At 51.1% G+C, this 40722-nt stretch carries 34 protein-coding genes, 1 pseudogene and 1 CRISPR repeat array; of the genes and pseudogenes, 14 read left to right on the forward strand and 21 right to left on the reverse strand.

The window, feature by feature from the left end:
• Nucleotides 1-55 precede the first annotated feature (55 nt).
• A CRISPR array of direct repeats spans nucleotides 56-1489; the repeat unit is 29 nt; unit sequence CGGTTCATCCCCGCGGGTGCGGGGAACGC.
• Between the two features lie 169 nt (nucleotides 1490-1658).
• The 19 genes and pseudogenes from cas2e to A1332_RS00710 form a co-directional block, all read right to left on the reverse strand.
• Nucleotides 1659-1958: a type I-E CRISPR-associated endoribonuclease Cas2e gene (gene cas2e, locus A1332_RS00625; RefSeq protein WP_064006657.1), complete on the reverse strand. Its 300-nt coding sequence runs from the start codon at nucleotides 1956-1958 to the stop codon at nucleotides 1659-1661.
• Nucleotides 1939-2850, reverse strand: coding sequence for a type I-E CRISPR-associated endonuclease Cas1e (cas1e, locus tag A1332_RS00630; protein WP_064006658.1), 912 nt, complete (start codon nucleotides 2848-2850; stop codon nucleotides 1939-1941). Before cas1e ends, cas2e begins: the two co-directional genes overlap by 20 nt.
• A 422-nt stretch (nucleotides 2851-3272) precedes the next feature.
• Nucleotides 3273-4160, reverse strand: a complete 888-nt coding sequence (gene cas6e / locus A1332_RS00635) for a type I-E CRISPR-associated protein Cas6/Cse3/CasE (protein ID WP_064006659.1) — start codon at nucleotides 4158-4160, stop codon at nucleotides 3273-3275.
• Complete coding sequence (gene cas5e, locus A1332_RS00640; protein ID WP_064006660.1) at nucleotides 4160-4942, reverse strand: type I-E CRISPR-associated protein Cas5/CasD; 783 nt, start codon at nucleotides 4940-4942, stop codon at nucleotides 4160-4162. The genes cas6e and cas5e overlap by 1 nt, the downstream gene beginning before the upstream one ends.
• 9 nt (nucleotides 4943-4951) lie before the next feature.
• Nucleotides 4952-6019, reverse strand: coding sequence for a type I-E CRISPR-associated protein Cas7/Cse4/CasC (gene cas7e / locus A1332_RS00645; RefSeq protein ID WP_064006661.1), 1068 nt, complete (start codon nucleotides 6017-6019; stop codon nucleotides 4952-4954).
• 18 nt (nucleotides 6020-6037) lie between these two features.
• Nucleotides 6038-6601, reverse strand: coding sequence for a type I-E CRISPR-associated protein Cse2/CasB (gene casB, locus A1332_RS00650; protein ID WP_064006662.1), 564 nt, complete (start codon nucleotides 6599-6601; stop codon nucleotides 6038-6040).
• On the reverse strand, nucleotides 6602-8176 hold the full coding sequence (gene casA / locus A1332_RS00655) for a type I-E CRISPR-associated protein Cse1/CasA (protein WP_064006663.1): 1575 nt from the start codon (nucleotides 8174-8176) through the stop codon (nucleotides 6602-6604).
• 301 nt (nucleotides 8177-8477) lie between these two features.
• A complete protein-coding gene (gene cas3 / locus A1332_RS00660) occupies nucleotides 8478-11189 on the reverse strand; it encodes a CRISPR-associated helicase Cas3' (protein WP_157203909.1) in 2712 nt (903 codons plus the stop codon).
• A 235-nt stretch (nucleotides 11190-11424) separates the two neighbouring features.
• A complete protein-coding gene (locus A1332_RS00665; RefSeq protein WP_064006665.1) occupies nucleotides 11425-11937 on the reverse strand; it encodes a DnaJ domain-containing protein in 513 nt (170 codons plus the stop codon).
• 44 nt (nucleotides 11938-11981) lie between these two features.
• The gene (locus tag A1332_RS00670) at nucleotides 11982-12329 is read right to left on the reverse strand and encodes a DUF805 domain-containing protein (protein WP_064006687.1); all 348 of its coding nucleotides are present in this window, start codon (nucleotides 12327-12329) and stop codon (nucleotides 11982-11984) included.
• Nucleotides 12330-12383: 54 nt separating this feature from the next.
• A pseudogene (locus tag A1332_RS26445) lies at nucleotides 12384-12446 on the reverse strand (zinc-ribbon domain-containing protein); the annotation flags it as partial.
• Nucleotides 12447-12798: 352 nt separating this feature from the next.
• Nucleotides 12799-12987 (reverse strand): hypothetical protein, encoded by a 189-nt coding sequence (locus A1332_RS00675; RefSeq protein ID WP_064006666.1) that lies wholly within the window; start codon nucleotides 12985-12987, stop codon nucleotides 12799-12801.
• Between the two features lie 151 nt (nucleotides 12988-13138).
• A complete protein-coding gene (locus A1332_RS00680; RefSeq protein ID WP_064006667.1) occupies nucleotides 13139-14263 on the reverse strand; it encodes a fatty acid desaturase family protein in 1125 nt (374 codons plus the stop codon).
• A 510-nt stretch (nucleotides 14264-14773) separates the two neighbouring features.
• Nucleotides 14774-17872 carry an HsdR family type I site-specific deoxyribonuclease gene (locus tag A1332_RS00685; RefSeq protein WP_064006668.1) on the reverse strand — a complete coding sequence of 1033 codons (3099 nt, stop codon included), beginning with the start codon at nucleotides 17870-17872 and terminating at the stop codon, nucleotides 14774-14776.
• Nucleotides 17869-18909 (reverse strand): virulence RhuM family protein, encoded by a 1041-nt coding sequence (locus tag A1332_RS00690; protein ID WP_064006669.1) that lies wholly within the window; start codon nucleotides 18907-18909, stop codon nucleotides 17869-17871. The genes A1332_RS00685 and A1332_RS00690 overlap by 4 nt, the downstream gene beginning before the upstream one ends.
• 38 nt (nucleotides 18910-18947) lie before the next feature.
• Complete coding sequence (locus A1332_RS00695) at nucleotides 18948-20084, reverse strand: AAA family ATPase (protein WP_064006670.1); 1137 nt, start codon at nucleotides 20082-20084, stop codon at nucleotides 18948-18950.
• Nucleotide 20085: 1 nt separating this feature from the next.
• The gene (locus A1332_RS00700) at nucleotides 20086-21324 is read right to left on the reverse strand and encodes a restriction endonuclease subunit S (RefSeq protein WP_064006671.1); all 1239 of its coding nucleotides are present in this window, start codon (nucleotides 21322-21324) and stop codon (nucleotides 20086-20088) included.
• 2 nt (nucleotides 21325-21326) lie between these two features.
• On the reverse strand, nucleotides 21327-21932 hold the full coding sequence (fic, locus tag A1332_RS00705; RefSeq protein ID WP_064006672.1) for a protein adenylyltransferase Fic: 606 nt from the start codon (nucleotides 21930-21932) through the stop codon (nucleotides 21327-21329).
• Nucleotides 21933-22230: 298 nt separating this feature from the next.
• Entirely contained in the window at nucleotides 22231-23787 is a 1557-nt protein-coding gene (locus A1332_RS00710; RefSeq protein WP_064006673.1) for a type I restriction-modification system subunit M, read from the reverse strand.
• Between the two features lie 692 nt (nucleotides 23788-24479).
• Between A1332_RS00710 and A1332_RS00715 the strand changes: the two genes are divergently transcribed.
• The 3 genes from A1332_RS00715 to A1332_RS00725 all read left to right on the forward strand — a co-directional run bounded on the left by A1332_RS00715 (nucleotide 24480) and on the right by A1332_RS00725 (nucleotide 27094).
• A complete protein-coding gene (locus A1332_RS00715) occupies nucleotides 24480-24782 on the forward strand; it encodes a helix-turn-helix domain-containing protein (protein ID WP_064006674.1) in 303 nt (100 codons plus the stop codon).
• On the forward strand, nucleotides 24779-26113 hold the full coding sequence (locus A1332_RS00720) for a HipA domain-containing protein (RefSeq protein WP_064006675.1): 1335 nt from the start codon (nucleotides 24779-24781) through the stop codon (nucleotides 26111-26113). Before A1332_RS00715 ends, A1332_RS00720 begins: the two co-directional genes overlap by 4 nt.
• 375 nt (nucleotides 26114-26488) lie before the next feature.
• The gene (locus A1332_RS00725) at nucleotides 26489-27094 is read left to right on the forward strand and encodes a hypothetical protein (RefSeq protein ID WP_064006676.1); all 606 of its coding nucleotides are present in this window, start codon (nucleotides 26489-26491) and stop codon (nucleotides 27092-27094) included.
• A gap of 11 nt (nucleotides 27095-27105) precedes the next feature.
• Here the strand turns inward: A1332_RS00725 and A1332_RS00730 are convergent, their stop codons facing one another.
• Complete coding sequence (locus tag A1332_RS00730; RefSeq protein ID WP_064006677.1) at nucleotides 27106-27396, reverse strand: LysR family transcriptional regulator; 291 nt, start codon at nucleotides 27394-27396, stop codon at nucleotides 27106-27108.
• 184 nt (nucleotides 27397-27580) lie between these two features.
• Here A1332_RS00730 and A1332_RS00735 point away from each other — a divergent pair, with 184 nt between their 5' ends.
• Together A1332_RS00735 and A1332_RS00740 are read left to right on the forward strand one after the other, a co-directional pair.
• A complete protein-coding gene (locus tag A1332_RS00735; protein WP_064006678.1) occupies nucleotides 27581-28390 on the forward strand; it encodes a class I SAM-dependent methyltransferase in 810 nt (269 codons plus the stop codon).
• A 38-nt stretch (nucleotides 28391-28428) separates the two neighbouring features.
• Nucleotides 28429-29493 (forward strand): TolB family protein, encoded by a 1065-nt coding sequence (locus tag A1332_RS00740; RefSeq protein ID WP_064006688.1) that lies wholly within the window; start codon nucleotides 28429-28431, stop codon nucleotides 29491-29493.
• Between the two features lie 224 nt (nucleotides 29494-29717).
• Here the strand turns inward: A1332_RS00740 and A1332_RS00745 are convergent, their stop codons facing one another.
• Nucleotides 29718-30683 carry a GlxA family transcriptional regulator gene (locus A1332_RS00745; protein ID WP_064006679.1) on the reverse strand — a complete coding sequence of 322 codons (966 nt, stop codon included), beginning with the start codon at nucleotides 30681-30683 and terminating at the stop codon, nucleotides 29718-29720.
• Between the two features lie 166 nt (nucleotides 30684-30849).
• On the opposite strand from A1332_RS00745, the gene A1332_RS00750 reads away from it, so the two are divergent.
• The 9 genes from A1332_RS00750 to A1332_RS00790 all read left to right on the forward strand — a co-directional run.
• A complete protein-coding gene (locus A1332_RS00750) occupies nucleotides 30850-31566 on the forward strand; it encodes a DJ-1/PfpI family protein (protein ID WP_064006680.1) in 717 nt (238 codons plus the stop codon).
• Between the two features lie 601 nt (nucleotides 31567-32167).
• Nucleotides 32168-32776, forward strand: a complete 609-nt coding sequence (locus tag A1332_RS00755; RefSeq protein ID WP_064006681.1) for a TetR/AcrR family transcriptional regulator — start codon at nucleotides 32168-32170, stop codon at nucleotides 32774-32776.
• Complete coding sequence (locus A1332_RS00760) at nucleotides 32773-33924, forward strand: efflux RND transporter periplasmic adaptor subunit (RefSeq protein WP_064006682.1); 1152 nt, start codon at nucleotides 32773-32775, stop codon at nucleotides 33922-33924. Before A1332_RS00755 ends, A1332_RS00760 begins: the two co-directional genes overlap by 4 nt.
• Nucleotides 33921-35123 carry an ABC transporter permease gene (locus A1332_RS00765; protein WP_064006683.1) on the forward strand — a complete coding sequence of 401 codons (1203 nt, stop codon included), beginning with the start codon at nucleotides 33921-33923 and terminating at the stop codon, nucleotides 35121-35123. Before A1332_RS00760 ends, A1332_RS00765 begins: the two co-directional genes overlap by 4 nt.
• A gap of 1 nt (nucleotide 35124) precedes the next feature.
• Nucleotides 35125-35835 (forward strand): ABC transporter ATP-binding protein, encoded by a 711-nt coding sequence (locus A1332_RS00770; RefSeq protein ID WP_064006684.1) that lies wholly within the window; start codon nucleotides 35125-35127, stop codon nucleotides 35833-35835.
• A complete protein-coding gene (locus A1332_RS00775) occupies nucleotides 35832-36326 on the forward strand; it encodes a cytochrome c (protein WP_231890171.1) in 495 nt (164 codons plus the stop codon). The genes A1332_RS00770 and A1332_RS00775 overlap by 4 nt, the downstream gene beginning before the upstream one ends.
• Complete coding sequence (locus A1332_RS00780) at nucleotides 36313-37809, forward strand: efflux transporter outer membrane subunit (protein ID WP_231890172.1); 1497 nt, start codon at nucleotides 36313-36315, stop codon at nucleotides 37807-37809. The genes A1332_RS00775 and A1332_RS00780 overlap by 14 nt, the downstream gene beginning before the upstream one ends.
• Nucleotides 37810-37945: 136 nt before the next feature.
• Entirely contained in the window at nucleotides 37946-38506 is a 561-nt protein-coding gene (locus A1332_RS00785) for a recombinase family protein (protein ID WP_064006690.1), read from the forward strand.
• A gap of 2 nt (nucleotides 38507-38508) precedes the next feature.
• A partial coding sequence (locus A1332_RS00790; protein ID WP_064006686.1) for a Tn3 family transposase occupies nucleotides 38509-40722 on the forward strand: 2214 nt, incomplete at its 3' end.

Genomic DNA, 40722 nt, shown 5'->3' on the forward strand with positions numbered 1-40722 from the left:
ATCCCCGCGGGTGCGGGGAACGCGCCGTCTTCGAAGGTGCCTGAATCCGTCGCGGCGGTTCATCCCCGCGGGTGCGGGGAACGCGTCATCAGTAATATTCATTTCAAGCGTCACATCGGTTCATCCCCGCGGGTGCGGGGAACGCGACGTATTGGGCCAGCGTGGTACGCCGCGTAACGGTTCATCCCCGCGGGTGCGGGGAACGCATGCTGTTGAGATCCAGGATGTACAACTCAACCGGTTCATCCCCGCGGGTGCGGGGAACGCAGGCGAGGATACAACCAACTACGGCACGTTCTCGGTTCATCCCCGCGGGTGCGGGGAACGCGATCAGCCATCACAGAATCGCCGTTAATTACGCGGTTCATCCCCGCGGGTGCGGGGAACGCTGATTAGTGTAGCCATGGGGGCAGATTTAAATGCGGTTCATCCCCGCGGGTGCGGGGAACGCGGCGTGAAAGGCCAGTTGAAAATCCCGCAAACCGGTTCATCCCCGCGGGTGCGGGGAACGCATGGACGCCTGCGCGTTGCTGATCGAGCAAACCGGTTCATCCCCGCGGGTGCGGGGAACGCATCGAATCACAGTGGGATCTGGGCGACGCCGGCGGTTCATCCCCGCGGGTGCGGGGAACGCTTTTTTTAAAATCATGATCTATTTTTGAATCGCGGTTCATCCCCGCGGGTGCGGGGAACGCTTAAATTTCAATTTGATGGTCAGCTCTGCCACTGGTTCATCCCCGCGGGTGCGGGGAACGCGGCAAGGGTGAGGGGATATGAAAACCGTTAGACGGTTCATCCCCGCGGGTGCGGGGAACGCCACGGGGCGGGCCATCCGCCCCTTTTGTTTGTCGGTTCATCCCCGCGGGTGCGGGGAACGCCGATATCCATCGAGATCTGTTTGTATTTATCGCGGTTCATCCCCGCGGGTGCGGGGAACGCCGATGGATGAAATTTTTAAAACGTTAGGGTGGCGGTTCATCCCCGCGGGTGCGGGGAACGCCAACGACAGCTATGTAGGCCTTCGGCATTTGCCGGTTCATCCCCGCGGGTGCGGGGAACGCTTCCGATAGCGGTATCACTGATTGGTATTCGTACGGTTCATCCCCGCGGGTGCGGGGAACGCTTCATCGGTTAGCTCTTCAATCAAAAACATTTCGGTTCATCCCCGCGGGTGCGGGGAACGCGTATGGTCTGCCCTGATTTGCCGCCCGATACCCGGTTCATCCCCGCGGGTGCGGGGAACGCATAAAAAAAGCGAAACGTCAACAGCCTGCGCGCGGTTCATCCCCGCGGGTGCGGGGAACGCTTTGTCGATGGGTGTTCTCTTACAACTGAATACGGTTCATCCCCGCGGGTGCGGGGAACGCTGATTTACATCACATTACAGTGACAGATTACACGGTTCATCCCCGCGGGTGCGGGGAACGCCTCTCAACGTTAAGCCTTGAGCCCCCTGAATACGGTTCATCCCCGCGGGTGCGGGGAACGCACTAATCGTAACTTATTGTTACGCATATAAAAATAACCCGGCTAAATTTCTACCGAATTTTTTGCCTTTTCCAAGTTGTTAAAAAGCCGACGAAACCGCTTACAGCGCCCTATATCCCAGCAGGAATTTAGTGCGCATTTTATCCTCACCCCGGCCATCTCCCTGAGGGCTAGGGAGACAAATCCGCATCTTCCAGCGGAAAAAACGACACCAGTTTTAAACCGTCCAGTTCGACCGGCAGGCGGCGGTTTTTACCCAGCGTCATAAAATCGAAACCGGATTCGGTGTTGGTGGACCAAGCCATTACCGCGTTGCCATCTTCCAAGCCATCCTCGATTTGCGACCAGATCATTTCGCGCACCTTGGCAGACAAGTCGCCGACATAGACGCCGGCGCGAATTTCGATTAGCCATACCGCCAAGCGCCCACGCAGCCTGGGCGGAACGTTTTCAACTACGATGACCAACATCGCCGATACTCTCTGTGTTGGGAATGGCCGGGGCGATGTTTTCCTCGGCCGGTTTGGGGACTTCCAAATCGCCGGCCGCCAGTACTTCTTCGATGGTGGGGATGATTTTGCGCAGAATTTTGCTTTGCCGGAACACATCGCGGCACATTAAGCGTACTTCGCGCTCCGGGTTGGAATAATTCTTGGCGGCGATTTTGAAGGCATGCGGGACGATCTCGTCAAATTTGAACAGGTCGGCGATGTCATAAACGAACGATAGCGGTTTGCCGGTATGAATGAAACCAATCGCCGGCGCATAACCGGCAGCCAACACCGCCGCTTCGCAAATACCGTACAAACAGGCGGTGGCAGAACTGAGGCAGCGGTTGGCGGTGTCGCTATTGTCCCAATCGGTATGGTCGTAATTGCGGCCATTCCATTCCACGCCGGCCTGTTTGGCCAATAATTGGTACAACTTCCTGACTCTGGCGCCTTCTATGCCGCGCAGTTGCTCGACACTGCGGCGTTCGGGCGGTTTTTCGCCGAAACGGATTTCGTACATCTTGCGTACCACTTTCAACCGCGCGTCGTCGTCCAGCGCTAGTTTGGCTTGATACAGCAATCTGTCCGATCTGGCACCGCCCGGCTGGCCGGCTGCATATAATCTGACACCGGCTTCGCCGACCCAGACCAGCAAGGTCCCTGCCCTGGCAGCCAACGCGGCGGCGTGATGGGAGACGCGAGTGCCGGGTTCCAACATGATGCAAGCGATGGAGCCGACCGGGATATGAGTGCGAATGCCGGTTTCGTCGATGACGACAAAGGCGCCGTCCTTGACGTCGATTTGGCCTTTTTCGATGAAGACCATCGAGACGCGTTCTTTCATGGCGATGGGTTTTAGGGGTGGAAGCATGTCGAACAGTCCTTATTCAAGTGACAAAGTAAGTAGTCGGCGCCAATCAATCGCTAGGCAGGGGTTTGCTGGTTGCGTTGGCCATCCAAAATCGCATAGCCCGCCGGCAAAAAGCGCTTATCGCCGGTTTCAGTTCATTTCTTATTCGCGGTACGAGCAAAATCGATCCGGAAACAGCGGCGCATCCGCAGCATCCGTGCGCGCTTCCGAAGCCTTCGCGGACACCCACAGAAGGTTCGAGCGCACCTGCAAAGTATTCTATCGTACGCACGACAGGCTCGGATGCACGCCCGAAACGTTTGGAGGCACGCACAGACCGTTTGGCTGCGCGCCCAGAACGCGCGTCGGCGCCCCCGAAACGCTTGTGCGCACCGACGAAGCCTCGGTAAGCCACCACACAGCGGTCGGACACACTCCCAAGGCTACCCATTGCCCGGTCGTCTTACCATCAGCAAGCCGCAACCAAAGGCCTTGGCCCGGCCCAGGCCGCCAAATAGGGTTTGACGGAATTTGTCCGGGTCGGTGATTTGCAGTTCCCCTGTGAAATCGACCGAGCTGAAGCCGGATTTTTCGCCTTTTTTGGCGGTCTTTTGCTGCAAGCCGTGCCATGCGTGAGTGCTGTTTTGCAACTTGGGTAAACCGTCATCGCCGGCCAATAGCTCAAATCCGCAACGCACGCCTTGTTTGATCATCCAATTTTCCAGCGCTTGATCAACGCGAGCTTTGATCGCCCATTCCAGCTTGTCTGCCAAACCGGAAATTTGTCCCAAACGCTCGGCATAGTTTCGATCCTCGCTCAGCAATTCGGTCAGTTCAGTCTCCAGCGCTGCTCCGCCCTTCTCCAACAACAGTTTTTTGTAAACGCCTTTGTCCGTTTTGGCAGGTAAGGTACTCTCCAGACCGTGCGATTTGATCAACGACGTTAAAAACTGCAATTGTGCATCCATCGCCACGTCATGTTTTTTGCCTTGCCGGCTGATTACTGGATTAAGTCGACAATCAAATTGCAAACGCTGACCAACTGTCAATTGAGGATCGTATTCCTTACTCTCGACCTTAAACAAAGAACCTTCCGCCTCAACCGGTTTGGTTTGCGAAACGATGTAGTAAACCGGCTCTCCGCGTACTGTAGGCGATGACCCCAATTGCTCGCGGGCAATTTCTTCGCGGTAGAGAAAAGTCCGTTTGTCCTGTTCAGGAAACAAATCCCATAACAATTGATGGCAACCGTAAACATTGCCTTCCAACACCCTCGCCAACTGCGACGATTTGTAAATATCCGGCCGTATCCTGACCCTGGAAAAATACATCACTCGCCTCCCTGATAAAAATAATGTTCCTGCCGTGGCGCGAACTGCCAGCGTTTGCGTGACAAGGGTTGATCGTGACGAATACGGGTTTGCCGGCGTTGTAAATCGATGTCTTTGGCAAAGTCTTGTGGCTCGCCTTCCCAGTAATAATGCCGTTCACCACCGGCATTCAGCCAATAGGCGTCTTGCTGAACCGGCTGCCCCGCTGCGCCATCCACCTGCTTGCGCGGCAATAACGGTTTATGTAAATGGGCCTTGAACGCCGTCAACAAATCGGCTTGCTCCGTCAACAATTGTGGATTCAACGGCGCAGCCAGCGGACAAGACTTACGGCCCAGATACAAATGAAACAACGGCTTGCGCAGCTTTTCCTCGATCTGCATCAGGCTGAACGGTGCATCCGCCAAGGCGCGCAAAGCCACGACGGCCAAGGCATCGCTACGGTATTCGCGGCTGGACAAAATCGTGCCCAGCCGCTCCTTACCCAACACCAATTCATCGCGGCGGGTGCGGTAAACGAACTTACCGGCAGAGTCCGGCACTTGCGCGGTATGGTAATCGCGCAGCAATTGGCCGGTACTGAACACTTCGACCGCCACTTGGTAACTCTGCTGCAAGACGACTTGTTGCGCGTCGTCGCTTCGTTCTATGCCTAGCGCCGCGCCGACCAAACCCAATATCGCCGACTTGCTGGGGTAATTGGCGCTATGCCGGTTTTCGCCGACGGCGATTTCGCCCCAACTTGCCAATGGCCCGTATAAACGGAATAACAATAGCTCCACGACCGGCTCCTATTGGCCTACGAAATCGAGCAATTCGGCCAGTGTGCCTTGGCGTTGTGACGGCAAGGCATTCATTTCATAACGAGTATCCGCGCAAGCGCCATAAACTTCGTCAAAGCTGTGGTTCTGCTCTTTCAACGCGGCGATGGCCTGAACGGCAAAATCATCAGCTTCCCGGCCAATAGGTTTCAAATACGCCACCGACAACGAACGCGGCTGCTGGTCGCCTTTTTCCGCCAACACGAAGGACGCATAAGCCCTGGACGCAAAGCTGTTTTGCTTGCCTTCCGGCGCGACTTTGACGGCGGCTTCGGTCAAGGCGCGTATCGCTTTATTGGCAAGCTCGGCGTTGCCGTCCAGATTTTTGATCAGCAACTCGCGATTGATGCAGATATAGGCGTAAAACAAGCCGGCGGCGAAGCGGGTTTCGCCGATGTGGGCAGCCCCCATGTCGTCCAGACCGCTGTTCAAATCGTCGACGGCGGTGAAATAATCGTCTTCGATCACCACCGGATGCACGCTGATGGCATGCGCCACTTGGCAGGCGGCTTCGATATTGTAGGCCGGACTGGATGCCAGCATGCGGCCGAACAAAGCAATATCCACCGCCTGCTCGTTGGCGCGCAGCAGATTCAATTCATCTTTTTCCGGCGCACGTTGCTCGGCAACCAGTTTTGCGGTCAATGAGTCCAACGCCGCCCTTTCCGCCGGACTAACATGTACCAACTGTTCGATTTCCAATTCGGCAAACGGATCGTTTTTATCGGCTTTTTTCAACGCACCGTATATACCGGCGATAGACTTGGTCCATTCCTTGGCGTCTTTTTCTTTAACGCCGCCTTCCAGCAACTTGTTGTATACATCCAGGCCGAGCAATTTGGTGCGCGTACCCAAGTGACCGCCAACCGCTGCTTGGAACATATCCGAGGTGCGCCAGGTTCTTTTCAGACATTGCGACGACACCCGCAGTCGGTCGTAGCCGCCCATCTTCGCGGTTTTCGGACTGCCTTGGTCGTCGCGGTTCAGGTTGGCGGGCGGGTAAGCGGTCAACAAATGCAATTGAATGAAACGGCTCATGAATGTCTCTCCTTGAGTTTAATTTTTGGGTAAGGCGGTGAAATAGTCGGTGGCCCAGCGCACGGCAAGCCGGTCTTTCGGATAGCGGCCTATGGGTTGATTGAATTCTTTGAGCCAATGAATAATGTCGTTGGCGAGCGAGACGACATTGGCAGTTTTGCCGAGTAATCGAATCGCGCGCAGCATGCGCCGGTAGAAATCTTCTACGGTCGGGCTTTTCTGCAATTGCTGAAAGCGCAACTCGCTCATCGGCGGCTTGGTTTTGTCTTTGGCTGAACCCAACTGGGTTGCAAAGTGGGCGCTGGCGTCGTTGACTTCGACGTGCGCCAGCAAGCCGGCAATCGTCGCCGCGACCGGCAAGCGCTGATCGTCCGACACTTTTTGCGGGAAGCCGTCCGGCATTTGCCGCAAGAAATGGAAAAAAGCGTCGGTCAACAGTATGTCTTCCGGCGTTTCAGCGCGGCGCAAACGGGCGCGGTCGCCGCGGTTGCCGCCTCGATCACCGTCGTCGCCGCTCAACCAGCGATGCCATGCCAGCAAAGCCTTTAGCTCTTCCGGTGCTAGAAAATAGTTCTCGCTCATTTAGGCAGCCTCCTCCGTTTTGGCGTGGGTTTTCAATTGCTTGATGATTTTGTTGCCGTGAAAACGGCTCAACATAGATTTTTTCGCGTTGATGATTCGTTTTAAATCGAGGTCTTCCGGCGTGGAGCTTAAAGTCGCGACTTCAAAAACCCCGATCATTTTCGATCTCAACGCTGCAAACCAATCGGCATATATTTCAGCCGAGGCCATACCGCGGTCGCCCGCTACGGTAGCTAAACGTTCCAACAGGCGGAAAAACTCTGCCTCGCTGGCTTGCCAAAATTGTGAGTCGATTTGACTCATGTCGCCTTTGGCGTCTTCCGGGCGGCGAAACCACGCGGCTTTGACTTCGCTGCGCAGGATCTTCACGGTTTCTCGTGCCGCGTCGATTAACTCGCCCGCCCAAGCGATCAAATCGGATTGTTGTTGCGCCGACAGATAAAACACCGGAAACCTCGCTTCGTACCAGCAACGCGCCTTCATGTTGTCCATGTCGAAACCGAAGCACCACAATGCGGCACCACCTCGATCAGCCAACATGCGACCGCGTTCCTGGTTGTAATGCCGAACAATCTGGGCGGCTTTGTCGCCGTTGCTGTCGTCCTGTAAGGCCAAGCCCAACCAATGCCGGTAACCTAAGCCGCCTTGCTGGCCTTTCAACGACAGGGGTGGATTGACTTTTTTCGGATCGTTACGGTACGGCGTTAACGAATGTTGCCAAGCGCCGTCATAATTGGTGCCGTAGTTTTTGGTGCGGTATTCGCGGAACAGCGATTCGGCATGGCTTCCACACAAATCGCAACAGCCGGACTCAGAAGGCTCGCACAAGCGAATCCGCCGCGGCATGCCCCAATAAGCGTGCAACGGATGAACGTCGGCCGGCGTGGTGATTTGGCCTTTTTCGGAAGTACGGGTTCTGCCCATCCACGGTAAAACAGAAGCATCAAATATCTCTGCCGCTTGCAAGTCTTCTTGGTTGAACACATTCAACCAAAGCTTTTGCCATAACTTGGATTCGCTAGCCTTAGGGAGCACCAAAGTCGTCAACGGCCCGCCGCCGCGCAATCCTACCCGATGCCCGACACCGCCTGCGGGTGCATTAGTCTGCAATGTAAACAAAGCAGAAGCCGCACAACTTGGGCATAGCTGGTTCGCCGAACCGCGTTTGATAAAATGATCGAGATTGTCTTTCAGGGTTTTGCCACCGGGCGCTTCGATCAATAATGCCGCGATAGGCTTTGCTTCACCGTCCGGCAATGCGAAATCCTGCAAAAATGCCGGGCCGTCATCGCTGGTCAATTCGAACGCGGGCGAGAACGCGGCAAAACGGGCGTGCAATTCTTTTGAATCGGGCGCCTCTTCCCAATATTCCAACCATTGCTCTTCGTCTTCCGGTGCAAATCCGGTTTGCAGCAGACCAATCAGAAATTGATACAAAGCGCCTTGAAAATCCGGCCGCGGCGCATTGATTTCGATGACCGGGTTTTCGTTGTCGACGATTTGCCACGGTGCAATCCAATCGTGTTGGCCGCTTTGGCGAATGACCGATATCCATGGGTCGGTAATTAAATTCATACATTTCCTCCTTTTTTTGAATTCACATTTTCAGCGCCACGATTATTGCCAACACGAGAGCCAAGCAAATTACAGCCAATGGCGCAGGCGAAAAAGAATTTATGACACTTACAAACCCTTTAATTTGATCCATAGCAGACCCTCATTTCGTATTCGACGGCGAAATGATAACCTGTAAAAATAAAAAGTAAAGGCTTCTTTCTTATTAAAAAGGCATTATATAAATAAAACAGGTAGAATACACATCATCCCCATACCCATGGGGATGAACCAGCTTCTTTCTTCTTACGAGCGAAGCAACTCATACGTTCCCCGCATCCGCGGGGACTTCCCCGACAAATCCAAGCTTGGCCGAATACAAGCTTTGCCCATCGATCAAAGGCAAAACCTCCAGCCAGCGCAACGCTTTTTGATCGTTTTTTAATGTATCAATCGGCTGTTTAAAATCTTCAGATATTTGCCGACTGACTTTTTTCCATTCACGTTCAGGCAATTTAATCGTACTCAGCGCCCAGGCGTAACGCTCGACATCTGCATACGGTTTAAGCTGACCGTCAACCAGCAATGCCAACGCCACCGCAACACTGTCCTCTTCGCTAAGACGTGTCGGGATTCGGGTTTCCTCATCCCAATCGCCGCTTTTCCGGGTATAACCTTTGTCCAGCTTCAAACCGTTCAAATCGGCCATGCTCCGCTTCACCATGGTTTTGCCTTCCGCGTCGAACGACGCTTCTTGCAATGCAAGCGGTATCCGAGCCTGCGCTTCCTCGGAATAGACACCTTCGATCAATTCCCGTGCGTCATCCGGCATCGCGAAGCCGCCTTTATCTTCCAACAATCGCACCGACAACCAAAGTTGGCCGATATGCGGATAAACCGCTTGGGTGCCGGCGTGATCCTGCTTCAGCCAAGCGGCGTTTGCATCTTCCGAAGGCGTCGGTGCGTACAGATAAAACACTGGGTCGCCGCGGCCATCTTCCGAGCCTTGTTCCCGCCGGCGGTTGCCTAGCGCATCGCGGATATGGCGACGCAAGCGGCCGGCGCGTTGAATCAACAAATCGATAGGTGCCAAGTCGCTAATCAACACGTCGAAGTCCAAATCCAAAGATTGCTCGACGACTTGAGTAGCAATCAGAATTTGACCTTTGCGGGTATCATGCCCTGATGGTTCACCAAAGGTCTGCAAGGTGCGGTTTTCGATGGCTTGCCGGTCTATCATTGCGAAACGGCTATGGAACAGTGCCAGTCGGTCGGCAGGAAAGCCGCTGCCCAGCAGGCTTTGATAAGTCTGACATGCGGACTTGACAGTATTGCGTATCCAGCAGACGCAGTGGCCTTGCTCGGCGCAGTGCCGAATTTTGGTGATGATTTGTTCTTCGCTGTCGAGGCGTTGAACGTGAACCGTGCGTTTGACTTCGGCTCGGGTATCGATGGGCGTCTCCAGCGCTGGTGCCGGGGTGTGCGTCGCCAACGGGTAAGCTGCCGGATAGGCCAAACTCGGCGCTTCCAATCCGAGTCCTCTATGAAAAGATGCGGTCAGATTTTCGCGCATAGTTTGCGGCAAGGTGGCCGACAGCAATATCGCGCTGCCGCCCTGGCGGGCATGGGCTTCCAATAAAGCCGCCAGCAACTTTTGCATATAGCTGTCGTAAGCGTGAACCTCGTCCACCAATAGCACTTTGCGACTCAAGCCCAACAGCCGCAAGGACTGATGGCGCGCCGGCAATACCGCCAATAGGGCTTGGTCGAGCGTGCCGACGCCGACATCGGCCAGCAAAGCTTTTTTGCGGCTGTCCGCCAACCAGGCGTTGCAGTAAGCCGTAGCGCTCAGCTCCTGATCTTCTTCGAGCCGACCATTTTGATAATCGACATCGATATTGGCTTGTTCAGCCAGTACCACCGAATCGCGAAAGGCTTGCGACAATTCGCGGGCACCGTGCGCCAGGACCAAAGACGGCTGTTCGCCGGTTTGATAAAAATTGCGGTAAACCTTGCCCAAACGCTGGTACATGGCGTTGGCGGTCGCCATGGTTGGCAAGCCGATGTACAGACCGCCAGCCAAACCTTTTGCAATCAAGCGTTGCGTCAAAATCAGCGCCGCTTCGGTTTTGCCGGCACCGGTGACGTCTTCGAGGATGAAGAACTGCGGTTGATCGGTCAACGGCTCTTCGGCGGCATATCGTTGTAGCGGAGTTGGTTGTTGAATGAAAGGGAACAGGGTTTGCACGGTTTCGAATTTTCCGGCTACAGGCGGTTTGGGCAAACCGGCAAGCGCTTGTTCGGTGTTGGGTAACGCAAAGTTTTGCCAATATTCGGCAAGCGGCATTGGCTTAGAGCAATAAGCAAAATGCTCTTGATTCGAACCCAACCAATCGGCCAACACCGCAATCCCGGCCAGTTGCCAAGACAAGGGCTTCAGGCGTTTATTAAGGTTCTTGTCCGCTATGGGCTGAAAATCGAAATCAGCCAGAAAGTACTCCAGCAGATGCTGCACGAAGACGAACGCCGCCTGCTCGTCGTCGGCCTCGAAGAAATTGCCAAGCCTAAAGCTATCCAATTTCGGCGGCATGCCGTGGTGACCGGTGACGATTTCCAGCCAAGGATCGATTTTGTTGATCCAAGCAGCTTGATCCGCCTGAAGGTGCTGCGCCAATTTTTCTTGCAAAACATCCCGCCAAAGCGCAAATCCCAGGCTATCGTGACGTTCCGCATAAGTCATTCTCGGATTCGTCTTGACTAAATCGTCCGACAAACCCGTTCGCAAACCTTGGAATGCACGAGCGAATTTACCTAGATCGTGCAGGACAAGACAAAAGGTAAACCAACTTTGAAGCCATTCCGGCTCGACTTGCAGACGCGTTGCCAATTGCTTACAAACCGGTGTATTCGCCGCCAGCCAAAGCGACCCTACCGCCGCCACATCCAAACAATGGTAAGGCAGTAGATGATAGGCTGGGCCGGCTTCGGTTTCTGGTTTGGCCTTGCCCCAGTAATGGAAATAGGATGCTGTCACGCTCAGTCCCTGATTTGATTGAAAGTCCGTATCTGGCAGATATGATCCGCCGCCAAGTAGTGTAGCCGTTTACGGGTATTCATCAACGATGAATAGGTTCAGCTTAGGAAGTTTCCGGAGTTTATTTATCGCTGTGCCGCTGGTTATTTTTACATACCAATGTTAAAAAACCATGCCCACTCAAAATCATCTAGCAGCCATCAGCGCTAATAATCCTAAACTCTGTTTGGCGATCTCACACCATGCCATGCTCTTGCAACATGGCATAGGCGGCGTTTATTTGTCGGGTTTCTTCCTCGGCGAGTTGTTTGATTTTTGCGCCAAACACACCGACGCGGTCCGGGTGGTATTCGGAAATTTTCTTTTTGTATGCCGCTTTGATGTCTATCGGTAGGGCTTCAGCCGTCAGGCCAAGAATTAAATAACAATCCGCCAAAGATTTGATGTGTTGCTCGTCTTCAGGCAGTTTTATTTCGGTTATATACACATTGCGATGTTCGTCGATGTCCAATTTGAATTGTGCATGACACTTTCGGCAACGCGCTTTGTTACCGTCGATGGGTAAGGTAAATTTGATGTGTTGCGCGCAGGATGGACAGGAAATTGTCCTTACATTTGCAGGCGTTCTAAGGGTGGGCTGTTTTTGATTTTGATGTTTGCGTCGAGTATTTCTGGCATTGAAGACAAGAAGCCCGACCAAAATAATGTTCAATATTAGCGATGCGAACAACGCAATATTGGTCATCATCCCAGCTAATTGATTGCTCGACGAAATTTAAAATGATGGGGGCGTTAAACAGGCGCCCCGTATTCGTTCGCACGGCCATCGCCTTTTGACACCATCCAGATGAAATACGGGATGATGCCGATGATGGTCAGAATGATCAGATACCACCAGCCGCTATGCCCGGTATCGTGTAATCGGCGGATATTAACAGCCAGCGAAGGAAATAGAATAACCAAGTTGGTGATTGCCGTGACGGTTGCCGGCTCGCCGTAGGCCGATTGATCTATGATCCCCGCTATCATCGATACCAATAGTGTGAAAAGCGCGAACCACCAGTATTCGGCTCTCGAGGCTCTACCTGTAAAAACAAATGCCTTTGCAAAACAACCGGACACCGATTCGGTAAACGTCATGTCCCGTCCGTTAGTTACTGGCCCGCGATAGCCGTTATTCGATTGCATGGCTGCGCCACACTCAAGGCAGAAATTCGCATTATCCGGATTTTGCTTTCCACAATTTGGGCAGTACATTTTGCTCTCCGACAGAATTTTTAAGTAACGATATTACTGCGATATAGAAAAATGTGTAGCCCGTTCGCACATTTTCATTCAGTTTCGTTTAGCCGCTTTGACGATAGGGACAAAGCCGTTGGCAATGCTGCCCGGCTACCATCCTGGCGCTGCACACCGGTAACCAAACAAATCCCGGTAAATAGCAAACGCGCAGCCTCATCAAGATTGCCGTCACCTTACGCCAGAAGACAGGTTCAGAAAGATTGGGGGAACCTTGCCTGAATTAGTGTACAAAAATCTGCGTGAAGTCCTTTACGCTAATAGGTGACATAACAAGACTAAACCGTATTGCACGGTTTACGCGGATAAACTATTTATTCTGTTCGTCGACGGCGTCGGCCTCGTCTTTCGGAGCCTGCTCGACAACGCGCTTTTTCGGCTGCTTACTAGCTGCTGACTGCTGATTGATGCGTTCAAGCTGAGCAAGAAAATACGAGTCGTAATTCCAGTTTGGTTTTGCTGCGATGGGTTCGGGTTTGGTATCTCTGATGTCGCTCATAGTATTTTTGTTGATTGCACTCGTGTAGTGAGCAGATTAACTGCATTGACATAAATTAGCGCGTATCGCCAGTAACCAGGAATCGAATAGGCTAATTGCCCAAAACGTTAGTTTGATTCAGAGGCTACTTGAGCAACTCGTGCTGGATGTATTAAACAACTGCCGGCTTCAGCATTGAGGTTTTGCCTACCATAATATCCGCTGCTTTCAACATGCGTTTAAATACCGATTCCTGACAGTAAGGAATATTATGCTTTTCGCATAGCGCTTTCACTTGCGGCTGCAATTTTTGGTACTGACTTAGCGGCAAATCCGGCCATAAATGGTGCTCGATTTGATAATTCAACCAGCCGTAGAAAAAATCGTTGAAATTCGAGCCGGTCGGATAATTGACCGAACCCAAGATCTGCCGCAAATAAAATTCGCCCTTGCTATGCGATTTTTCATCGAACATCATCACGTCGTCGCCGGCATGATTGGGGATCATCACCAAAAAGCTATGCATATTGGTGAAAATCTCCGCCAGCAGGGAATTGATCAACACACTGACAACGGCAAACGTACCCAACGGTAAGAAGAGCAGCGGCAACAACACAAAACGATACGCCGTATAAGGCAGCACGCTCTCCAGCCAGAGCGCCTTTCCTTGCGGCGTAAACAGGCTCCATGCACCGATACGTGTGGTTTCGGGTTTGGGTTTACCTTGTAGCCGTGCGGTATTCAAAACCAATTCTTTGTGGGTGCGCGGGGTGTAATAAATAATTTTCCAGATACCGGAAAAAAACGCCACGATGGCATAGCGCTGCCACATCGGCAGCTTGGATTGCCGCAACCATTCCATGTTGTGTTGGGCATTGTTGGGATCGGTCTCTTCACCCAAGTTGTAATGATGTAATAAATCGTGTTCGTGATGCCAGCCGGCGGGGGTCATCCAGTCCGGCCAATCCAAAAACCGCCGCCAACCCTTCGCGAATTTCTTGCTGGTGTAATTTTTGTCCACGTCCTGCATTTTATCGAAGGCTTTATGCACGATGGGATGGCCCACCCCAGTCCAGCGGGAAAAACTACCCTGACTGATCAACAACGCGGAAATCGGATTGGGAAAAATCCAGGCAGTAGCGTAACCAATGAGCGAACAAACCTTTCCCCAACGTTCCACCTTTTTTAAGTGGTCGAAATCCGCCGGACCAATATCCGCTAATGCTTGTTTGTGAATTTGACTGATGTCTTTGGCTAATTGCTCGCGATCAACCGACTGGTAACTATTTAAACTCAAAATGTGTTGTCTCTAATAAAGTGCAAGGGAAGGAAATGGGGATACCTTCGAATAAAAAGTCAGGATTGGAGGCTCCGGACTGTGCTAACAAGTAGCAGCCTAAAAACCAGCCGAAACGGGGGAAATCGACTGACCGGGCCAGATGGCATAAGTCTATACACCATCCGCATTTTTGCCTGCTTTCTCAAACTTACCGGCACTTTGCACGTGAGTGTAACGAGGCAACTTTTGCAAATTTTTAAAAGGGGTAATGTGTTGATTTTAATGGTGCCGGCAATAGGAATCGAACCTACGACCTTCGCGTTACGCGTGCTTGTTAGACGAATTGAAACAACCGGAAGCTACTGCGCGGCTATTATATATCGGAAGTTCCAGTATGTTTCAATGTGAGTGGCTTTTGACTAAATTTGTTTGATATGCGCGCCTAAATGGTGGCGGAGATATCCTCTAGAATTGCTTTGTACAGTTGTATAGCCGCTTTAAAAACGTTAACAACTTATAACGCTTGGATCAAACCTGCCCACCCACGCCTTTAAACTTCTCCACAAAAGCGGCTATTTTCTGGAAAACGCTTTGTTTTTTTGTCAGGTACTGCGGGTTTAACGGACTCATTTTAGGCAGAATGGCATTGAGCTCAGTGCCGTTTTCACTGGCAAACTCCCGTTTTAGTGAGTTAGTGATGTAACGCCTCGCGGCCTCAGCATTCAGGCCTTCGTCGCTAATCAGCTCTTGCGCCTCACGCTGTTGTTCCGCTTGGGCAAAGATAAAGAAAGCGTCAATCACGCTGGCCTTATCGCCAATCTTGTCCAGGTCGGTTTGGTTAATAAAATCCACTAGCAAACTCTCTTTGGCGCGGTTGCCCAAACTGGCACGAATCACTCGGCGTACGTCTTCAACCAGTGCCGCTTTATCTTTAACTTTCTTATTATTTTCAAAAATCAGTTCCAGAATGTAATCCAGATTGATCTCTTGAGACTTCAGCAGATCCACCTCAAAGACCACGTCGTCCCAATCAATGGTAGATTTTTCTTTTTCATCGGCAGATTTTTCCCGACGCAGCCAATCGCGGATGTCGTTATAGGTGGAGCGATAATCTTGAATTTTCCGCTCGGCGGGTATTTTGATAGCTTGCAGTGCGTCCAGATCGTCATCGCTTAGATAATGTTGGGCTTTGAATGCCTCAACCACTTCCGGGTCGCTCATATCAACGCTTTGCAGGGCTTTCAGGCTGGCAAATTCATCGTAGTTTTGCAGTACATTCTCAACGCGCAAATATTCGCCAAACAATTTCGCAAAGGCCTTTTTGTCGGACTCTTTTTCAATGGCCGCAGGGTCAGGAAAACGCTGTTCCAACTCCGCGACCACATCTACAAAGCCGCGCCGCGCCTCACCGGTAACCACATCGGTAAAGCCTTCCATGTATTCCTTGTAGCTTTTTTCCAGCACCACGTTCTTGGTGTTTTTATCACCAAACAAGGTGATGGCGTCGATGGTCGCCTGCTCCAGATCGCGGAAAGTAACGATATTGCCAAAGGTTTTGGTGGCGTCATAAATACGGTTGGTGCGCGAATAGGCCTGCATCAAACCGTGGTAGCGTAAGTTTTTATCAACAAACAAAGTATTCAGCGTGGGGGCATCAAAGCCGGTCAGAAACATGCCCACCACAATCAGCAAGTCGATTTCCTTGGCTTTTACCTGCTTGGCCAGATCGCGGTAATAGTTTTGAAATCCGTTGCCATCCACGCCAAAATTGGTTTTAAACAGGGCGTTGTAGTCGGCGATGGCCGCGCTCAAAAACTCTTTTGCGCTACTATTCATGGCTGAAACATCAAAACTTTCATCCAGAATATCGCCGACGGCATCCTGTTCTTCATTGGCCGCAAATGAGAAGATGGTCGCCACTTTTAAGGGCTTATCGTGACCCTTTTGTAAATCTCGGAACGACTCATAGTACAGCTTGGCGGCATCCACGCTGCTCACGGCAAACATGGCATTAAAACCTTTGGCCCCAGCTTTCAGGCGATGGGTTTTTTGGCGGAAATTATTCAAGATATATTGCGAAATTTCCCGAATACGCTCGGGGTGCAACAAGGCTTGCTTGTTCTCTGCCGCACTGAGTTTTTTCTCGTCCTGCTCGCTTTCAATGGCTTTGAACTGCGGGCGCACATCGTTGTAGTCCACCTTGAACTTCAATACCTTTTCATCGCGAATGGCATCGGTGATGACATAAGAATGCAGCTCACGGCCAAACACGCTGGCAGTGGTATCGGCACCCAAGGCGTTTTGCGGGAAGATCGGCGTGCCGGTAAAGCCAAACTGGTAAAACTTCTTAAACTTCTTCTTCAGGTTTTTCTGCGCTTCGCCAAACTGGCTGCGGTGGCATTCATCAAAAATAAACACCACTTGTTTGTTGTACAGGGCTAAGTCATTTTCACTTTTGATTAGGTTATTAAGCTTCTGGATAGTGGTGACTATGATTTTATTGTCGTCCTTATCCAGATTGCGTTTCAGCCCGGCGGTGCTTTCAGAGCCATTGACGCTATCCGGTGAAAAGCGCTGGTATTCCTTCATGGTCTGGTAATCGAGGTCTTTACGATCCACCACAAAAAACACCTTATCGATAAAGTCCAGCTCCGTCGCCAATCGCGCCGCTTTAAAACTAGTTAAAGTTTTGCCAGAACCCGTGGTGTGCCAGATATAACCGCCGCTTTCGGTGTTGCTCCAGTTTTTCGCCTGATAGGCGCTGTTGATTTTCCACAGAATCCGCTCGGTGGCGGCAATCTGATAGGGACGCATTACCAGCAAAGTATCGCTGACATCAAACACCGAAAATGTAAGCAGCACATTAAGCAGGGTGTTTTTCTGGAAAAACGTGGCGGTAAAATCTTTTAAATCTTTAATCAGACCATTATCGGATTTCGCCCAATTCATGGTGAAATCAAAACTGTTTTTGTTGCGCTGCGTGGTGTTGGCAAAATAACGGCTGTCCGTACCGTTGGTAATCACAAACAGCTGCAAATACTTATACAGCGAGTTCTCGCCATTAAAGCTCTCTTTGCTGTAGCGGTGCACCTGATTAAACGCTTCACGAATCGCCACGCCGCGCTTTTTCAGTTCAACCTGCACCAGGGGCAGACCATTCACCAAAATCGTCACATCATAGCGGTTGGCGTGACTGCCTTTTTGTTCATACTGCTTGATGACTTGCACCTTATTGCGGGCAATGTTCTTTTTATCCAACAGGTAGATGTTCTGAATACGGCCATCGTCAAACACAAAGTCGTGAATGTAGTCGTCATGAATCTTGCGAGTTTTATCAACGATGCTATCGCTGGGCTTATCTAAATACACCTCAACAAATCGGAGCCATTCACTCTCTAAAAACTGCACATTGTTCAGGGCCTGTAACTGCTCGCGTACATTGGCCAGCAGCTTCTCGGGCGTGTTTAAATCGGGCGCGTAGTCGTAACCCTGATTCTGCAAATCCTGAATGAATTCCCGCTCCAAATCGTATTCACTTTGGTAGCTTTCGCTAACTTTATAGTCCTTGGTGTATTTATCTAAAACGATAAAGTTATTCGATTCGGCAATGGCTTTATACTCGGTCATTCCTCTATGTCCCTGTTTTGCAGTAGCTTTTTCACTTCACGATCAAAGTCAGATTCGATGCGTTGCTGCTTGTTGAACTTTTCATATTCCAAAATGGCTTTCTGTTCTGCCTGCTTTCGACTGACTGTTCCGTAGCCTTCCAAAATCTGGTACTCATTAAAGGCAAGAAACTTGTTCACGCTTTCGGCAAAGCTTTCCATAGTGAAGGTGTTACGCCGCTCGATAATACCCTCGATATAGTCAAAAAATGCCGATACGGCGCGTTCCAGTTTTTTAATTTCTGCTTCGCTTAAATAATTTTTCGCCACGGTCGAATCCGACTTCAACACTCGGCCAGCCGGTGCATTTTTATAAGTGCTCATGCCCATCAAGGGTTTACTGGCATCGGCTTTCAGCGAAATAATTTCTGCCGCCGTATGGCCAGTAATCGCAAAATGAAATTTGTCTTGCACATGCGCGTAAAACAACTTGGTGGTTTCCGACTTGGGGTCGTAATCGATGCTGCACTCAGCAAAAATATCGGTGATTTGCTGATAGATTCTCCGCTCACTGGCGCGAATAGAGCGCACCCGCTCCAGTAATTCGCGGAAGTAATCTTTACCGAAATAACGGCCATTCTTCAGGCGCTCATCATCCATGGCAAAGCCCTTGATGATGTATTCCCTGATCAGGGCAGTCGCCCAGATGCGGAATTGCGTCGCCTGCGCCGAATTGACGCGGTAACCGACTGAAATTACTGCATCTAGGTTGTAATACTTGACCTGCTGGGTCTGCGTAAGGCCAGCAACGGCGCCATGTTCAGTGGTTGTTTCCAAAATGGAAATAACCACTGATTCCTCCAGCTCACCACTGTCAAAAATATTTTTCAGATGTTTGGAAATGGCCGGAACGCCCACGCCAAACAACTCCGCCATGCGCTTTTGGGTCAGCCAGATGCTCTCATTACTGAGCAGCACCTCCACTTTGATTGCGCCATTGGGCGCGGTGTAGAGCAGGAATTCCGTGGCTTGGTCTTGCAGGCTTAGATGCTTGGACATAAGACGCCTTCCTTATGCGTGGGTGTCGGAAAATTTAATCATTCGTTTCCCACCTGCTGCCAAAAGCCATAGTTGTCTTTCAAGTGATCGAGCAATAATTTAACCATGGCTTTCTCTGCCGGAGTTGGCTCCGCAATAGCTTCATTGGACAGTGTGCTGTGGCTTGTAAAGTTAATGATTCTGCTCAGATAGAGCTGTTTGTCATCAGGCAAAAGCTCCGCCCACTTTGGATAACCCAGAAAGCTGGCCGTTTTCTCGTAAAGATTACGCAGTAGCGTGAAGTGATACTTTTCAACCTTGTTTTCAGTAATCGCCTGCTCAAGGGTTTGCTTTATATGCAGATGGTAGGAAAAGCTCTTATTGGAGTCACCATATTTAACATTCAGATCGAAGGTTCCATCCTCAAAGCACTCCAACAGATAGCAGCCTTCCTTTTTGCCGTTTTTAGAAAGGTCAAGTTCGTTATGGAGCACGTTATAAAACAGCGGGCTATGCGTCGTGACGATAAATTTCAGATCGGATTGACTGGACTTAATCGAGCCCGCCAAATTGACCGCCAACTCAATCAAGTGATTTTCATCTAACGAGCTAACGGGATCATCAATGAAAACGTATTCCAAATTATTAAAAGCATCAGTTGATCGTTCGGAAGCTTCAGCAATGTTTAATTCGGAAATCATTTGCTCAATCAGCGAATGAAATACGCTCCAAATGAAATTGCTTTCCTCGCCCTTGGAAATCTTAATATTTGATTCCTGTTCATAATTGCCGCGCTCAAATGAAAAGCTGACTGCTGAAAAATCCGAACTAAAATGTGGCGTTAATTTTTCATTGGTGTAGTGCTGGAAAATAGTGGTGATGTTCTGATCTTGGCCTTGCTCTTCCAGAACCCATCTAGTGAAAGCATTGGTATGGATTTTTAATTTTGGTTCGGCATCAAGCTGCAAATCGTTATCCCAATAGAACAAATCTTCCGTAAACGCGCTGTAATAAAGGATTTTCTTTTGTGTCAACGCTGATTGCAGCGCGTCTTCAGTATCCGTTTTTGGCGCAATTAACTCTTTGAATTCGCGTGATAGTCGAGTTTTACCTGTGCCATTAAAGGCATAGATCAATTGCACTTTCTTGTTGGCGGCTCTCAGCTGCTGTGCTATTTCCTTTAGCGTCTTGCTCATGCTATGCCGCTACCTCTTGAGGCTTGGGAAAGCTCAACAGCAAATCGCGGTAATACTCGTACTGTTTTTGGCGCAAGGCAATTTCGCGGGGCAGGCCTTCGGTGATGGAGTTGGTCAGGGTGTCGAATTTGTCCAGGATGTTGACGATGCGAGCTTGTTCGGCAAGTGATTTTTCAGGATCGTTTGGGTATGGAATAGGTATTCGGACTTTGGCAATTCCATGAATTAATAACCTATTAACTTTTCCCCGAGATACATGTTTCGCCTTCTCATCAATGAATGCGGCTGTTTGCATTACATAGGAAATAAATTTCGGATTCATTGAATGTCGAAAAGCGTAGCTGTCATCGTGGATGGCTACTTTTCCATTTCCAAGCCAAGCCACAGCCTTACCAACTTCTTCAACCGTTTCACCAACACCTGCCATTACAACATCCCCAGGCTCTGCATAGCGCAGTGCCCCAGCCATATCGCTTCTGACCTGAGAAAGCGCACGAGTCGTAGAAACGCCGTACCGAGTGTATATCTCACCGTAGTGGATAACATTGATACCATCTTCGACGTAATCAGCTTTAGTAAAGCGCTTTCCGCGAATAAACTCCCCCAGCTCCCCCAGCGCCTTCCACTCTACTTCCCCTTCTTCAAACCTCAACAACTGGTCGCGATAGTAGTTGTATTGTTTTTTGCGGGTGTTAAGCTCGGCGGTCAGCTCGGCGGTCAGCTCGGCGGTCAGCTCGGTGAAGGCGTCCAAAATGCGGACGATTTCGGCCTGGATTGCTAGCGATTTTTTGGGGTTTTCTGGGCAGGGGATGGGGACTGGAATTTCAATTAACTTCCCCTTTGTTAACTTCGCACGATCACCGCCAGACAAAAACGGAATGAAATTGACGATACATAAATAGTGATAAAGAAACCTTGTGTTTAGCTCTGGCTTTCCTCGCACAACATGAACATGGTTGTTTGCCCAAAATTTTCCTGTTGCATATTGAATGGAATAATTTTCTAGGTTTGCTGAGCCGTCCTCTGCGATTAGAACAAACTCTCCATCATGCGTATGGCCTTCAACGTAATCCTGGATGTTATTTGCGCCGTAGTATGGCGTTTTCCCTGGTGCCCGTAACGAAGCTTTTACTGGTTTTCTGCCGCTATTCGAAATTTCAAAAAGGCCTTCATCACCCAACGCCTTCCACTCCACCCCAACCCCATCCAGCAGCTTTTCCATAAAACTAAAATGACTCACGGCTACAGCTCCTCGGTTTTAAATTCGCTATAGCCTTCGTAGTAATAGCTGACATCAATGCCCTTCATAAACAAGGCGCGGTCGTCAATTTGGTCGGTTAAGGCTTGTTTGAGTAGGGCTTTGATTTCAATGTCTTTCACCACACTGCGCTGCATGGCCGATAAATACTCATCTTTGTCCACCAAATTCCAATCGATTACCTGCCGTATTTCCTTTTTAAGCATCAAATCCAGCCAGATGCGGGTGGCGCGGCCATTGCCCTCGCGGAAGGGGTGGGCAATATTCATCTCGACATATTTTTCGATAATTTCGTCAAAACTGCCTTGCGGCATGGTGTCGATATGTTTCAGTGATGGCTCCAAATACATCAGCGGCGCGAAACGGAAGTTGCCTTTGGCGATATTGACGTCGCGAATTTTGCCTGCAAAGTCATAAAGATCCCCAAACAAATAGGCATGGATAAAGCTAAGTCCGGCAAAGCTGCCGACTTCCACCTTGGCTATGTCACCGGAATCAAAAAGCTGCTTGGCTTTTTGCTTGCTGATTTTTTCTTCCGTCTTGGCCAGTTCGATTTGATCGGTGATGTTGAGCTTGTTGGTTAAAATCATCTGCTCACTCCTTCTTGCCTAGTTCCCACGAGCTGCGTCACTGCCATTAAGTTAAGAGCCACAGCGTCACCCCGGCAGGGATTGCCGGGGTCCAGAGGCCACGGATGGCGATGGCTTTTTACATCCTTGTAATCTGGATTCCGGCAATCCCTGCCGGAATGACGGCTTAACTTAATGGTAGTGACGCGCTGCGTGGGAACACATAAGTACCGCGCTGCGGTTCTAATCAGGCCGCAGCGCGGCCAAGCCCGGCATTCCCAAGCAGCGCGTGGGAATGAGCCAAAAAAGCTCATGCTGCTCACGCCTCAGCCTCCTCGCCTTCGATTTCAGCCACAATGGCATCTATCTCGGCCCGCAGTCGGTCTATCTTGGTGACGGTGCTTTTGAGTTCGGCATTAAGTTGAGCAATATCCACGACTTCGCGGTTGTCCTTGGCCTCGACATAGCTGCTGACCGACAGGTTGTAGTCGTTGGCGGTGATGGCATCAAACGGTAGCGATTTGGCAAAGTGTTCAACATCCGTTTTGCTATCGAACGCCTGCATGATTTGTTCGATGTGAGTGTCGGTAAGAACGTTGTTATTGGTTTCTTTCTTGAACAGGCCGCTGGCATCAATAAACTGGGTGGTGGTGTCGGCTTTATGCTTGGACAGCACCAGAATGTTGACAGCGATGGTGGTGCCAAAAAACAGGTTGGGCGCGAGCGAGATCACGGTTTCAACGTAGTTGTTATCTATCAGATATTGGCGGATTTTCTGCTCGGCACCGCCCCGGTAAAAAATACCGGGAAAACAGACAATGGCCGCGCGGCCTTTGCTGGATAAGAAACTCAACGCATGCAGAACAAAGGCAAAGTCGGCTTTGGATTTGGGCGCTAAAACGCCTGCGGGGGCAAAGCGTTCATCATTAATTAGCGTTGGGTCGTCTGCGCCTTTCCATTTCACCGAGTAAGGCGGATTGGAGACGATGGCATCAAAGGGTTTGTCATCACCAAAATGCGGGTTGATCAGGGTATCGCCCAGCTGAATATTGAACTTGTCGTAGTTGATGTTGTGCAAAAACATGTTCATCCGCGCCAGGTTGTAGGTGGTGTGGTTGAGTTCCTGACCAAAAAAGCCATCTTCTATGATGTGTGCGTCAAAGTGCTTTTTGGCTTGCAGCAGCAAGGAGCCGGAACCACAGGCCGGGTCATAAATCTTGTTGACGCTGGTTTGCTTGTGCATGGCCAGTTGAGCAATCAACTTGGACACGTGCTGCGGGGTGAAGAACTCGCCACCGGATTTACCGGCAGTGGCGGCGTAGTTGGAGATGAGGAACTCGTAGGCATCGCCAAACAGGTCGATGTGGCTATCTTCAAAATCACCAAAGTCCAGCCCGGCCACGCCTTTGAGCACGGCAGCCAAGCGGCCGTTTTTGTCGACTACCGTGTTACCGAGGCGGTTGCTGGTGGTATCAAAATCGGCAAACAGGCCTTTGATGTCGCGCTCGGATGGGTAACCGTTGGCGGAGCTTTCGATGGCGGCAAAGATGGCGGCCAGATCGGTATTCAGGCTTTCGTTGGTGTTGGCAGTGGCGGCGATGGTGGCGAACAGCTGGCTGGGATAGATGAAGTAGCCCTTGGTTTTAATGGCATCGTCTTTGATTTCGGGGGTGATGACACTGTCGGGGAGCTCGGCGTAGTTGATGCTGTCATCTCCGCCTTCGATGTAGCTGGCAAAGTTTTCGCTGATAAAGCGATAAAACAGCGTGCCGAGTACATACTGTTTGAAATCCCAGCCATCGACTGCGCCGCGTACATCGTTGGCGATTTGCCAGATTTGGCGTTGCAAGGCGGCGCGTTGTTGGGTGCTGGTCATTCTGGGGTCCTGTTTAAATACGTTTTGAATCGTCTTCAGCTCATGGGCAACCTGGCATTTTAATGGGCAAAGACGCTCTATTGGCATATTGCAAGCATAGGGGTCTGATGTATGCCATCACATACCCCGAAGAACGAAAAATGAAATCGGATTGAGTGAATTTTTGGGGTTCATGCCCCGCCTCATTGAGCAAAATTAAGCAGCACTACGCCTAAATTTGCGCCTTGCTGCGGACTGTTGCTTCATCTCGACGGGCAATCTTGTTGAAAACTCTTACAAACTAACCACTTAAATGGTGCCGGCAATAGGAATCGAACCTACGACCTTCGCGTTACGAGAGCTGAAATTAACATATAACTGATTGATTTAATTGATTTTAAATAAATAGCCCTCACGTTGCAATGCCTATTTGTGCTCAATCAAGTTTATATGGTTTACCCAGATTTTACCCAGCAATATAGTGGTAAAGCAGCGCCGGATTCTTGCTCAGGTTGAAGTAATGCAACCTTACGGGGTAAAAATTTTCCCAAACAACCTTGAGTCTTCAGGTCTGATCCATGCTACGCCATTAAATTCTATGATAATAGATCTATATTTGATTCAAGACCGTGCTGATATTAAATTCTGCTTTTACAGAATTTAAATTGACTAAGCATCAATCATCTTCTATAAATCTGGTATAGGAGAATTTTATGAAGCGTGTAGTTCCAACACCATTCCCTGCAGACCCTTATCTCGACACCCCCATTGTCTTGGGTGCGGCTATTCGCTCTGCACGAACTCAGGCCGGTATTCGTTTGGAAGATGCTGCTATGGCCATTGGGGTGTCTTTACAAACATTGGTTGACATTGAAGCCGGAAAGCACGGTGTTAGTATCGGTAAAATTCTGCAAGTCGCGCAAGGACTCGGCGTTTCTTTGTTTGTTATTCCGCAATCGCAACGTGAAATCGCTCGTCGCCGTCTATCCGATTTAATTGCGGACAATCGACCATGAAATTGACTGTTCAGGCTAACGGTGTCTGCATCGGTTGGTTGAGTTTGGATGCCATCTCCGGACTGTATGCGTTTGATTATTCGGTTGAATGGCTCGCTCAGGAACAGCGTTTTCCACTCAGCCCGGTCTTGCCGATAGTAGGCCAAAGTTTGCCTGCAGAACAGCATAGCGCCAATGTACGGCAATTTTTTCAGAATCTGTTGCCAGAAGGGCAAGCCCTTGACGATGCGGCTCAAGCCAATAAGGTATCAAAGTCCAACCTGATTGGGCTACTGGTGGCATTAGGCAAGGAAACTGCTGGGGCTTTAGAGATCAGCCTTGACGATCCGCAGCCATCACCTATGCACTTAGCTGCCAAGCGTTTGCTCACCTCCGAGGAATTGTCGCAACGTATCCGTTCTCGCCCCGAGCTAGCCTTTAGCGTTTGGGACGGCAAAGTGCGTTTATCCATAGCAGGCTATCAAGACAAGATTGCAATATTGGAGGAAAACGACCTTTGGTTCCTAGTGGACGGTGGAGGCTTGGCGTCCACGCACCTGCTAAAACCCGATCCCGTCCGTAGCGGACTCCAGGATATGACCAGCAACGAATTTGCCTGCATGCGCTTGGCTCAGGCTGTCGGGATAGCCGCAGCTGATGTTTGCCTGGAGCGCATTCCTGAGCCCATACTGCTCATTCGCCGTTTTGATCGCAGAATATCGACTGAAAGCATCGACCGCCTTCATTGTATTGATGGCTGCCAAGCGTTAGGTCTGGGTGTTAGCATGAAATACGAACGACCTTACGGCGATGGTCGTGATGTAAAGCATATACGGGATGGCGCGTCGTTACCCAAACTGTTTGCACTGTTAGACCGGACAAGCGCGCAACCGACAGCCGATCGTTTGGCATTATTACGTTGGAGGATCTTTCAAATTCTGATCGGCAATACCGATGCCCACGGTAAAAACTTGTCTTTTTTTATTGACTCAGGCGGTATCCGTTTAGCGCCTAGTTACGATTTGGTGTGTTGCCTAATTTACGCCAACGGCCAGATCAGCGATACGCTATCCATGGCCATTGGTGATAACTTTGATGCTCGGTCATTAACGGCCTACGACTGGGCAATGATGGCAATCGAATGTGGATTGAATACCAGACTGGTTGGCCGGGAACTCAAACAAATGGCTGACAAAGTTCTTAAGATTTGGCCTAAACTGAAACAAAATCTGATTGCAGTTGGCGCCGACTATCTCACCTTGAAAGCCATTGAGGCTGTTTTGAACCAACAATGCCAACATACCCTGAGCATTGCTAATGAAGTTCCGAAGATTTCTAAAGCCATTTTATAAGCTGATAGGACACGATTCCTGGGTGTCGCGCTTCTCCAAACTGTCAGAAAGCCAAACCAAGAGTGTGAACTAGAGGTATACAAAGCAGTCGTTCGCGGCCGAATTTAACGGCCAATAGCGGAAATTCAAATTCTTTAACGTATGGCAGCTACAAATCAGAAAGCTGTCGTTCAACGTCAATAGGGTGAGGTGAGACGAACCGCATCAATCGCGAACTATGCGGTGCACGTTGTTTACCGCATCTACAGGCTTGGCGCGTCCGTATTCTTCGATCTCCACCCAGTTGTCGGCACCGCAAATAACCCCGCACAACGCAACGACAAAACAATATCCTGGAGTCGATGTTTTTTCTGGAGAGCGACTCGAGGATCTGTAATGGCAGAACATGATGGAGAATGGATGGGCTTGGTGAATTCATCTTTGATGGGTAAAAAATATACCCCCTTACACCAGCTGAGATATCCTTTTCAACCAAATTTAAGCATGATTGCCCTGCAAGACCGGGTCCTTATGTTTGACTTTATGCTCGTTATTTCTAAAGCTGAAAACAACAACACAGAAAAAGGTAAGAACATGACCATTAGATTAAAAAAATACTTGCTTGTCGGTTTTTTAGTGCTGTTTTTTGGCGCTGCGAACCCTGTTGCAGCGGTTACAGAAACTCAAATTGCGTTGACGACGGAAGCGACTAACGATGCCATTGTTAACCTTGAAGCCGCATTGAAAGCAGTGACTGAGAATAATCTGGATGAGGCACAAAATTATATTGATGCCACGCGGAGCTCTGCCAGCGACATCTTGGGAAGGTGTTCGGTTGAAGCAAAAAAAGAACGCGGTTCCAACGCACTTAAAAATGCGCGTCGTGAAATTAAGAACGGTGATTCAGTAGCTGCTGAGGCGTCTTTAAAAGAAGCGATTAAAATTTTTAAATCTTTACTAATGTCCGTTAATAATACCGCGCAACCCAGTTTGTTTAAGTGATTCAAACCACATCATATGAGTCCCGAAACATTTTCTGCATCGCTTTTGATTTCTCGATGAATGGCTATGGCTTGGTTCGCCATTTCTTCGGCAAGCGCAACGACCTTTTCCCCAATCGGCGTGATGACCCAGCCTTTTGCAGTACGGTCGAACAAAGCTTTCCCCGATTGGTGTTCGAGTTGAGCAATTCGGCGACTCACGGTTGACTGATTAACGCCGAGCCGTAAGCTTGCCTCGGTCACATTGCCTGAGCGAACCACTTCGATGAAATAGCGAAGATCGTCCCAATTTAGAGCATGCATATTTGCGAAAGCCTTTATGCTAATTTCGACATTGGTTATGCATTTTAATTATTAGTTTATTGTCATATAATTATTTTTTACTATTTCAACGCCCTCCTAAAAATGCTGTGACCAAACGTATGGCGTTCAATCGTAGTGAAGGCTTTGGGTTGCAATATCATTCATTCAACTTGGGAAATTGACTATGTCTGGTTACTTTGATGAGGTTGTCATACCCTATGACCGCGATCTTGGCCCGGTGCTGTTCGAGCATTACGGCTCGGATACCGCAAGACGCGTCGCCGAACAATCACCTATGGACGTGCTGGAAATAGCCGCAGGCACCGGCATCGTGACGCGTCACTTGCGCAACTTGTTGAAGAAAGAAGCTCGTTTGACCGCTATCGACATTAGCGATTCGATGATGGACCTGGCTCGGCAAAAGTTTCACCCTGGAGAGCAGATCGTATTCCAAAACGCCGACGCCACCGCATTACCGTTCGGTGATGAAGTATTCGATGCTGTGGCCTGTCAATTCGGTATCATGTTTTTTGATCGGGACAAGGGCTTTCGCGAGGTGTACCGAACCTTGAAGCCGGGCGGCCGCTACTTGTTCCGCGTCTGGGACTCCGAACGCTACAATCCCTTTGCCAGTTTGAGCTTTGAAGTGCTCAAGCAATATTTTCCGTCGGACACCCCGCAGTTTTTATTCGATCCGGTTTCCTGCCATCAAATCGATCCGCTCAAGGAACAGTTGATTCAAATTGGCTTTGATCCGATTGTCATATCCGTACAACGCCACGTATACGACATTTTCGATGTGACGGCGTTTGCCCGCGCCTTGGTCTACACACCGGTGATTTTCGAAATCAGGGACCGGGGTGGCGTTGATCCGGAAGAAATCGTCAAGGAACTGGCGAGTGCCTTTAAAAAAGAATTCGGCTCCAGCCCGATGCGCTATCCAATGCAAGCCATTTTGTTCGAAACGGAAAAACCCAAAGCATGCGCTCAGTAAACAGCAACATTCACGTCATAATCAAAAAAACACACGCTATGAAAACAAACTCCCTGAACCTCAATCTCCGTATCGCTGGATTGGCGCTACTGTTGGGACAGAGCACGCCGTATGCGATGCCGGGCATGGATATGCCGTCCGGCCCAAGCGCTCAAGCGCCCTCGTTGGCCAAAAGCATAGGCGCCCCAATCAATTCGGATGCCGCTGAATTTGAAATGACCTACAGTGCCGACGGCAAAACCGTATTGTTCGTGTCCACGCGAGCGGGCGTAATCGAATCAAAAGGCAACCCTTATAGCTTCGACCTCTGGATGGCGCACAACATCAACGGCCAGTGGCAAACGCCGATTCATCTGGGGCCGGGCATCGATCCCAAAGTCGGCCCGAATATCAATACCGAAGCGTGGGAACTGGAACCCAGCCTGTCCGACGACGGTAATGCCATTTATTTCACCCGATACCAGCCGGGTAATTTCTCGACCGGCGATTTGTATGTAGTACAGAAAGTTGACGGTATTTGGCAGGCTGCAAAGAGTTGGAATGAAGTGGCGGAATTACCACATCTGAACACACCAACTGGCGAGGAACATTGCCCGATTATTGCCTCGGACAGTCTGATCTATTTCAGCTACCAGCAACCGGGTGTCACCCAAGACAGTGACATTTGGAAGGTCGAAAAGAAAAACGGCACTTGGCAGAAACCGCAAAGTCTGGGAACGCGCATCAACTCGCCGTACCGCGACCATTTGCACTGGACCGGGCTATCGAAGGATGGCAAAAGCCTGATCATCACCAGTACCCGCCCCGACATGGGGTCTCGCGGCGGTCATGACGAATGGATTTCTCATCAGAATCCCAAGGGCGAATGGCAAGAGCCCTTGAACCTCGGCGACACCATCAACACCGCTGGCGAGGACATGTGCTGGTCGTTCACGCCGGACGGCAAGAAATTCTTCGGCGGTTGGGGGCCTCAAGGTTCCTATAACATGGATGTGTTGTGGCTGAACAAAGACGACGTGCCGTTACTGAAAAATTTCGATCCTATCGGTCTCCCACCAAACTTGATGGCAAAAACCAAGGCAAAAGCCAACGACATCAAATAGTGTCGTCTTACACCACCCATCAAAGCTTATTCTGACTGTCTCTAGTCAGAATAAGCGACCGGTTCTGGCGCAAAACCTGCCATTCAACAAAGCTAACTTTAATATATGCCAACCAAAGCCGACGCTCAAAAGCAAAATTGCCAAACGAACTCCAAGGCTTCGTCTTAGTGGGTTGCTAACCGAATTCGCCTTACAATTTATCCGCCGTATGGGTGCGACATAATTTAAACGTCTTTATGGAATGTGCTTTGATCACTACCATTAAACGCACGTCTATAAGCCTGAGGACTAATACCGACCAAGCGGTTGAATCTTTCCCGAAAAGCCGTTGCAGAGCCGAAGCCAGTAGCGGTGGCAATGTGTTCAACGGATAATTGGGTTGTTTCTAATATTTGTTGTGCTCGGCGTATTCTTGATGTCAGCAACCATTGCAACGGCGTTGTTCCAACCTGTTCCATAAATCGACGGCTTAAAGTGCGTTTGCTCATCGCTGACTGCCGGGCAAGGTCATCTAGGGTTAACGGCTGATTTAAGTTATTTTCCAGCCAAGCTAACAGAGGTTGTAAGGTGGTGGCTGATGACGGCGTTTCATGGACAATGAACTGGGCTTGTCCGCCGTCCCGCTCCAGCGGCATAACGGCAAGTCTGGCAGCATCAGCAGCCACTCGTGAACCATGGTCGAGACGGACGATATGCAAGCATAGGTCGATGCCGGCGGTAAGACCCGCTGATGTTAGTATCTGACCGTTATCGATATACAATACATTAGGATCGACGGTTAGTTTGGGGAAACGGCGAGCCAATTCCCCTGCCTCCCTCCAATGTGTCGTCACCCGCAATCCGTCGAGCAAACCGGCTTCCGCAAGAACGAATGCTCCGGTGCAGATCGACACCATGCGTGCTCCACGCTCCGCAGCTACTCTGAGCGCGGCAATAACTGTATCGGATATGGGCAATGTCAGGTCTGCAATCCCTGGAATAATGACGGTATCCGCCGTCTCAAGCTGATCCAGTCCCCATCGCACGGATAGATCGACAACACCTGCATTAACCACTTTTGTTTCTGAGCATATATAGACACTATATGCATCTTTATCTTCAGTGCGTTTTACGAGGCCAAAGATCATGCAAGGGATAGCAAGATCAAAAGATACCAAACTATTTAGCGCCAGTACTGCAATTTTATGCATAAAAATCCTAAAAGATTTGTTTTATCCAAATATGGCAGATGAATTTTAATTTTGGCTAGAATCAGTCGAATATAGGCAATTTAGCCAATGGTGTAAAATAATGTTTACTTCATAATTTAGTCCTCGCCGAGCACCCTTCGGCATAACTCTATGAGGATAAAAAATCATGCAAAAACAACCCCAACCGCTCCAATTCGGGATGTTGCTCTATCCTGGCTTCACGCTGCTTGACCTTGTAGGCCCACAAACGGCGTTCAGCTTAAACGGGCAAACGCATCTCATCTGGAAGAATATGGATCCCGTCCTAACCGACGTGGGAGTTTCGATGAATCCCTCGATCACATTCGACGATGTTCCCAACAATCTGGATGTATTGTTCGTGCCGGGCGGTTTTGGTACGGTTGATGCCATGCAAGACAAAGAGATTCTGGAATTCCTTGCCCATGCTGGTTCGACCGCCCGTTATATTACCTCGGTGTGCACCGGCTCAGTGCTTCTCGGCATGGCTGGGCTGCTAGAAGGCTATCGTGCAGCTACACATTGGGCATTCTATGAGCCTTTGGAAGCTCTGGGTATCGAGGCGAGCCACGAACGCGTGTCCGTTGACCGAAATCGAATTACGGGGGGCGGCATCACGGCGGGGATCGATTTAGGACTGATAGTCATCGCGAACCTTAAGGGGCAGGATGCCGCCGAATTCACGCAGCTTGCGATGGAATATGATCCTCAGCCCCCCTTGAACGCAGGCCACCCGCGCACGGCGAGAAAAGAAATCGTCGATATGATCTCGGGCGCAAAAGGTATTATGGCCGAGATGACCTCTGCGGCTGTAAAGATTGCGAAGTTGGCTGACCGTAAGGATTCAAGTCAAAATGGGCAATAGTGACCATTATCATGCGCGGCAAACCCTTTCCGTATGACACACCATAGCGACACTGTTTTTTCATACATTTTTGCGGGCGCTTTGAGTGGCAATAAGGGTGTTTTATTTAACCTACCGGAAAACAGATATTTTCCGGTAGGTTAAATATGATATTTGTGCATCACAGACGCTAAATCGCATGAGTTAAGCCGCTATTGCCCAAAATCGCACGAATCCTTACTTTGCCCCATAAAGGCTGTAAAACTTTTTTCTCGCTCATATTAATCTACCTCTACCAAAACCATTTTTATAGGGGCAGTCACAGAATTCGGAAAAAATAGTACGCTAAGCTTTTATGGTAAGAGTTTAAGAGTTGTAATGGCAATCAATGCACTAAGTGGGCAAGACCATGTGTTAGAGCCTAGTGCGGCCAAACATATATTGATATGTTTGGCCGCAAAGGGGCAATCGGCCTTGCTGTAGCGTACATTTACTTTAGAAAAATACATACTCTTAGATCAACAATTGAGTCATCGTGATCTTCCACAGAATAATTTTCCGCTTGCATAATTTGTTTATCATCATAAGATAGTAATTAATTACTATCCTTTTGAGGGCAACCGTGAATACCCATGTAAAACATCTTCCTGCGGATGAACGACGGGCCGTAACAGTCGAGGCGGTGGTTGAATTGGCGGGTTCGCAAAACCCCAGCGAAATCACAACTGCGGCTATCGCCAAGCATATGAACCTGACCCAGGGCGCGTTGTTTCGTCATTTTCCGACCAAGGACGCCATTTGGCAGGCAGTCATGGAGTGGGTGGCGGAACGCCTTCTGGCCCGGATTGATTGCGCCGCACAAGGTATTGAATCGCCTCTAGCCGCGATGCAGGCGATATTCATGAGCCACGTCGAGTTCGTGGCCGAGCATCCAGGGGTTCCCCGAATGATGTTTGGAGAATTGCAACGTGCCGAGCAGACCGCGCCCAAGCGTATAGTGCAAGCTTTGATCCGGCGTTATGGAGAACGCCTGCACCGGCTGATCGAGGCGGGCAAGGCTTGCGGCGAGCTGTCCGCCACACTCGATACCGAAGCGGCGGCCACCCTGTTCATCGGCACGATCCAAGGCCTGGTCATGCAATCGCTGCTGGCCGGCAATGTGGAGCGTATCCGCCACGATGCACCACGCGTCTTTGCCATTTATCAGCGTGGCATCCGGAGTGCGCAATGAATCGCATGCCTCTACAAAAACGCACCTTGGCGCTTATGGCAGTTATTGTGCCGTTGCTTGTGCTTTTCGTCTACGTCGCCTTACGATCCGGCCCGCTAGCACCGGTAACCGTGACGGTCGCGGAAGTAAAGTCAAAGTCAATTGCCCCTGCGCTATTCGGTATCGGCACGGTGGAGGCGCGCTATACCTACAAAATTGGTCCCACGGTTGCCGGTCGCGTGCAACGTCTGGAGGTGCATGTGGGCGATCGGGTGAAGGGCGGTCAAGTGTTAGGCGAGATGGATCAGGTCGATCTCGATGATCGCGTCCACTCGCAGGAATCGGCATTCAAGCGTGCCGAAGCGGCATTGCGCGAAGCGAAGGCTCGGCAAGCGTATGCGAAGGCCCAGTTGCATCGATATGAACAATTGTTTGCAGTACGCTCGACCAGCGAAGAAATAGTCGACACCAAGCGACAGGAATTGCAGATAGCGGATGCTGTACTTACGGTTGCCCATGAAGACGTCGCTCGTGCCCGATCTGACCGGGAGGCATTGATTACGCAGCGGGGTAACCTGCGTCTGATCGCGCCGGCTGATGGCTTGGTCAGCTCCCGAGATGCTGATCCCGGCACAACTGTCGTTGCTGGTCAAGCTGTGGTGGAAGTGATCGATCCCGAAAGTTTATGGTTGAACGTACGCTTCGACCAGATCAGTGCCGCCGGACTTGCCGCCGGACTGCCAGCCCGCATTGTGTTGCGCTCCCGCAGTGGCCATGTGCTGGCCGGCCGCTTACTGCGGGTGGAACCCAAAGCTGATGCCGTAACTGAAGAAATGCTTGCCAAGGCGAGTTTCGATTTGCCTCCCGATCCATTGCCGCCTCTGGGTGAACTGGCCGAAGTCACAGTCGACTTGCCTGCCCTACCAGTTGCCCCGGTGATTCCCTATGCCGCCATCCATCGTGAGAATGGGCAAGCTGGAGTCTGGCAAGCTATGGACGGCGACCTGCACTTTACCCCCGTTAAATTAGGTGTTGCTGATCTTGATGGCCAAATACAAATACGCGATGGCCTCAAGGACGGCGACCAGGTAGTGGTTTACAGCGAAAAGGCGCTGACCACACACAGCCGAATTCATGTGGTTGAACACATTCCCGGTGCCGCACGATGATCAGCTTGGCGGGCCGCGATATTCTCCATTCCTGGGGTAAATTCGTGTTCACCGGCGTCGGATTAGGCTTATTGATCGGCGTGACGCTCAGTATGGCCGGCATCTATCGAGGCATGGTCGACGATGCACAGGTGATGCTGGACAATACAGGCGCGGATCTGTGGGTGGTGCAACAGGGCACTCAGGGGCCTTATGCCGAATCGTCCAGTCTGTACGACGATCTGTATCGCAGTCTGCTGAATATGCCGGAGGTAGAATACGCAGCCAATATCACCTATCTGATTATGCAGGTAGGTCACGGCGATCAGGATGTTAGCGCCATGGTGGTTGGCGTCACGGCCGGCAAGCCGGGTACGCCGGGACAGCCCCGGTATCTCGTCGCCGGGCGACATATCACCCGTAGCCACTATGAAGCCATTGCCGATATTTCCAGCGGATTTCAGCTCGGTGAGCGCATCCGAATCCGCCGCAATTTTTACACGGTCGTCGGATTATCCAAACGCACGGTGTCTTATAACGGTGATCCGATGGTTTTCATCCCGCTTAAAGACGCACAAGAAGCGCAATTTCTGAAAGACAACGATGCCCTGGTTCAGCAGCGCCGCCGCAATGCCGAGAACCCGGACTTCAATCGTCCAGGCATTCCCGATCTACTCGCTGTGGTGAACGCATCGCAAAGTACCAACACCTATGTTAATGCGGTACTTGTTAAGCTCAAACCCGGCACACTCCCTGAGGATGCAGCCGAAACGATTCGCCGCTGGACGCGCCTGCAGGTTTATACCCGTGCCCAGATGGAATCTATTCTGATGGACAAAGTAATCGATAAATCAGCCAGGCAAATCGCCTTGTTTTTGGTGATTCTGAGCATCGTCAGCGCGGCCATTGTTGCTTTCATCATCTATACCTTGACCTTGGGAAAAATTCGGGAAATCGCGGTGCTTAAACTGATCGGCACCAGGAACCGCACCATTGCCGGCATGATCATGCAGCAGTCGCTTGCGCTTGGCACTATAGGTTTTGTGGTGGGGAAAATCACCGCTACCTTTTGGGTGCCGATTTTCCCCAAGTATGTGCTGTTGGAGCCACTTGATTCCGTCGCCGGTTTTTTCGCTGTGCTGGCAATCTGCGCATTGGCCAGCCTTGTTGCTATCCGTATGGCGCTCAAGGTCGATCCGGCCGACGCCATAGGAGGCTAAGGTGAGCGGCAAAGGCATTCACATTGAAGGTTTAAAGAAACGCTACGGCGAGGGCGATACCGCTGTTCATGCCTTGAGGGGCGTGGACATGCAGGTTGCTCCTGGTGAAGTGGTAGGACTCATCGGTCCATCAGGTTCCGGTAAGAGCACCCTGCTCAAGTGTCTGGGGGCGGTGATCGATCCGACTGCCGGCCGTATGGTTCTGGGTGATGAGGTGATCTTTGACAACGGCTGGAAAGTACGTGACCTGCGAGCCTTGCGGCGCGACAAGATCGGCTTCGTATTCCAGGCACCCTACCTGATTCCTTTTCTCGATGTGACCGACAACGTTGCACTGCTGCCGATGTTGGCAGGGATTCCCAATAGTAAAGCGCGTGCGAAAGCACTGGAGCTTCTCACCGCACTGGATGTACAACACCGCGCCCGTGCCATGCCGTCGCAGCTTTCCGGCGGCGAACAGCAGCGCGTTGCCATCGCGCGGGGGCTGGTCAATCGCCCGCCTGTGATTCTTGCCGACGAGCCCACCGCACCGCTCGACAGTGAACGGGCCATGGCCGTTATCCGTATCCTCAACGACATGGCAAGCCAGTTCGAGACCGCCATCATCGTTGTCACCCACGATGAAAAAATTATTCCCACCTTCAAACGCATCTACCATATCCGAGACGGCGTGGCCCATGAGGAAGTCGGCGAAGGACGAGGATTTGAGTGAGAAAACAATTAAATTCAAGGTGCTTTATGACATACCAAAACTTCCCGAAAAATCTATTGACTGTCATTGCAGCCAGCGTATTTATAGCCGGTATCTACTCGCATGCTTGGGCTGATGGAGATACCGAAGTTAAGCCGTTAGAACTAAAAAGGATCATGCAAGAACTCGGTAGGAGTATGCAGACCATCTCAGACGCTATTTCTCGTGAAGATTGGGCTTTGGTCGCCAAAATTGCGCCACAGATCGCCGAGCATCCAGAGCCGCCCGTTATCGAGAAGATGCGTATCCTGACGTTCATTGGCACCAATATGGGCACATTCGAAAGTCATGACGAAATAACGCATCAAGCTGCGCGGGCGCTGGAACAAGTTGCCTCTCGGAACGATGGACAAGGCGTGATCACAGCCTTTGCGAATCTGCAAAGCAGTTGCCTGGCTTGCCATCAGAGTTTTCGTCAATCGTTCGTGGAACATTTTTATGGGCAACGTTGAAGGAATACACCGTCACGGCATTGATAGATCGAAGACCGATCACATGACGGTTCGGACCTATACAGTCATCATTTTTGCCGGATTGCTGGCAGGTTGTACCGTAGGGCCCGATTTCAAACCACCGGCCGCCCCCGATATGCCAGCCTACACCGCAACCCCTTTGTCAACTCAAACGGCATCCGCAGCCACGGCTTTTGGGGGGGCACAACACTTTAGGATCGGCTTAAATGTGAGTGCACAGTGGTGGCGTGATCTGGGATCTTCCAAACTCGACGCGCTGATAGAACAGGCTTTTCAGGCCAGTCCAACGCTGGCTTCCGCAAGAGCCACGTTACGTCAGGCGCAGGAAATCCATGCGGCGCAGGAGGGGGCGATGATGTATCCCCAAGTCGATGCCGGTTTCAGTGCTCAACGACAACGCTTTAATCCCATCGTATTGGGGCAAGATGACCAGGCGCGGGAATTCAGTTTGTTTAACGCGGGTGTTAACGTAAATTACCAACTCGATCTTGCCGGCGGTAACCGCCGCGCATTGGAAGCCTTAGTCGCCCAAACCGAGTATCGTCGCCACGAAATGGAAGGTGCGCAGCTGACCTTGGCGGGCAACATCGTTACCGCCGCGATCACCCAAGCCAGGCTTGCGGCACAAATACAGACTACGGAGGCCATTCTTCGCGCGCAAGATGAACAATTGCACATTACCCAAGAACGCGTGCGTCTTGGCCAGGGCGCACCGGATGAGGTATTGGCACTGCAAACCCAAGTGGAACAGACTCGCGCCGGCCTTCCTGTGTTGCGCAAACAGAACCAGCAGAATGAACATCTGTTGGCCGCACTCAGCGGCCGTGCCCCGGGAGATGGGCGATTACCTACTTTCACGCTGGAAGAATTCACCCTACCGTCCGATTTACCCCTAATCGTACCTTCCGAGTTGGTGCGCCGCCGCCCCGACATCCTGGGCGCAGAAGCGCTGTTACACGCGGCCAACGCGGAATACGGCAGCGCAATCGCCAAGCTGTATCCGCAACTTAATCTCAGCGCCGATCTCGCTACGCAGACCTTGGTTGCAGGCGCATTGTTCGGCCCCGGTTCGGCAATATGGAACGTCCTTGGACAACTTACTCAGCCGCTCTTTAATCCCGCACTGCCCGCCGAAAAGCGCGCGGCATTGGCCGCGTTCGATGCCGCGGCAGCCAATTACCAAAGCGTGGTGCTCGAATCCCTGCGCAATGTGGCCGATGTCCTGCGCGCACTGGAGAACGATGCCCAGGCATTGGCGGCATTGGCCGCCGCCGATGCTGCGGCACAGGGCTCTTTGCAATCCGTGCAGAGGCAATATGCACTGGGTGCAGCCAGCTACGTTCAGCAACTGATCGCACAACAAGCGGCGCAACAGACCAGAATTAACTTGATCGCGGCTCAGGCACAGCGCCTTGTCGATAGCGCAGCTCTGTACCAAGCTATGGGCGGCGGTGTCAGTTAAGACTATACCCTATCCTGATGTCAGACTGTGCGCTGCTTTGGCGTCAGGATAGAATGCATTTTTGTAAATATTGACACCTGCCGCCAAAGGTTATAGATTTTATCCTGACACTTTTGGTTTTTTGAGGGCTGTTCATTTGCAAGGGCATCGGATTGGTTACATCAGAGTCAGCACGTTTGATCAAAATCCGGAACGCCAATTGGAACAGGTCGAGGTCAGTAAGGTTTTCACCGATAAGGCGTCCGGCAAAGACACCGAACGGCCAGCTTTGGAAGATCTGCTGGCCTTTGTCCGAGAAGGCGATACGGTCGTGGTGCATAGCATGGACCGCTTGGCGAGAAATCTGGATGACTTGCGGCGCTTGGTACAGCAGTTAACCAAGCGCGGCGTACGCATCGAATTCGTCAAGGAGTGTCTCACGTTCACCGGCGAAGATTCGCCGATGGCCAATTTATTGCTGTCGGTCATGGGGGCGTTTGCCGAGTTCGAACGGGCACTGATCCGCGAACGGCAACGCGAAGGCATTGCGCTGGCCAAACAGCGCGGCGCTTACCGAGGACGTAAGAAATCGTTATCGCCCGAGCAAGTCGCAGAGCTGCAACAGCGTGCCGGTACCGGCGAGCAGAAAGCAAAGTTAGCCCGTGAGTATGGCATTAGCCGGGAAACGCTATACCAATATCTAAAAAGCACTCAGTAATCATGTCCAGGCGCTCGGTTTTGTCCGCTACGGAACGGGCCAGTTTACTGGCCTTGCCCGACACTCAAAACGACTTGATCCGCCATTACACCTTCAACGAGTCCGACTTAGCCCTGATTCGGCAGCGCCGGGGCGACGCTAACCGCCTCGGTTTCGCGGTGCAACTCTGCCTACTACGCTACCCTGGTTACGCGCTAGCCGCTAATGCGACAGTAATAGAGCCGGTTATCCAATGGATCGCCAGCCAAATCAAGTCCGATCCTGGCGCTTGGCGAAAATACGGCGAGCGCGACGAAACGCGGCGCGAACATTTCCAGGACCTGCGCGGCTATCTCGGCTTATCGGCGTTCGGTTTGTCCGATTTCCGATTTGTAGTGAAAACGCTGGCCGATCTCGCCATGCAAACCGATAAGGGTGTGGTGTTAGCGGCCTATGCCTTGGAAGCGCTTCGCCAACGCAAGGTTATTCTACCGACGCTTACCGTGATCGAGCGAGGCTGTGCCGAAGCCATCACTCGCGCGAATCGCGGCATCTACCGGGCATTGGCTCAGCCGCTCACGGCGCTGCATCGACAACGGCTCGACGAACTGCTGAAAATCAAGCCGGATTCCAACACGACTTGGTTGATTTGGCTACGCCAGTCGCCTTTGAAGCCCAATTCTCGCTATATGCTAGAGCACATCGAGCGACTGAAAACCTTTCAGGCAATTGCCTTGCCGGATGGCATTGGTCGGCACATTCACCAGAACCGGCTATTAAAAATCGCGCGCGAAGGTGGGCAAATGACGCCGCAGGACCTCGGCAAGTTTGAAAGCGAGCGCCGATACGCCACACTGGTGGCCGTAACCTTGGAAAGCACGGCTACCATTATCGACGAAATTATCGATCTACACGACCGTATCCTGTTGAAGTTATTCAGCGCAGCCAAGCACAAGCATCAACATCAGTTCCAACAACAGGGCAAGGCGATCAACGACAAGGTACGATTACTTTCAAAAATCGGCCATGCCTTGTTGGATGCCAAGCAATCGGATAGCGATCTTTACGCCGCAATCGAGTCCGTAATTTCCTGGGACGACTTCCAGCAAAGCATCATCGAAGCGGATCAATTGGCCAAGCCCGCAGCGTTCGACCACTTACATTTGATTGCTGAGCAATTCAGCACTCTCCGCCGCTATACGCCGGATTTCCTGGACATGCTGACTTTACGCGCGGCACCGGCGGCGCAGGATGTGCTAGATGCCATTGCGGTGATCCGCACTATGAACAGTACCGGCACACGCAAAGTGCCTATTGATGCTCCGACGGCTTTTATCAAACCGCGCTGGAAGTCGCTGGTACATGTCGACCAAGGGCTTGACCGTCGCTTCTATGAAATCTGTGCGCTCACTGAACTGAAAAACGCGCTTCGTTCTGGCGACATCTGGGTACAGGGTTCCCGGCAATTCCGCGACTTCGACGAATACCTGTTGCCTTCCGTGAAATTCCAAGAACTCAAACAGGCAAAAGTATTGCCGGTCGCCGTCAATCCGGATTGCGAACAATACCTGCATGATCGGTTGCAGTTGCTCGAACGACAACTGAGCACGGTAAACCGTTTGGCATTGGCCAATGAACTTCCCGATGCCATCATCACCGATTCCGGGCTGAAAATCACCCCATTGGATGCCGTCGTCCCTGAAGCGGCACAACAATTGATCAACCACGCAGGCATGTTACTGCCCCGCATCAAGATCACCGAATTATTGATGGACGTGGATGACTGGACCGGCTTCAGCCGGCATTTTGTGCATTTAAAGGATGGAGAGCCGACTAAAGACCGCACTTTGTTGCTATCGGCCATCTTGGCCGACGCCATTAATCTGGGGCTCACCAAAATGGCCGAGTCTTGCCCCGGCACGACTTACGCCAAACTGTCGTGGCTGCAAGCCTGGCATATCCGGGACGAAACCTATTCCGCCGGATTAGCCGAGTTAGTGAATGCCCAGTTCAATCATGCGTTTGCCGAAAACTGGGGCGATGGCTCGACCTCGTCTTCTGACGGCCAGCGTTTCCGGGCGGGCGGTAAGGGCGAAAGTTCGGGTCATGTCAATCCGAAGTATGGCAGCGAGCCGGGCCGATTGTTCTATACCCACATTTCCGACCAGTACGCCCCATATCACATCAAAGTCGTGAATGTCGGTATCCGCGATTCGACCTATGTGCTCGATGGTTTG

The organism is Methylomonas methanica (assembly GCF_001644035.1).
Classification (GTDB): domain Bacteria; phylum Pseudomonadota; class Gammaproteobacteria; order Methylococcales; family Methylomonadaceae; genus Methylomonas; species Methylomonas methanica_A.

Coding starts and splice junctions, on each gene's coding strand:
- cas2e (WP_064006657.1), bottom strand. CDS start 1,958: ATGTTGGTCATCGTAGTTGAAAACGTTCCGCCCAGGCTGCGTGGGCGC.
- cas1e (WP_064006658.1), bottom strand. CDS start 2,850: ATGCTTCCACCCCTAAAACCCATCGCCATGAAAGAACGCGTCTCGATG.
- cas6e (WP_064006659.1), bottom strand. CDS start 4,160: ATGTATTTTTCCAGGGTCAGGATACGGCCGGATATTTACAAATCGTCG.
- cas7e (WP_064006661.1), bottom strand. CDS start 6,019: ATGAGCCGTTTCATTCAATTGCATTTGTTGACCGCTTACCCGCCCGCC.
- casB (WP_064006662.1), bottom strand. CDS start 6,601: ATGAGCGAGAACTATTTTCTAGCACCGGAAGAGCTAAAGGCTTTGCTG.
- casA (WP_064006663.1), bottom strand. CDS start 8,176: ATGAATTTAATTACCGACCCATGGATATCGGTCATTCGCCAAAGCGGC.
- A1332_RS00665 (WP_064006665.1), bottom strand. CDS start 11,937: ATGATGACCAATATTGCGTTGTTCGCATCGCTAATATTGAACATTATT.
- A1332_RS00670 (WP_064006687.1), bottom strand. CDS start 12,329: ATGACGTTTACCGAATCGGTGTCCGGTTGTTTTGCAAAGGCATTTGTT.
- A1332_RS00675 (WP_064006666.1), bottom strand. CDS start 12,987: ATGAGCGACATCAGAGATACCAAACCCGAACCCATCGCAGCAAAACCA.
- A1332_RS00685 (WP_064006668.1), bottom strand. CDS start 17,872: ATGACCGAGTATAAAGCCATTGCCGAATCGAATAACTTTATCGTTTTA.
- A1332_RS00690 (WP_064006669.1), bottom strand. CDS start 18,909: ATGTCCAAGCATCTAAGCCTGCAAGACCAAGCCACGGAATTCCTGCTC.
- A1332_RS00695 (WP_064006670.1), bottom strand. CDS start 20,084: ATGAGCAAGACGCTAAAGGAAATAGCACAGCAGCTGAGAGCCGCCAAC.
- fic (WP_064006672.1), bottom strand. CDS start 21,932: ATGATTTTAACCAACAAGCTCAACATCACCGATCAAATCGAACTGGCC.
- A1332_RS00710 (WP_064006673.1), bottom strand. CDS start 23,787: ATGACCAGCACCCAACAACGCGCCGCCTTGCAACGCCAAATCTGGCAA.
- A1332_RS00715 (WP_064006674.1), top strand. CDS start 24,480: ATGAAGCGTGTAGTTCCAACACCATTCCCTGCAGACCCTTATCTCGAC.
- A1332_RS00720 (WP_064006675.1), top strand. CDS start 24,779: ATGAAATTGACTGTTCAGGCTAACGGTGTCTGCATCGGTTGGTTGAGT.
- A1332_RS00725 (WP_064006676.1), top strand. CDS start 26,489: ATGGCAGAACATGATGGAGAATGGATGGGCTTGGTGAATTCATCTTTG.
- A1332_RS00730 (WP_064006677.1), bottom strand. CDS start 27,396: ATGCATGCTCTAAATTGGGACGATCTTCGCTATTTCATCGAAGTGGTT.
- A1332_RS00735 (WP_064006678.1), top strand. CDS start 27,581: ATGTCTGGTTACTTTGATGAGGTTGTCATACCCTATGACCGCGATCTT.
- A1332_RS00740 (WP_064006688.1), top strand. CDS start 28,429: ATGAAAACAAACTCCCTGAACCTCAATCTCCGTATCGCTGGATTGGCG.
- A1332_RS00745 (WP_064006679.1), bottom strand. CDS start 30,683: ATGCATAAAATTGCAGTACTGGCGCTAAATAGTTTGGTATCTTTTGAT.
- A1332_RS00750 (WP_064006680.1), top strand. CDS start 30,850: ATGCAAAAACAACCCCAACCGCTCCAATTCGGGATGTTGCTCTATCCT.
- A1332_RS00760 (WP_064006682.1), top strand. CDS start 32,773: ATGAATCGCATGCCTCTACAAAAACGCACCTTGGCGCTTATGGCAGTT.
- A1332_RS00765 (WP_064006683.1), top strand. CDS start 33,921: ATGATCAGCTTGGCGGGCCGCGATATTCTCCATTCCTGGGGTAAATTC.
- A1332_RS00780 (WP_231890172.1), top strand. CDS start 36,313: ATGGGCAACGTTGAAGGAATACACCGTCACGGCATTGATAGATCGAAG.